This window comes from Paenarthrobacter sp. NPDC057355 (assembly GCF_042667405.1).
Lineage (GTDB): Bacteria > Actinomycetota > Actinomycetes > Actinomycetales > Micrococcaceae > Arthrobacter.
Genome location: NZ_JBHVAL010000001.1, coordinates 114,497 through 172,167, shown reverse-complemented (window position 1 = coordinate 172,167; position 57,671 = coordinate 114,497). Strand labels below are relative to the sequence as shown.

The window sequence follows — 57,671 nt, the reverse complement described above, 5'->3', positions numbered from 1 at the left end:
TTCAAGCGACGGCGAGCCGTACGGTTCCAGTGCGCGGCGCATCTGCGCGATGTTCTGCCGCAAGGACTGGGAGTCCTGGATATCCAGGCGCACTCCGCCCAGGTCGAGCCTGTGCCGGAGGGCTGGATCGGTGGTCTTCAACACCACCGGCCAACCCACGGCCTCAGCTGCTTCGACAGCTTCCTCATCAGTGCCGAACCCGATGCTCGGCAGTACCGTGATGCCGTAGCCTGCAAGCAATGCCGCAGCTGCACCGGCGTCGAGCTTTCTGATCTTTTCGCCGGTCACGCCGGCCAGCATGGCCGCCAAGGCGTCACGTGTGCCGTCGTAGTCGCAGCCTTCAGGCTCGACAAAAAGTCCTTGGTCGCGGTCCCGCCACTGCGCATAACGGACAATGGCAGCCAGTGCCGCTACTGCCGCGCCGGCGTTGGAATAGCAAGGCAGCGGCGGTTTCCCTGCGGCGCCTACCATGCCCTCCACATGGACAGAAGGATCCAGGATTCCCGTGAAGGCCGCGATGACGGGCTTCCCGGCCTCCGCGGCGCATTCGGCAAGGACGCCTGCCAGAGCCTCCACGGTCAGGCCGCGGGCCGGGAGAAGGGCGGCGACCACGGCGTGGACGGAGTCGTCGGCAAGGCTTTCCTGCAGGCTGGCCCGCAGCGCCGGCAGCGCCAGTGACATTCCGGCGTCGAGGTCCACCTCCGTGACCAGGCGGGTGACGTCCAGGCCAAGCGGAACCGCACTGTCCGCCACCACTTTGGCCAGTGCAACCGAGTTCGAGTACACCGCCAGTCCAGGGCCTTGGGGCAGAGCCTGGGAAGAGGCGATTTGGGCGATGTCCATGAGCTGTTCGATGGTGTCGACCCGGATAACACCGGCCTGGCGCATCATGGCGTCCAGGGCAGCGGAGGGCGCTTGGGTGGTCCGGACCTCGTGACCGGGCGGCAGCGTGAGGCCGGTGACGTCCGACTTGGCAACAATGACCGGCTTGTTCCGTGAGAGCCGACGCGCCAGCCGTGAGAACTTACGCGGGTTGCCGATGGACTCCAGATAGAGCCCGACGGCGGACGTGTCGGCGTCGTCCTCCCAGTACTGCATGACGTCGTTGCCGGAGACATCAGCTCGGTTGCCGGCGGACAGGAAGGATGACAACCCGAGGCGGCGGCGGCTTGCGGCGGCATAGACCGCCACACCTACGGCGGCGGACTGGCTGAACAGACCCAGACTCCCGCGCGGCGGCATGGTCGGTGCCATGGAAGCATTCAAGGAGACTGCCGGGTGCGTGTTCAGGATCCCGAGCGACTCGGGACCGATCACGCGCATGCCGTTGGCCCGTGCCCGCCGTACCAGCTCGTGCTGGCGCGCCAAACCCCGCTCACCGTCGTCGGCGAACCCCGCCGTGGCCACCACGATGCCCTTGACGCCGGCAGCAGCGCAGTCGTCCACCACTTTGGGCACTTCCTCATAGGGAACCGCGACGATGGCCAGCTGGACAGGACCCGGAATCTCGGACAATTTCGAGAACGAGATCATGCCCGCCAGCTCGAACGCTTCGGGGTTGACGGCGTAAACGGGTCCTTTGAAGCCACCTTCTATGATGTGCTCCAGAAGCTGGTAGCCGACAGTTCCCCACTTCCGGCTGGCGCCTATGACAGCCACCGACGACGGCGACAGGAGGTCCCGTACGCTGCGCGCCTCCGCGCGGTGCTCCCGTGACTCCATGACCGCCCGCGATTTCTCGGTGGGGTCGATGTTGAACTCGACACTGACAACGCCGTCGTCGAATTGCCGTTTGAGGTCGTACCCGGCGTCCGCGAAGACCATCAGCATCTTGCGGTTGTCAGGGAGAACCTCTGCGGTGAAGCGCCGGATGCCGTTCTCCCGTGCGGCGACCGCCAGGTGTTCCAGTAGGATCGAACCGATGCCGCGGCCCTGATGGGCGTCCGAAATGTTGAACGCAACCTCGGCTTCGCTGGGGTCATCGAGGCGGTCGTAGCGGCCAATGCCCATGATTTCACCGCCGATGGTGATCACGAAGGCCACGCGGTTGATGTGGTCCACTTCCGTGAAACGCCGCACTTCCTTCCCGGACAGCCTCGGCTTGAACGAGAAGAAGCGCATGTAGATGGACGCCTGGGACTGGCCAGCGTGGAAGGCCTGCAGGGCATCGGCGTCTTCGGGCCGTATGGGGCGCAGGTGGGCGGTTCCGCCGTCGCGCAAGACGACATCCGCCTCCCAATATTCCGGATAAATGCCGACGTCGGGCTGATCCACCATAGGCTTAGCCTAGCTAAAACATCCGTAGTACAACTTTCGAGGATTTTCCTGCCCCATGGCCCGCAGCCAAACTTCCGCACGCAAAGCCGAACCGCTTGGCGATTTCACTGAGAACATCGTCGACATTGACGTCACTTCCGAGATGGAAGGCTCCTTCCTGGAGTACGCCTATTCGGTGATCTATTCCCGCGCCCTCCCGGACGCACGCGACGGCCTCAAGCCTGTCCAACGCCGCATCCTGTACATGATGTCGGACATGGGCCTGCGGCCGGACCGCGGACACGTCAAGAGTGCCCGCGTGGTGGGCGAGGTCATGGGTAAACTCCACCCCCACGGCGATGCCGCGATCTACGACGCCATGGTGCGTATGGCGCAGGACTTCTCGCTGCGCCTGCCGCTCATTGATGGCCATGGCAACTTTGGCTCGCTCGACGACGGCCCTGCGGCTCCCCGTTATACCGAGGCACGCCTGGCCGCTGCTGCGTTGACGATGACCGACCACCTCGATGAAGACGTGGTGGACTTCGTCCCCAACTACGACAACCAACTGACCCAGCCGGACGTTCTCCCGGCAGCCTTCCCCAACCTGCTGGTCAACGGCACCACGGGCATCGCGGTCGGCATGGCAACGAACATGGCCCCGCACAACCTGGTTGAGGTCATCGCGGCGGCCAGGCATCTGATCGCCAATCCGGAGGCAACCCTGGATGAGATCATGCGCTTCATTCCCGGGCCGGACCTTCCCACGGGCGGCCGCATCGTGGGCCTTGACGGAATCCGCGACGCCTACGCCACCGGCCGCGGATCCTTCAAGACGCGGGCCAAGGTGGAGGTGGAGCAGTTGTCGGCCCGCCGGACCGGCCTGGTGGTCACCGAGCTTCCCTACATGGTGGGCCCTGAAAAGGTCATCGAGAAGATCAAGGACGCCGTCAACGCCAAGAAACTGACCGGCATCAGCGACGTCGTAGACCTGACCGACCGCAACCATGGCCTGCGGCTGGTCATTGAGCTGAAGAACGGTTTCAACCCGAACGCCGTACTGCAGCAGCTCTACCGCTACTCCCCCATGGAAGACTCCTTCGGGATCAACAACGTCACCCTGGTGGACGGCCAACCCCAAACCTTGGGGCTCCTGGATCTGTTGCGGGTCTACGTGGAGCACCGCCTCAACGTGGTGCGCAGGCGCACCTCATTCCGCCTGGGCAAGAAGAAGGACCGTCTCCACCTGGTGGAGGGCCTGTTGATCGCGATCGTGGACATCGACGAGGTCATCCAGATCATCCGCTCCTCCGACGAGGCGTCGGCGGCCCGCGAGCGGCTCATGTCCATTTACGACCTCACCGAGATCCAGGCCAACTACATCCTGGAGCTGCGGCTGCGTCAGCTGACCAAGTATTCAAGGCTCGAACTGGAAAAAGAGCAGGACGAGCTCCGCCGGGAGATCGAGGCACTCGAAGCCATCCTGGCTTCCGACGAATTGCTCCGGGACCTCGTCTCCGGTGAGCTGGGGGAAATCGCCGAAAAGTACGGCACGCCCCGACGGACCGTGCTGCTGGAATCCGAAGCCGTTTCACCGACTGTTGCCGCCGCCCTCGCGGCCGCTCCCGGGCCCAAGGGTAAGGCGGCCGCCCTGCCTCTGGAGATCCCGGACGACCCCTGCTGGGCGTTGCTGAGCACCTCCGGCCAGATTGCGAGGACCTCGAACCAGGAGCCGTTGGCCGAGGCCGGTCCGCGCGCCAAGCACGACGTCTTTCGGTCCGTGGTCAAGACCACGGCCCGGGGCGAAATCGGCGCAGTAACCTCGCAGGGCCGGATGCTGCGGCTGCAGGTCATGGACATGCCGGTCTTGCCACCGGTCTCGGGACTGCCCAACCTGGCAGGAGGCGTACCCGCCAGGGACTTCATCACCTTGCTCAAGGGCGAGACCCTGGTGGCCTTCGTACCCTTGGACACAATTCTGGCGCTGGGTACCGTCCAGGGCGTCGTGAAGCGCGTGCAGCCGGACTACCCGCTGAACCGTGAGGATTGGGAGATTATCGCCCTCAAGGACAAGGACTCGGTTTTGGCCGTGGAACCCGCGCAGGAGGACGACGTCGATCTCGTCTTCGTGACCAGGCAAGCCCAATTGCTGCGGTTCAGTGCCTCCAACGTCCGTCCGCAGGGACGCACGGCCGGCGGTATGGCCGGCATTAAACTGGCCGCCGGGGACGAAGTGATCCACTTCGGTACCGTGCGCGCCGACGACCCCGCCGCCGTCGTCGTGACCATCGCCGGAACCAACGGCGCCCTGCCGGGCACGGCACCTGGCACGGCCAAGGTGACCGCCTTCGAAGAGTATCCGGCCAAGGGCCGCGCCACCGGGGGCGTCCGGGTCCATCGGTTCCTCAAGGGCGAAGACACGCTGCTGCTTGCCTGGGCGGGGCATGGACCGGCCAAGGCCTCATCCGCGGCCGGCGTGGCCAGGGCCCTTCCCCATGAGCATGGGCGGCGGGACGGTTCCGGTGTGCCGTTGTCCCAACCGGTCGAGGCGATCGGGCCGAGCATGGCATGGGCAGATATCCCGGCAGAGTAGGCATGGCAAGGGCCGGCGGTTCAACCGCCGGCCCTTGCTGCTGCAGCGGGCGTGTCGCCCCCTACCGGGCTAGCCGGTTTGGTTGAGGCTCAGTATGTTTCCTTCGCTGTCGAGGAACCACGCTGCCTTCTCCCCATCCGGCATGGTGGCTATACCGTCCTCGGTTTTCAGTCCTGGGAAGTCGTAGTCCTCAAACTTGACTCCTTTGTCGCGCAGCTCAGCGACTGTGGCTGCGAGGTCATCCACCATCCAACCTATTTGGGTGTTCTTTGCCGTGCCCGCATTGGGCGTTTGGTAGATAAAGAACCCGGTTCCGTTGCCGCACCTGTACTGGAGGTTGTCATCGGCGTCAGGATTTTCCGGTTCGAGGCCCAGTTTCTCGCTGTAGTAAGCGCATGCCCGGGCTATGTCCTGTGCCGGTAGGACGGCACCAACCTGCTGATCCTTGAGCATGTTTTTCTCTTTCCGGCTCTCCTCCCGGAACGAACTTTACTCCTGGCCGTGATGGGAAGAAATCGCAAACAGCGGCGTAATTTACGGCCCTGCGAGGCAGGCAGACGCCGGGAGCTTAGACTGGCGACATGCCGATCATCCCTGATGAAAAAGACTGGACCTGGGTGCTCTCAAAGCCCTGCCCCGAATGTGGTTTCGACCCCGCTTCGGTGACCCCGTCAACCGTGCCCGGCACGGTCCTGAACATGCTCCCCAGGTGGCGTGCGGTCCTGCGCCGCGACGACGTCGCTGTTCGCCCGGACGACCACACCTGGTCTCCCCTGGAATATGCCTGCCACGTCCGCGATGTCTTCAGCCTCTTCGACCAGCGCTTGAACCTGATGCTCACCGAGGACGACGCCCGCTTTGCCAATTGGGACCAGGACCAGGCCGCGATCGACGGCGATTACGGTTCGGCGGACCCCGGAACCGTGGCGGACGAGCTGGATACCGAAGGCACGGTCATTGCGGAATCCTTTGCCCGTGTCGTGGAGGATGAATGGCAGCGCACCGGAACACGCAGCAATGGTTCCTCCTTTACTGTGCTGACGTTTTCGCGGTACTTCCTTCACGACGTCGTCCACCACCTTCACGACGTGGACGGCTAAAGCATCTTCTCCCACGTCATGCTGCGGTTCACGGGGGCGTATCCCATACCCAGGTAGAGCTGCAACGCCCCCGTGGGGTTGGCTGAGTCGACATCCAGCGATGCTACGTCCATTCCGGCCTGGGAGTAGCGGCGCATGGCATCAGCAAGGAGGGCCTGGGCGACGCCGCGGCCGCGGTAGGCGCGCCGGACACCGAGGAGCTCCGTATAGCCTTCCCTGAAACCACGCTCCGAGGCGGACTGCGGGTCGTGGCTGGTCAGCTGGTATCCGGCCACTGAGCCACTGGAAGCATCGATTACCACGGCGCTGAGGTCGTGCCTTCCTGTGGGTTCTTCAAGCGTGAAGCGCCACGATTCCTCGTCCCGTGGTTCGCTCCCCCAGTGGTCCCTGAAGGCATCGTTGTGGGCCAGCCGCACCGACTCAAACAGCGAGGCGTCAAGGGTCCGGAGCTCAAGCCCGTCAGGCAAGAGCACATCGGGAAGTTGCCCCGCCAGCGGCCTGTGCATCTCATTGAACCAACGAACAGCACCATAACCGTGCCCCTTCAGGAGTTCCGCCTGGTGTTCGTGCTGCTCTTCGGTCTGGATACGCAGCCTCGGCGGGGTTGGGCGGTGGCCCGACGCGGCGTCCGTTTCAAACCGTCGGCGGGCTTGCTCCTCTTGCCACTTAAGGACCGCCGAACCGATGCCGCGCTGCTGCCACTGCGGGTCCACACAGGCCATTCCGGTTGCTTTGTCCCCGTCGGGATTCTTGGTGATACGGCCGTAGGCGCGCGGCACCCCTGTGGCGTCAAGACCCAGCAGCGTGTTCGTTTGCGGTGGGTTTTTGGTGGACTCCAGGACGTGGACCAAGTCGCCGCGCTTCTCGTACCAGACAGGTCGTTCGACGGCGGCCGTCCGGGCGATCAATCCGGCCCACCCGTCCAGGTCCTCCGTGGTGGCGGGCCGCCACCGGAGTCCGGTGGTTCCTGCATCGGGGAGGCAGCGGCTTACGGCGTCGGAAGTCATGCCCTCAGGCTACTGAGCAGTAAGCCCGGCTGCCAGCTCCGCCGCGCCATCAGCGACCACTGGCGTCCCGCGGGCCGGCAGTTCCAGCCGCGCGTCCGAGGGGTCGATGTCGTCAGGATTGTGGGTCACGAGGACCACCGTGACGTCTTTCAGCCCGGCACGAAGGATGGTCATCATTTCCCGCGCCGAAGCCGCATCCAGGTGGGCGGTGGGCTCATCCAGCAACAAGACGGAGGCGCCCGTCAGCAACGTCCGGGCCATCGCCAACCGCTGCCGCTCGCCACCACTGAGGAAAGAACCGCCAGGACCGATGCGGGCGTCCAAGCCTTCGGGCAGGGCCCTCACCACGGCATCGAGTCCGACGGCGGACAGCGCCTTGTACATTTCGTCATCGTCAGGCTTCTGGCCTGCAGGGCGGCTAAGCAGGAGGTTTCCCCGGACCGTGGAGTCGAACAGATGGGCTTCCTGGGGGCACCAGGCGGCGCTGCCGGTCAGCTTGGCCGTTCCCTCAGTGAGGGGAAGGAAACCCAGGAGGACAGAGAGCAGCGTTGACTTCCCTGCCCCCGAAGGACCCGTGACAGCCAGCCAACGGCCCGGTTCCGCAACAGCGTCGATCCCGGCAAAGACGTGGTGGGCGCCCGGCCAGGCCGCGGCGGCACCGCTGAGCTCCAGTCCTTGCTTACCGGGCCGGTCAGGTAGTTCCAGTGTGCCGCCGTCGTGTTCTTGCTGGCCGGAAGCCTGGGCAGTGCCCAAAGCGCCCGATGCAGCCACCTTGCCGAGGACGTCGGCGAGCGCCGGCGCCTGGCGTACGGCGGAGACCATCCCCGCGAAGGGTTCCACCAGGGCCAGATGCATCAGGACAATGACGGCCACCAGTTCAGGAGCCACCCCGCCGTCGAGGACAGCCGGGGCGCTCAGCACTCCGGCCCAGAGCGCGGACACGGAACACCCAAGGACGATCACCGCTTGGCCGAGGCCTTCGGCCCATGCTGAACGCTTCGCTGAAAGGGTTGCCGCCTGGTCTTTGGACGCGAGGTTGCTGATCACTGGTTCACTGACATTGTTGGCATGCAGTTCCGCGCGGGCGTCCAGGGCTGCGGCAACTCCCCTCAGCACCTCCGCATGCAGGTGCTGCCCGGCCTTCGCGGCATTCCGGTCAGCCAGGACAGCCAGCAGTGGTGCCACTGCCAGGCCCAGGACGAACGCGAGCAGCACGGCAGGCAGCGCGGCCGGAAGGACCATGCCGGTGGCAAGGATGGCGGCTCCACCCACGGCCACGGCCGTAACGGGCGGCAGGGCCACCCGCGGCAGGAGGTCACGGAGTGTGTCGACGTCGTCCACGATCGACCCCAGGACGTTGCCGCCTTGCAGGAGGCGCCGCAAGGACAACGCCCGGCGGCTCAGAGTGGCCCAGAGCACCCCGCGAAGCCTTGTCATGGCGGCGAAGACGGCGTCGTGGGTCAGGAGGCGTTCGCAGTAGCGGAGGACGGCACGTCCGATCCCGAAGAACCTGACGCCCACAATGGCGCCCAGCAGGTAGAGGATGGGGGGTTGCTCGCTCGCCCTGATGATGAGCCAGCCTGACAGACCGGACAACGCCACGGCGAACAGAGCCGCGAGGACTGCTACGATCCCGGCCGCCGCGAACTTCCAACTGACCGGTCTCAGGACGCCCATCACCAACTTCAGGATCCCGGCGTTGGCGGCGGGCCCATCGTCCACTGCTTGTACGCCCGTACCCACCGGGAATGCATCCCCGGCCCCGACTGCCGCTGGCTCCGCCGCCCCGGTGCCGCGCCCGGCAAGGGCTGTATCCGTTCCCGTTGCTTGCCCCGGCCGCCCGAGCTGGACGACGTGGTCGGCGAGCGCGCGGGTTGCGGCGTCGTGGGCCACCAGGATGATTGTGGCTGTACCCCGAAGTGACTCGATGGCACGGCGGACGGCCTGGGCTGAAACGTCGTCCAGGTGCGCTGTGGGTTCGTCGAGCAACAGCAGCGTGGCGCCTGCCTCCACCCGTGCGAGGCCACGGGCCAGGGCCACGCGTCGCAGCTCGCCCGGGCTCAGTTCTGCCGGATGTTTAGCAGCGAGGTGGCTTGCCGAGGCGTTCCGGAGGACACGTGCCGCGGCCAGCTCCGCGTCTTCGCCGTAGCCTTCAAGGTAGAGCTCGATCTCCTGCTGGACGGTTTCACAGACCATGACCGGATGTTGCGGAACCCAGGCGACGGTCCCCGGTTCCGCCCCTGCGACGCGTCCTTCAACCGTGGCTGCCGGACTGTCCCCGATGAGCCCGGCAAGGACGCCCAGGACAGTGCTCTTGCCGGCGCCGCTGTGACCGTCGAGGGCGGTGATCCTCCCCTTGGGGGCAATGAAAGAGCAAGGCCCGACGGCGGGAGCCGGCCTTCCGCTGTAGGTCACGGTCAAGCCGGTCACCACGACCTCCCCTTGACCTGTGCCTCCGGCATCCGGCAACGGTCGCTGCGGCGGTGCTTCAAGGACTGCGTCGGTGGTTTCGAGGGCCGCACGGCCGTCGTCGCTGGCGTGGTGGGCGGTGCCCAGTTCCCGCAACGGGAGGTAGCAGTCAGGAGCGAGGATCAATGCCATCAGGCCAGCTTCGAGGGCCATGTCCCCTGCCACCAGCCGGACTCCGATGAAAACTGCCACTACAGCCACGGAAATGGTGGCAATGAGCTCCAGGGCGAGGGCGGACAGGAAGGCGGTGCGGAGCGTGCCCATGGTCCGGTTACGGTATTGCTCGGAGATGTCCTCCAAGGCGGCGCGCTGTTCGCTGGCGCGGCCGAGCCCCACCAGGACAGGCAGTCCCTTGGCCAGTTCCAGGATGTGGCCGGAGAGTTTGCGCAGCGTTGTCTGCGCCTCCCTGACACGGTCTTCTGTGTGCCGGCCGATCAGCACCATGAACAACGGCACCAAAGGCACCGTCAGGACGATGACCACTGCGCTGACCCAGTCGGCGAAGAGGATCCGCGCTCCGATCAGCAACGGCACCGTGGCGCAGTTGACCAGGGCCGGCAGGTACTGCGTGTAGTAGTCGTCCAGGGCATCCAGGCCGCGGGTGGCCAATATGGCCAGGCCGCCGTCGTTCATCCCCTCAACGGAAGACGGGCCGCCGTCGTCCAATGACCGCCTCAACAGCCGCGCGCGCAGTTCCTCCTTGACGCCCAAGGCGGCGTGCCGTGCCGCGATACCCTGGCCCCAGACCGTCAAGGACCTCAGCATCGCTCCCACCGCGCCCCACAGCAGGCCTCTGTTCCATTCGGACGAGCCCGTTGCGAGACCGGCAAGCATGACCGCCACGGCCTGCGCCATGAGGACCAGGGACAACGCCTTGAGCGCTGACATCAGTCCCAGGGCGTACAGCGCCGGGCGGGTGGCTTGTCCGGAAGGAAAAACGGGTTTCATGAGCGGCTAGTTTCCAGGTTGCGCGGGCCTGGTGGAGGCGGCGTCCTTGGAAATGAGTACCTTTGATGCGATGGCCGGCAGGAAACCGTGCGCTTCGGGAATATGTGCTGCGCTGACCCGCCTCCTGAAGACCCAGTAGGTCCATGACTGGTAAGCGATCACCAGCGGCAGTCCCACCGCGGCAACGATGCTCATCAGGCCCAGCGTGTAGTCCGACGAGGAAGCGTTGGAAATGGTCAGGTTGAAAGCCGGGTCAATGGTGGAGGGAATGACAACCGGGAACGCCGCTCCGAAGATCGAGGCCGTGGCGCACACGATGAACGCACCCAGGGCCCCGAACGCCCTGCCTTCGGACCCGGCGCGGGCCAGCGTCCAGGCGAGCACCACTGCTACTACCGCGGCGGCTACCAGGGCCCACGTCCAGGGCTTGCCGCTGAGGAACTGGACAGCCACCATCCAGCCCAGCATCGGCAGGACCGCTGCCGGGACCAGCCGCACGAACCAGCGGCGGGCGCGGTGCCGCACCTCGCCGTCGGTCTTCAAGGCCAGGAACGCCAGGGCGTGCACCAAAGCGAAGGCGACCACGCCGAAACCGCCCAGGAGCGCATAGCCACTGAACCAGGACATCGGGCCGCCGTCGCGGTCTCCGTTGGCGTTCAGGGGAAGGCCCGTGGTGGTGAGCGCAAGCGCTGCGCCAATGCCGAAAGCTGCAATGAAGGACCCGACGGCGATCGCCCAGTCCCAGCGGTTGCGCCAGCGTTCCGAGTCCACCTTGCCGCGGTACTCGAAAGCGACAGCGCGGAAGATCAAGGCAACCAAAACGGCCAGGAGCGGGAGGTAAAGGGCCGAGAACAGGGACGCGTACCAGAGCGGGAAGGCGGCGAAGGTGGCCCCGGCCGCGGTCAGAAGCCAGACCTCGTTGCCGTCCCAGACCGGGCCGATGGTGTTCAGCAGGACACGGCGGTCAGTGTTGTTGCGTGCGAACAGCTTCATGAGCATGCCGACGCCAAGGTCAAAGCCCTCAAGGAAGAGATAACCGGTCCACAACACAGCGATGGCCACGAACCAGATGGTTGGCAACAGTTCCATTGTCAGTTTCCCCTGCTCCTAGTAGGCGAATGCCAGGACGTCGTCCCCGGACTTGTCCGGAGTGTCGTTGTCTTTGTCGTGCCCGTTCCCTGCGGCGTCGCCGTCCTTGGCGTGCGCCAGTTCCGGCATGGCGGAGGCAACCCCGCCACGGACGTACTTGACCAGCAGCTTCACTTCCACCACCAGCAACACCGCGTAGATGGCGGTGAGCACCACCAGCGAGGCCATGATTTCTCCAGCGCTGACACCAGGTGAGACTGCTGCGGCAGTAAACATGAATACTTGGTCAATGCCGTTCATGTCGGGGTTGGGCGCCACCACGAAGGGCTGCCGGCCCATTTCGGTGAAGATCCAACCGGCTGCGTTGGCACCGAACGGCGCCAGGATTCCGAAGACCGCGAGCCGCATGAGCCACTTCGACCCGGGGACAACGCCCTTGCGCGTCACCCACAGTGCCAGCAGGGCTGCGAGGGCTGCTACGCCGCCGAAGCCGATCATCATCCGGAAGCCCCAATAGGTCACTTCCATGACGGGAACGTACTGGATTTCCTGGCCTGCGCGGTCTCCGTAGAGCGGGTTGTCCGGCAGGTGCGTTCCGTACTTTTCCTTGTACTCGCCCAGCAGGCTGTTCACGCCCTTGACTTCGGTGGTGAAGTCGCCCTTGGCCAGGAAGGAGAGGATGCCGGGCACTTCGATGACGGCCACGATGTCGTCACAGTTCTTTGCGCCGAGGTTGCCCACGCTGAGGACCGAGAACCCTGTGCCGTCGTGGCATGCGGCTTCGGCGGCAGCCATCTTCATGGGTTGCTGTTCGAACATGAGCTTGCCCTGCAGGTCACCGGTGATGGCAGTGCCGGCGAAGGAAATCATGGCAACAACGGCGCCGATCCTCAGGGACTTCATCCAGACCGTGTAATCGGCCTTGTCACGTCCGGGGATGTCCTTGGCCGCGCCGGGAATGATGCGGCCGTCCTTGCCCACGGTGTCGATGCCGTCGTGCCGGCGCCGCCACAAGTGGTACCAGGCGATGCCCAACAGGAAGGCGCCGGCTACCGCCAGTGCACCGAACAATGTGTGGGGAACAGCAACGAGTGCGGTGTTGTTGGTGAAGACGGCCCAGGCATCGGTCATGACGGGGCGACCGTCCACCATCTCGACGCCCACGGGGTGCTGCATCCAGGAGTTGGCCACGATGATGAAGTAGGCCGAGAAAACAGAACCGATCACCGCGATCCACAGGCAGGCGAGGTGGACGCCGCGTTTGAGTTGCTTCCAGCCGAAGATCCACAGACCAAGGAATGTGGACTCGACAAAGAAGGCCAGCAGCGCTTCAAGGGCCAGGGGCGCCCCGAAGACGTCTCCTACGAAGCGGCTGTATTCACTCCAGGCCATGCCGAACTGGAATTCCTGGACGATGCCGGTGGCCACGCCCATGATGAAGTTGATCAGGAACAGCTTTCCCCAGAACTTGGTCATGCGCAGGTACTCGGGCTTTCCCGTGCGGTACCACATGGTCTGGATGATGGCCACGACCAGACCAAGGCCGATGGTCAGGGGCACCATCATGAAGTGGTAGACGGTAGTGATACCGAATTGCCAGCGTGCGATTTCCAAAGCGTCCATGGCTGTCCTTTGTGCGGTGGACCGAAGTACGATGACGTTACTTCTACGTAGCGTAGAAAACTTCTCTTCTACACAGTGTAGAACAAATGCCCGGCAACGAAACCCATTCTTCAAGTGGCATCCACCACGCGCAAGAGGAGGAACTTCCGGCGCGCCACGCCGATTGTTCTACCTCACGTAGAATGAACGCTGGAAAAGCGGTAGATTTATGCTGGAATGTTGGATCATCGCTCCCAGGGGCAGACACGCTGCATTGGGATGCGGAAGGTAGGGAAGTATCGATGGCAAGTCTTGGGGAACTCGAGCGGGCAGTGATGGATCTGCTCTGGGCAGGCCAGGAAGCTGCAACCGCCAATACCCTGCGGGATCTCCTCGCGCAGGATTCCGAAGCCGGCGACGGCACTGCCGGCCATCAAGGCAAAGACCTGGCCGTGACCACAGTCCTGACCGTGCTCTCACGCCTGGAAAAGAAGGGTCTGGTCGAACGTGAGCGCGGAACGCGCCCGCACCGCTACCAGGCCGTTTCCAGCCGCGCAGACCACACAGCCGAACTGATGCACGAAGTCCTGGGCTCGGCTCCCGACCGTGAGGCTGTCCTTGCCCGCTTCATCGGCTCCGTCACCGAAAGTGAAGCCGCTACCCTGCGCAAACTGCTCGGCTACAATTAGCCACTATGTTCTGGACCTCATACCTGCTTGCGGTCCTGGCATTGATTCTGGCGTGGCCGGTTCCCGTCCTGCTGTCGCGGGCACAATGGCCGGCACGCTCCCCCTTCACGGCCATGATTCTGTGGCAGGCAATCGCCCTCGCAGGTGGACTGTCCATGATTGGCGCCATGCTCGTCTATGGCCTGGAACCCATTGGCGACAACCTCCTGGCAGGCCTCAGGAGCCTGGCCGGGATGGTCTTCAATGACGAACCAACCACGGCCCTGGGTTTCTGGCACCTCTTTGCGCTCTCCGCGGCCGCGCTACTCACCGCGCACCTGGTCTTTACCCTGCTGCTGACGTATTACAAGATTGAACGCCAGCGCCGAAGGCACCGTGAGCTCCTTGCCCTCCTCGCATCGCCATCCGACGACGGTCCAGGGACAGTGGTGATCAATCACGACTCGCCCGTCGCCTATTGCCTGCCTGGCGGCGCCCGCTCCGTCACGGTCCTCTCCGACGGGCTGATGGCCGCACTGGATCCAGCTGAGCTCCGGGCCGTCCTCATCCATGAGAATGCCCATCTTTCACAGCGCCACGATCTCCTGCTCTGGGCTTTCGCAGCCTGGCGACAGGCCTTGCCCTGGTTTCCCACCACCCGCCTGGCCCAGACAGCCGTAAACTCGCTGATCGAAATGCTCGCCGACGACGTCGCGCTCCGAACCGAAAGCAAGGGAACGCTCATCAAGGCCATTGCCATCGTCGCCAGCGGCAGCTCACAGCCGGCCGTCAGCGCCGCAGCCCTCAAAGGCGGGGGCGCCGTCGTCGAGGGCAGCGGGGTCAGCGCCACGGGCGGTGCAGATTCGCCGCGAACGACGGCGTCGCGCGTCAGCCGCCTGCTCTCACCGCAGCCGCCACTCACCACGGGACTGAGGGCTTTGGTCCTTGCCGCGTCGGTTCTGCTTTTGGCAGTACCGACGGCGCTGTTGATCGTGCCGGGACTGCTCGGTTAGGGCACTGCAGGATGTTTCAACTGCCCTGCTCGGGGAGCATGACCTCGTAGACCCTGGAAGAAAAGCCCTCCAGAGCCGCCCCGCAACGTGCCAGCCGGTCCGCGGCCTCCGCCGCCTGCGGAAGGTGCAGGACATCACGTGATTTCAGCTCCCGGAACCAACGCCTCAGCCGCTCAAGGCTCTGCTCCTCTTCCTCGAGTTCGGCAAAAGTGAACTTTTCCTGCGCAATCTCCTTGGCAATTTCCGCCTCGAACTTGCGGCAGTCGGCCATGAACTCAGCCCACTCCTCCTGTCGGGCAGCTTCGTAAGCGGCCCTGAAGGTCTGTTCGCCCTCTTGGCGCGGCAAGGCATCCACCAACGTCCAGCTCCCCCCACCCTTGGCCACGAGCTCTCCGGCCCGGACCAGCCCCTCGTCGAAGGCGGGGTGGGCAGGAAGAAGCCAGGTACCCGGGCTCAACGGTACGGCCCCGATCCGCCGCAACTCCCGCCAGACCGCAACGCGATGCCTCGACGGCTGGGACGGAACCTGGACCAGGATCAGCAGCCAACGTTCATCAATCACAATAACCAATGTAGCAGCTGTTACATTTAGTGCGTGAGGACCCCTGAGGCAGCCAGCGCTGCACGCACGACGCCCTACCATCGGTGGCCCTTGTATGCGGCCGGTTTCACTACCGCTTTTGGAGCCCATGCCGTGGCCGCGGGGCTCGGCGCCGAAAGCGAGGACATCGGGCTCAGCCTCCTCGGCCTGGGGATTCTGCTCGCGCTCTACGACATCGCTGAGGTCTTCCTCAAGCCTGTCTTCGGCGCCCTGAGCGACCGCATCGGACCCAAACCCGTCATCGTCGGTGGCCTGCTCGCCTTTGCTGCCGTCTCCTTGATCGGTCTGTGGGCAGACCAACCCGCCATGCTTGCCGCCGCCCGGCTGGGACAAGGCATGGCGGCATCGGCTTTTTCGCCTGCATCCTCCGCCAGCGTCGCGCGGCTCGCCGGCAGCAAGACCGGCCGCTATTTCGGGCGATACGGCTCCTGGAAAGGCCTCGGGTATGCGATAGGACCGCTTCTTGGCGCCCTGGCCATCCTCGCAGGGGGCTTCGCGCTCCTCTTTGCCATCCTGTCGGTTCTTGCCCTGGTGATAGCCGCATGGACAGTGATCGCCATGCCGCGCCTCGAGCCGCTGCCCAGGACCCGCTACACAATAGTTGACGTCTGGCGGCAAAGCACCGAAAAGTCCTTCCTGGGACCCACCGTGGTGCTCGCTGCCTCTACTGGAGCCCTCGGAGCTGCTGTCGGATTCCTTCCCGCCCTCGCTGCCAGGGAGGGACTCGGCACCACCGGGAGTATCGCCGTCGTTACTGCCCTGGCGGTTGCCTCCTCTGCCGTTCAACCACGCATCGGCGCCCTGCGGGACCGCGGGGTCCTCGCGGACAGGCCGGGGATGGTTGGGGGGCTCGCCTGCATTGCTGCCGGAACCATCCTCGCAGCCGTCCTGCCTGGAGCATGGTGGGTTTACGCCGCCGCTGTCCTGATTGGCCTGGGCATTGGAGTCGCTACGCCCCTGGCCTTTGCCCACCTGGCCGATTCCACGCCAAAGGAGAGACTCGGCCGGACCATGGGCTCGGCGGAACTTGGACGTGAGCTCGGGGACGCAGGAGGTCCGCTGCTGGTCGGCGGTGTTGCCGTTGCAGCGGGCCTGTCTTGGGGTCTCGGGGCCCTCGCAGTACTGGTCGGAGCGGCCGCGCTTGCCGCACCGTCAACTCCGGCCACCCGGGCCCCGTCCGCCAAGAATCCTGGCTGACGCCGGCATCGGCTAGGCGTCGATCCGTTCCCGGTCCAAAGTGGCGGCACCGGCGATGATGAATTCCTTGCGCGGTGCCACATCGGAGCCCATCAGGAGGTCAAACACTTCCTCCGCGCGCTGGGCACTGTCGATGCCAACCTTCCGCAAGGTCCGGTGTCGGGGATCCATGGTGGTCTCGGCCAACTGCTGGGCGTCCATTTCACCCAAACCCTTGTACCGCTGGATCGGCTCTTTGTACCGCTTGCCTTCCTTGACCAGCTTGGCAAGGAGCACGTGCAGTTCGGCTTCGGAGTAGGTGTAGATCATCTCGTTGGCCTTCTGGCCCGGATTGATCACTTCCACACGGTGAAGTGGCGGCACAGCTGCAAACACGCGGCCCGCCTCGACCATCGGCCGCATGTAGCGGAAGAAGAGCGTCAACAGCAGCGTGCGGATGTGTGCGCCGTCGACGTCGGCGTCCGTCATGAGGATGACTTTGCCGTATCGGGCTGCGTCCAGGTCGAAGCTGCGGCCGGAGCCGGCGCCCACTACCTGAATCAAAGCCGCGCACTCAGCGTTGGACAACATGTCGCCCACCGATGCCTTCTGGACGTTCAGGATCTTTCCGCGGATGGGCAGGAGCGCCTGGAAGTCCGAGGACCTCGCAAGCTTTGCCGTTCCGAGTGCGGAGTCGCCTTCGACGATGAACAGTTCCGAGCGTTCCACGTCATCTGTGCGGCAATCGGCCAATTTGGTTGGCATGGAGGAGGTCTCCAGCGCATTTTTGCGGCGCTGGGTTTCTTTGTGGACGCGGGCCGAGATGCGCGACTTCATTTCGCTGACCATCTTCTCCAGCAGCAGTGCAGACTGGGCCTTGTCATTGCGGTTGGCGGAGTTCAGCCGTGCGGTGATCTCTTTTTCGACCACCCGGGCCACAATGGCCCGTACCGCTGAGGTGCCAAGGATCTCCTTGGTCTGCCCCTCAAACTGCGGCTCGGCCAAACGCACCGTCAGGACGGCAGTCAGGCCCGCAAGGATGTCATCCTTCTCGATTTTGTCGTTGCCCGCCTTGAGCTTGCGCGCGTTTGTTTCCACGGCCTTGCGGAAGGTCTTCAAAAGGGCCGCTTCAAAACCCGACTGGTGGGTGCCTCCCTTGGGCGTGGCGATGATGTTGACGAAACTGCGCACGGTGGTTTCGTAGCCGGTACCCCAGCGCAGGGCGATGTCGACTTCACAGTCGCGTTCCACTTCGGCGATCTTGCTGTGCCCGTTTTCATCCAGCACGGGAACGGTTTCCTTGAATTTGCCCGATCCGTGGAGCCGCCATATGTCGGTAACGCCGGAGTCCGCAGCCAGGAATTCAACGAACTCGCTGATGCCTCCGTCGTGGTGGAACACTTCCTCATGGACGCCGTTCTCCCCCGGGGTGCCGGCGAGCTTGCGTTCATCGCGTACGGTGATCCGCAACCCCGGGACGAGGAACGATGTCTGGCGGGCACGGGCCACCAAGTCGTCGTAGGAGAACTTGGCGTCCGGGGTGAAAATCTGGCGGTCTGCCCAGTAACGCACCCGGGTTCCGGTGACACCGCGCTTCGCCTTGCCAACGACGTCCAGGACCGAATTCTCGACGAAGGGTTCAAAGGGGGAAGAGGGCCCGGGCTTTGATCCGGCATCAAGGAAACGCCCGGGTTCACCGCGACGGAAGGACATCTGGTAGGTCTTGCTGCCACGGTCCACCTGGACATCGAGGCGGCTGGACAAAGCGTTGACCACTGAGGCACCAACGCCGTGGAGCCCACCTGAAGCGGTGTAGGAGCCGCCTCCGAACTTTCCGCCCGCGTGCAGCTTGGTGAAGACAACCTCGACGCCGGACAGTCCGGTCTTCGGCTCGACATCAACGGGGATGCCACGGCCGTCGTCGTGGATTTCCACCGAATTGTCCGCATGCAAAATGACCTTGATGTCATGGCCAAAACCGGCCAGGGCCTCATCCACCGCGTTGTCGATGATTTCCCACAGGCAGTGCATGAGGCCACGGGAGTCTGTGGATCCGATGTACATGCCCGGGCGTTTGCGGACCGCTTCGAGGCCCTCGAGGACAGAGAGGTGCCGGGCGTTGTATTCAGAACTCGGTGCCACGTGGGGGTGTGCTCCTTCGGGGTATGTCTCAGGGTGCTTTTCCAGCCATGCTTCGCTGAAAATTCAAGGCAAACACTGCCCATACTAGGTTAGCCGCGATGGACTTGACGTACCGGTTGCCACTCCCGGCTGCGGACAGAACGCCTCCTTACGTTACGTACATGTGATACGCGGACAGCGAAAGTGACCCATCCTTGCCATGGATCGGCGTCGAATGCTGGTTATATGGATATACAGAACTACTAAGGAGGCCGACATGACAACAGCAGTTGCAGACCGCACACTGAACGCCGCTGACCGGTGCGATCGTTGCGGAGCCCAGGCGTATGTCCGCGTTGTACTCGAGTCCTCCGGCGGTGAGCTGCTTTTCTGCGGCCACCACGCACGTGCAGTTGAAGCCACGCTCCGGCCTATGACTTCCGACTGGCACGATGAGACCGAGCGCCTCAACGAGAAGGCACCAGTCCCCGTCGACTAAGAGGTGCAGCCGGCAAAAGACCGGAGCCACCTTGCGCAGAAGGGCCCTTCCCCATCGGAAGGGCCCTTTTTGCTGTGCGGCCCGGTTTCCGTGGGCCCTCCGGTTTCACTGCGCGGCCCGGACCGGTGGGATCCACGGCGGAGAACAATCCACGGCAAAGAACAAGAAGGCGGCCCAGCCGGAAATCCGACTGGGCCGCCTTCATGCGTCCTGGTTTGCGCGGACCGTTTAGTCCAGGTAGTCCCGCAGTACCTGCGAGCGGGACGGGTGCCGCAGCTTGGACATGGTCTTGGATTCGATCTGGCGGATACGCTCGCGCGTCACTCCGTAGACCTTGCCGATTTCGTCTAAAGTCTTCGGCTGTCCATCGGTGAGGCCGAAGCGCATGGCCACAACCCCTGCCTCGCGCTCGGACAGCGTGTCCAGCACGGAGTGCAGCTGCTCCTGCAGCAGCGTGAAGCTCACCGCGTCAGCCGGGACAACAGCTTCGGAGTCTTCGATCAGGTCGCCGAATTCCGAGTCGCCGTCCTCACCAAGGGGGGTGTGGAGCGAAATGGGCTCGCGACCGTACTTCTGGACCTCGACAACCTTTTCGGGCGTCATGTCCAGTTCCAGGGCCAGCTCTTCAGGCGTGGGCTCACGGCCCAGGTCCTGGAGCATCTGGCGCTGAACGCGGGCCAGCTTGTTGATGACTTCAACCATGTGGACCGGGATACGGATTGTGCGGGCCTGGTCTGCCATGGCACGGGTAATTGCCTGGCGGATCCACCAAGTGGCGTAAGTGGAGAACTTGAAGCCCTTGGTGTAATCGAACTTCTCCACGGCGCGGATAAGGCCCAGGTTGCCTTCCTGGATCAGGTCCAGGAACAGCATGCCTCGACCCGTGTAACGCTTGGCCAGCGAAACGACGAGGCGAAGGTTGGCCTCGAGCAGGTGGTTTTTGGCGCGCTTACCATCGTGGATGACGAATTCGAGCTCGCGCTTGAGCTTGGGATCCATGGATCCGTCATCTGCGTTGATCTTTTCCTCGGCGAAGAGGCCGGCCTCGATGCGGAGGGCCAGGTCGACTTCCTGCTCGGCATTCAGCAGGGCGACCTTGCCGATTTGCTTCAGGTAGTCCTTGACGGGGTCGGCTGTTGCACCGGCCGACATGACCTGCTGTACAGGTGCGTCGTCGTCATCGGCGTCCGAGTAGACGAAGCCGGAGCCGGACGGGGCAGCCTTGTCCTTGGCGGCAGTTGCGCCGTCCTCGGTGTCGTCGTCTCCGACTTCGACTTCCTCCGCTGCTGCGGGGTCAAAGTCTTCGTCCTCGACGCCGGGCTCTTCAGGATCGACGGCGGAGTCGCTCGCTGCTTCAGCAGCGGCCTTGGCGCCAGGCTTGGGTCCACGCTTCTTGGGGGCAGGCTTGTCAGAGTCGCCCTCTGAAGCCTTGTTGGCAGCACGTGTCGCGGCGCGCTTTGCCGATGTGGCCGCCTTCTTTTCCTCAGCGGACAATTCGGCCAGGGCGGCGGGTTCCTTCTCGACGGAAGACGGGGTCACAGAAAACCTTTCTAGCGGCGGTCTGTGGAATCACCATACGGGCAACACCACTATGACCCTGTCAAGTCCGCGATCAATTTCAAATGCGATCGCCGCCTGCAGAGTCTTTGATTACAACTACAGACGACCGTGGATTGTTCCCGACAGGCGGGGCAATCCAAGCATTTAAACGCGGACCCAACCGGGTCTCGGCATCCATTGTCTCACGGTTTTGCCAAACGCACGCCTGTTGGACGGCTTGGAACTAAACCGGGGCATTCCTTGGCCCCTTCCAGGCTGAGCCAGGGCGGCGCGCCCACCCGCAGATGGCCCCTTGACCAAGGATCCCCATCAGCAGTTCCGCCAACCGGTAGCCGGGATGGGCTTCTTCTGCCCGGGTCAGGCAGGCGTGGGCGAAAGTACCCATGCCCTTGCACCAAAATATCCATCCTTGAAGCGTCATGGCCGAGGCCGCCACTTCGCCTTGCTCATTATCGACGCTGAGCCCCGCGAGGACCTGCTGCAGAGCATCAAGGTCCTTCCAGCATGGCAGCTCGGGATGCATACCCAGTAAGACATCCCCATAGGTAAATACGTAGCGGGGGTCACCGGATCCGGCTGCCGCCCAGTCAATGGTTTCAAGAGGGTCGACGCCCACTTCCCTGGGGTCGAAGAGCTCGCCGTGGGCGTCCTCGTCCGTAAAGAAGTCGAACCCGGCGGCACCGGATTTAGCGGACGCGATACCTGCAGCTGCCATCACCACCACGGCATCCCGCCACGCCGGAATCTTCAGGGTGGTCCTCAGGAAGCCCATGAGCCCTGCATCATCTGCCGGATTCAAGGGATTCCCTTGACGGTGCCTGTCCACCACGTGGTGCCACACAGCAAGGACCGCATCAAAGCAGGCCTCGCTGCGCCACTGGAGAAGGACACGCTCGCCGAACATGTCTTCCGCCTCCAGGACAAGGGGGTCGTGCGCCCCGGGGCGGGCCAAACACAATCCTTCTGCTCCCTTGGCCGGGGACGGTCCAACAGCGCTCCCGCGGTACACGAGCTCGGTACTGAGCCGGCTCTCCTTGATCCGTTCCACCGGGAATCCCGGAACCGGGCAGCAGCCGGCGTCCTCGCAGTAGGCCCCGCGCCAGTACTCGGCGCCCACCAACCATGCGTCGCGGACGATGAGGCCCGCACGGTCAAGGCTGGCCCGCAGGGCATCGAGCAGCGGGGCGGTTCGGTGGACGACTGTGCCATCATTCCAACCGTCCGCAGTGTAGAGCGCGAGAACAACGCCGTTGGCAGCCTCGTCGGCGATGAGATAACTGAGGATTTGTTCAGCAAAACAGGCCAGTCCCTCTGGTGGGGACAACACTGGCAAGTCCACACGGAGCGTTGCGCCAATGAGTTTTCCCTGCATGGTGATGGCCACGAGGCTGTCCTCAGGCCAGTAGCCCAGCATGTGGGGAATGTAGCCAAGGATGTCTTCGGGCTGGTGAATGCTGAGCGTTCTGTTGGTAGTCATGCATCCAGCCTGCGCATCGGCGGAGGCAAGAAACAGGGAGCACCTTCCCTATGTGGAAAAGCCTCAAGAAAGGGACGCTACTGCTCCCCTGCCACCTTCGAACGTGCCTCACGCCGCCGCTCCAGGCGCTCACGCCGTTGCCTTGCGAGCGCTGTTGCCAGTGGCGGCACGTGGATCCCTTGCGCGGCCATTTGACGGCGGACCTTGCGCCGGGTCACGACAATGAGCAGGGTTCCGATCGCGAGCAGCAGGAACTGGACGCTAAGAGCTATCCGGAACGGCGCCAGTCCATACAGCTCTCCGCCGGAAAAGCCGCTGGCATTGAGGAGATCGAGCACCAGGCCAATGAGGTAGATCGCGATCAAGGCGGCGATGAAGCCGCCCACGTTGACGATCCCGGTAGCCGTCCCAATGCGATGCGAGGGATTGAAGGTTCGGGCGAAGTCAAAGCCGATCATGGAGCCTGGCCCCCCTACGGCCAGTACCACCACCAGGATGACCAGGAGCCAGAGCGGGGCTCGCTCGGGCAGAAGAAGAACGGCCGCCCAAGCTATGGCGGTTGCGGTGGTGATCAACAGGACCATGGCGGAACGGCGCATCGGATGCCTGGCCACAAACCTACCGAATCCTGGCCCGGCAACAATGGCCGTGCCCACGAACAGGGCCATCAAAGCAGAGACTGTTCCGGCGTCGAGTCCTTGGGCTGAGAGCAGGAACGGGTAACCCCAGGTCATCGCGAACAGGTTGCCGCTGAACTGGACGGTGAAATGGCTCCAGAGTCCGAGCCGGGTTCCGGGCTGCTTCCAGGCGCGGGACAGGGAAACACCCGTGGCCCTCAGGCCCTGGGCCGTAACCGTGGCCGGATGCCCGGGAGGCGCGTCCCTCAACAGGGTGAGGACCAGGACCACGGCAAGCACGGACATCGCCGCCAGGGTCAGGAAGGCAGGCGTCCACCCCGCTGAATGCAGCAGCAGCGCGAACGGAACCACGCTGAAGAGCTGACCCAGCTGCCCGCACATGCCGGTCAACTGGGTCACCAAAGGAACCCGGGATGGTGCGAACCACAGAGGAACCAGCCGGATGACGGAGATGAAGGTCATGGCGTCGCCGGCGCCCACCAGAACGCGGCCAAGGACTCCCCCGGGAATGGTGTCGGCGAAAGCCAGTTGCAGCTGTCCGGCGGCCATAAGGACGGCACCGCCGGCCACCATCACCCGGGATCCAAACCGGTCTACGAGGACGCCTACCGGGATCTGGAGCCCTGCATAGACCAACAGCTGCAGCACAGTAAAGAAAGAAATCGCCGAGGCACTGGCATGGAACCGTTCAGTTGCCTCCAGACCCGCAACCCCAAAGGATGTACGCTGCGCCACTGCCACGAGGTAGGCAAAGATGCCTATGGTCCAGATAAGCCAGGCGCGGGGAGCAGTCACAGGTCCAATTATGCCGGTCAACTGTTAAAGCTGATTTATTGAGGCGTGTCTTTACGCGCCAGGTAGGCTTCCACAGCGGCACCGATGTCCTCGGCGTCGGGCAGTTCGTCGTTCTCGTAGGCGAGCAGCGAGCGCCGAACCATTCCCTCCGACTTCTCGTCATAACGGGCCTCGAGGTTGGCCACGACGGCCTGGACTTCTTCGGACGCCTCGATCTGCTCGGCGATTTGCCGGACGACCTCCCGGCCGGATTCGCGGAGGCGGTCGGTAGGAAGCATCAGGGACGTCGCTGCCCCAAGGTATTCCAACCCGGCGACGGCCGCCGTCGGGTACTCCGCTTCCGCAAGGTAGTGCGGAACGTGGATCACGTAACCGGCGACGTTCCGTTCGGCCTCGGTGAGCCGAAGCTCAAGAATGTGGCCGATGGCGGCAGGCACCTCAACGGTAGGTTTCCAGCTGGAAATGCCTTCAATCAGTTCGGGCCGGTTGCCATGTACCGTCACCCCAACGGGCCGCGTGTGCGGCACGGGCATGGGAATGGAGTGGATCCACGTGACCAGGTTTACGTCCAGCTTTTCCACGATTCCTACGACTGCGCGGGCGAAACGCTCCCACTGAAGGTCCGGTTCAAAACCTGCCAGCAACAGGAACGGCTGCCCGAGCCCATCCGTCAGCTTGTACAGGCCAAGTTTGGGCGCCTTGTAGTCCTGGAGGTGGTCCTCCACGAAGCTGATCTGGGGCCGGCGTGAACGGTAGTCGATGAGCTGGTCGGCGTCGAACATGGCCACGACCTCGGCGTTGAGCTCCTCCAGCAGTTCGGCATTTATTTGCCGGACCACGTGACCGGCGTCGGCGAAACCCGTGAATCCCATAACCATGTTCAGGCCGCGGAGCTCGGGGCTGTGGAAGGTCTCGATGTTGCTCGCGTAGAGCGCTTCAGGGTCCAGGAGGGTGCCGGATATCCGTTCAAACACGGCGTATTCCTTTCACAGGGCAAGTTTGGATGGTCTATATGGCTACAACGCTGCAAAGCAGGCGGACATTCCTGCCGGCGGATGTGCGGCAGATCTCATTTAATTGCTGTCCGCGGGCATCGAGAGACTACGATCGAAACGGGCCGACGTCCGCTTGCGACGCTGGGCCTTCAGACCAAGGCCGCCGTCGAATGAGGACGTCGGGCGCGTACCGGGGCAGGCCGCCAAACATGCGGCCCCGCCATGCACTGCAGAGAGAAGTGAGGACACATCCTCGTGGTCAAGACTACTGACATCAACCTGGGCATCATCGCCAAGGACTTGAAAAAGTCCCCCAGCGACGCACTTGTAATCGGCGTTGCGCAAGGCGCTGAAGGGCCGATGCTGCTCGCCAATCCCCTCAGCGCAAAGGCTGCCGAGTCCGTTGCGGGCTCCCTGAAGTCCCTGGGAATCAGCGGCGCGCCGGACCAGGCACACCGGCTTCCCGGTCTGCCGGAAACAGGTGCCGGCATCCTGGTCCTGGCCGGCGTCGGCAAACTGCCCCAAAGCGGCAACCTCAGCGAAGAGGCGTTGCGGCGCGCAGCCGGCTCCGCTGTACGCCAGCTGGCCGGACTCTCCTCGGTAACGCTGGCTTTCCCGACGCCGGCAATCACCGATGTTGCGGCAGTCGCCGAAGGTGCCGCCCTGGGCGCCTACTCCTACACCGAGCACCGCTCGTCCACGGACGGACTGAAGGCCCCGGTGGCCAAGGCCCTGATCTTCTCTGACGTGGACGCCAAGGCCGCGCAGCCGGCGCTCGACCGCGCCATCGTGCTGGCAAGGGCCGTCAACGCCACCCGCACGCTGGTCAACCAGCCTCCCAGCCACCTCTACCCCGAGTCTTTTGCAGAGTCCGCCAAGGAACTCGCAAAAGGCCTTCCTGTGAAGGTCACCGTCTGGGACGAGAAGCGCCTCGAAAAGGAAGGCTTTGGAGGCATCCTCGGCGTCGGCAAGGGTTCCAGCCGCCAGCCGCGCCTGGTCAAGGTGGAATACGCGCCGGCCAAGGCCGACAAGAAGATTGCCCTCGTCGGCAAGGGCATCACCTTCGACACCGGCGGCATTTCCATCAAGCCGGCCCTCGGCATGGGCGACATGAAGAGCGATATGGCGGGCGCCGCCGTCGTACTTAATACGGTCCTGGCGCTAGCGTCGATGGGTCTGCCAATTAAGGCGACCGCCTGGCTCTGCATCGCAGAGAACATGCCCTCCGGCGCCGCAGCGCGGCCCGCGGATGTCTTCACCATCCACGGCGGCAAGACCGTTGAGGTCCTGAACACCGACGCCGAAGGCCGCCTGGTGATGGCCGACGGACTCGTCGCCGCCAGCCTCGAGAAGCCCGACGTCATCATCGACGTCGCCACGCTGACGGGAGCCCAATTGATTGCCCTGGGTCTTCGCACGGCCGGCGTCATGGGCTCGGATTCCGTCACGGCGGCGCTCAAGTCCGCCGCCGACCGGGCAGGCGAACTCGTGTGGCCCATGCCCCTGCCCGAGGAACTCCGCCCCAGCCTGGACTCGCAGGTGGCCGACATTGCCAACATCGGTGAGCGCAACGGCGGCATGATGACTGCCGCAGTCTTCCTGCGCGAATTCGTCGGCAAGGACGGCAACGGCGAACAGATCCCGTGGGCCCACGTCGACATCGCAGGGCCGTCGTTCAACAACGGCAGCCCCTACGGCTACACGCCCAAGCAGGGCACGGGCTGCACAGTCCGCACCCTGGTTGCCTACGCCGAGGACCTTCTGGCGGTTTCCGCCTAGCAGCACTCCCCCGCTCCCTTCCGGGTTGCGCGGTCCGTCCGGCATCCTGTCAGGGCCGCGCAACCCCGGAATTATGCGGCGTGTAGCGCTGTGTCACAAGTGAACGTGAGTCTCGACACAAGCGCTCCACAAACACCCGCAGAGGGTGGAGCATGGGTAGGTGGTTCGCTAAGGTGAACTCGATAGTCACAAATGCAAGAGAACTTAGGTGCTGGCATAATCACGGCAGAACAAGTTCCAAAGACCAGATGGCACGCAGTCCCGTGTCATCCTTCACGCGAGGGAGCGTTTTAGTGGCCGATCAGGCAACTGCGCAAGAATTCGACATCCTGGTACTCGGTGGCGGCAGCGGCGGCTACGCCACTGCCCTGCGGGCCGTGCAGCTTGGGTTCACCGTTGGCCTTGTGGAAAAGGCAAAGCTCGGCGGAACCTGCCTGCACAACGGCTGTATCCCCACCAAGGCCCTCCTCCACTCGGCCGAACTGGCCGACCACGCACGCGACTCCGCCAAGTACGGCGTGAACGTCACGCTCGACAGCATCGACATGCCGGCCGTGAACGCCTACAAGGACGGCATCATCGCCGGTAAGTACAAGGGCCTCCAGGGACTCATCAAGTCCAAGGGCATTACGGTTATCGAGGGTGAAGGCAAGCTCCAGGGCAACAACACCGTCGTTGTGAACGGTACGGCCTACACGGGCAAGAACATTGTCCTGGCCACCGGTTCCTACTCACGGTCGCTTCCGGGTCTTGAAATCGGCGGCAAGGTCATCACCTCCGACCAGGCCCTCACCATGGACTACATCCCCAAGAGCGCCATCGTCTTGGGCGGCGGCGTCATCGGCGTCGAATTCGCTTCCGTCTGGAAGTCCTTCGGCGTGGACGTCACCATCATCGAAGGCCTCCCCTCCTTGGTCCCCAACGAGGACGCCTCGATCGTCAAGAACCTCGAGCGTGCATTCAAGAAGCGCGGCATCAAGTTCACCACGGGTATCTTCTTCCAGGGCGTCGAACAGAACGACGACGGCGTGAAGGTCACCTTGGTTGACGGCCAGACCTTCGAAGCAGACCTGCTGCTCGTTGCCGTTGGACGCGGTCCTGTCACCGCCAACCTCGGCTACGAAGAAGCAGGCATCACCATCGACCGCGGCTTCGTCATCACCAACGAGCGCCTCCACACCGGCGTTGGCAACATCTACGCCGTGGGCGACATCGTCCCGGGTGTCCAGCTCGCACACCGCGGCTACCAGCAGGGCATCTTTGTTGCCGAGGAGATCGCCGGCCTGAACCCGGCCATTGTTGAAGACATCAACATCCCCAAGGTCACCTACTGCGAGCCTGAAATCGCCACGGTCGGTTACACCGAAAAGGCAGCCAAGGCGAAGTTCGGCGACGACCAGGTGCAGACCCAGGAATACAACCTTGCGGGCAACGGCAAGAGCTCAATCCTCGGCACTGGCGGTATCGTCAAGCTCGTCCGCCAGAAGGACGGCCCCGTAGTTGGCATCCACATGATTGGTTCACGCATCGGTGAGCAGATCGGTGAAGCCCAACTGATCGTGAACTGGGAAGCCTACCCGGAAGACGTGGCCCAGCTGGTCCACGCCCACCCGACCCAGAACGAAGCTTTGGGCGAAGCCCACCTCGCCCTCGCGGGCAAGCCGCTCCACGGCTAAGTCTTTACCCAAGACAAACGGGTCGGGTGCATGCAGCGGATCTGCCGGATGCACCCGGCCCGGACCAGCAGAATTCATCCGCACAAAGATCAATAAGGAGAACGGGGACGACATGTCTGAATCCGTTAACTTGCCCGCCCTCGGTGAGAGTGTCACCGAAGGAACCGTCACCCGCTGGCTCAAGCAGGTTGGTGACCGGGTGGAGATCGACGAGCCGTTGCTCGAGGTTTCAACCGACAAAGTAGACACTGAAATCCCTTCTCCGATCTCTGGCGTCATCGAAGAAATCCTCGTCGCTGAAGATGAGACAGCTGAAGTCGGTGCACCTTTGGTTCGCATCGGCGATGGCTCCGGCTCCGCCGCTGAGGCCGCACCGGCTGAGGAAGCACCCGCTGCTCCGGCAGAGCAGGCTGCACCGGCCGCCACAGAGGCACCTGCCGCCCCGGCAGAGGAAGCAGCAGCTCCTGCAGCTGAGGCCCCCGCTGCTTCAGGCGGCGAAGGCCAGGAAGTGACCCTCCCCGCCCTGGGCGAGAGCGTCACCGAAGGCACCGTTACCCGCTGGCTCAAGGCCGTCGGTGACACGGTGGAGGTTGACGAACCGCTCCTTGAGGTCTCCACCGACAAGGTCGACACCGAGATTCCTTCCCCCGTTGCCGGTACCCTCCAGGAAATCCGGGTCAACGAGGACGAAACCGCTGAAGTAGGTTCCGTTCTGGCTGTTATCGGTTCAGGCGCCGCGGCTCCTGCTGCTGCGCCGGCTCCGGCCGCACCGGCAGAAGCGCCTGCCGCACCGGCGCCGGCTGCTGCTCCTGCTCCGGCTGCAGAAGCACCGGCGGCCCCTGCCGCACCCGCTCCCGCCGCCCCGGCTCCTTCTGCTGCACCTGCCGCCCCCGCCGAAGAAGCCGGCTCCTCCGAGTCCGGCTATGTCACTCCCCTGGTGCGCAAGCTCGCCAACCAGCACGGCGTAGACATTGCATCGGTCTCCGGCACCGGCGTTGGTGGCCGCATCCGCAAGCAGGATGTCCTGGCTGCCGCCGAAGCCAAGCAGGCTGCCGCCGCTCCTGCAGCACCGGCTCCGGCTGCTGCTCCCGCAGCCAAGGCTGCCGCCCCTGTTGTTGCTTCGTCCCTGCGCGGCACCACGGAGAAGGCTCCCCGTATCCGCCAGGTCATTGCACGCCGCATGCGCGAGTCCCTCGAGGTCTCCACCCAGCTGACGCAGGTGCACGAGGTCGACATGACCAAGATCGCCAAGCTCCGTCTCAAGGCCAAGAACTCCTTCCAGGCCCAGAACGGCGTCAAGCTGACCTTCCTGCCCTTCATCGCCAAGGCTGTAGCCGAGGCACTGAAGCAGCACCCCAAGCTGAACGCCGCGTACGACGAATCCAAGCAGGAAATCACGTACCACAACGCCGAACACCTGGCGATCGCCGTCGACACCGACAAGGGCCTTCTGGTTCCGGTCATCTCCGACGCCGGCAACCTGAACCTCGCCGGCCTCGCCGGCAAGATCGCTGATGTCGCCGGCCGTACCCGCGACGGAAAGATCGGCCCGGACGAGCTCTCCGGCGGTACGTTCAGCATCACCAACATCGGTTCTGTCGGTGCTTTGTTCGACACCCCGATCATCAACCAGCCGCAGGTAGGTATCCTCGGCACCGGTGCCATCGTCAAGCGCGCTGTCGTGGTCGCTGACGAAAACGGTGACGACTCCATCGCCATCCGGTCCATGATGTACCTGTCCCTGACATACGACCACCGCCTGGTGGACGGCGCGGACGCCGGACGGTTCCTGCAGACTCTGAAGGCACGCCTTGAAGAGGGTGCGTTCGAAGCAGACCTTGGTCTCTAAGTCACTCCATCTGCGCGCATCGCTTGCAGAGTAAAACGGGCAGGTTGCCGGGGAAACCCGGGAGCCTGCCCGTTACGCTTTCAACGCCTTCGCGTGGCTTTGCTACAGGACGTAGAACCGACTGGATAAGCTAAGGCCATGAGTATTCTCTTCAACATTCTGGTGTTCTTGCACATCGTCGGCGCAGCCATGATCGTGGGCTACTGGATCGCCACCCTCAGGGAGCCGACCGTCCATCCCCGCCAGCGCGACGGTGCCTTCCTCCAGCTCCTCACAGGCATCGCCATGATGGGCGTACTGCCCATGATGCCGGATGCTGATCCCAACTACTTCAAGCTTGGGGTGAAGTTTGCCATCGGCGTGGCAGTCGCCGTGCTGGCCGTGATCGGCTCGCGCAAGGTCAAGAAGGGTGAGGCCGTCTCCACGGGCCTTGCCCACGGCGTCGGTGGACTTGCCCTGGTGAACATCGCCATCGCCACCCTCTGGAACTGACCCGACGCAGACCTACCTGACGGGCGGCATCGGGGGATCCATCCTGATGCGCAGAGGCCGCTCCCACAGTTGCAGCACAGTGGGAGCGGCCTCTTTTGCTGTGTCGGTTGACTACTCCTGGGCAATGCAGAACTCGTTGCCCTCCGGATCCTGCATCACATCCCAGTGGAAATCCGCGATGTCGTGGCCTTCGACGAAAGTTGCGCCCAAAGCCTCGGCCTTTCGCCTCAAAGCGGCAGCGTCGGCGTCATGCAGATCCAGGTGCAGCCGGCGTCGACCCTCGGTCGGTTCAAGGACCTGCTGGAAGGCCAGCTGCGGAACGCCAGGGTCAGCTGGCCGCAGCCAGATAAAGCCTTCATGCTCCGCACTGACGGGCATATCCAGGAGTTCAGACCAAAATGCCGACAGACGGGCAGCATCAACGGAATTGATCATGATCGACGCTATCCTCGGCCTGCCCCGGTGATCTTGCAACGCGTTTTCTTCGGTTTCCATGGCGTCAGTCTAGGGGTCACAATCCACTGACAGCAGAATGGCCGTGCAGTCCGGAAGTTCAATACCTAGGATTGAAACCGGTGGCACCTGCCAAAGGCCGGTTGCCGACACATAACGACCCTAAGGAGTGGACATGGCAGCAACACGCACCGCACACACGGTTTGGAACGGCAACCTTATTGAGGGCGCCGGCAACACCACGCTGGACAGCTCCGGCCTGGGAACGTTCGATGTCACCTGGAAGGCGCGCACCGAGCAGTCCGGTGGCAAGACCAGCCCCGAGGAACTTATCGCTGCGGCCCACTCCGCTTGCTTCTCCATGGCTTTCAGCCACGCCCTGGCCGGTGAAGGCTTCACCGCCGAGGAAGTCAACACCAAGGCCGACGTCACCTTCGTTCCGGGCACCGGCATCACCGGCAGCCACCTGACCATGACCGCGAAGGTTCCAGGCCTCTCCCAGGAGGACTTCCGTCGTATCTCCGAGGACGCGAAGACCGGTTGCCCCGTCTCCGGCGCCCTCGCCAGCATCGAGATCACCCTCGATGCCACGCTCGCTGAGTAGCCTCAAAGACTCTAAAAAGCGAGAGCCCCTGTCACTCCACCCGGAGTGACAGGGGCTCTTCCCGTTCCAGGGACCCAAGTCCTTTAAGTACCGCTACTTCTTGAGCTGCGGACGCGCGGGCAACGGCGCCGGGCGCACCTTCCTGTACCCTTCACGCAGCGGAGGACGATCGGTCGGGAGCTCCTGGATCATTTCCTTGAGCGCGCCGATGCCGTACTCCAGTTGCGGATCCGTGCCGGCCGCGTAGGCATGGGGCGGGAACAGGACCTCGATATCCGGGTCAACACCGTGGTTCTCAACGTCCCAGCCAATCCCGCCGCTGAACCATGTGGCATAGCGCGGTTGGGTGACACCTGTGCCGTCCGCCAAGGTAAAGCGGTTGTCAATGCCCACCACACCGCCCCAGGTCCGCGTTCCAATGACCGGACCGATGCCCCTTAGCTTGGAAACCTGGGTGATGATGTCGCCGTCGGACCCGGCAAATTCGTCGGCCAGGATGATCACGGGACCGCGCGGAGCGTGGTGCGGGTAGGTCCGGGGCTTCTCGCCACGCGGCATGCTCCACCCAGTCACTTTTCGACCGATCAATTCGGCGACCAGCTGGGAGGTGTGTCCACCGCGGTTGCGTCGAACATCGACGATCAGCCCGTCGAGGGCAGTCTCGGTGTCCAGATCCCGGTGGAGCTGGGCCCAGCCGTTGGCCATCATATCCGGAACGTGGAGATAGCCGAACTTGCCTCCGGAAGCTTCCCTGACGGTCCTGCGGTTGGCCCGTACCCAGTCCTGGTAGCGGAGCCTTTCCTCATCACGGATGGGAACCACAGCTACACGCCGCTGCGATCCCGCAGCTTCGCCGTGTCCCTTGCCGTTCAGCAGCGTCAACTCAACCGTCCGGCCGGCGGCCCCCACCAGCTGCATCGCCGGGGTCAGGGCCGGCGAAAGCTCGACGCCGTCAATCGCCAGGAGCACATCGCCCACCTTTGCGTCCACGCCTGGTCGCGTCAAAGGCGAGGTAGCAAGGGGATCCGATGACTCGCCAGCCAGAATCCGGGTGATTTCCCAACCATTGGCGCCGAGCTGCAGCTCGGCTCCCAGCCGCCCTTGTCCATTGCGGCCCGGTTCCGTGACAGCTGCCGGACGAACGTAGGCATGCGAGGTCCCCAACTCGCCGTGGAGTTCCCAGAGCAGATCCACCAGGTCATCGTGCGAACCGAGCCGGTCCACGATGGGGCGGTACCGCTTGTACACGGACTCCCAGTCCTGGCCCGCCATGTCGGCGGTCCAGAAGAAGTCGCGCTGCAATCGCCAGGCCTCATCGAACGCTTGGCCCCAGGCAGCAACAGGGTCGAGAATGACGCGGATCCGGTTGAGATCCAATTTCACGTGGTCAGCCGAGTCCTCTTCCACTTTGCTGTCCGCGGGTACGGAAATGACGTTCTTGTCCAGGACGTAGACGATCCGGCCGAGGTCACCGGACACGCGGTAGTTCTCTACTGCGGGGACGATCGTTGTCGGCTTGCGCTTGGCGATGTCGTAACGCACCAGGGACGGTGCGGTCTTCTTGTCCTGGAGGGTGCCTTTGCCCTCCCCTGTGACACCGGAGAGTTCGGTATCCAACCACAACAGTGCTCCATCGCCAACAGCGAGGTCCGAGTAGTTTCCCTGGGGCACCGGCACAGCGATGACGCGGTGGGCAAGTCCCTCCGCATCAACGCGCACAGCGGGGACTTCGCCGTCGTCGGACTTCTCCGCAGCCTGCGGCGCGTCCTCCAAGGTGTCCACCGAAGGCCCGAAGGGCGAGGGCGTGTCTGCTGCGAGCGCCACCATGTACGGCTTGATGGGGCTGGGGAACGAAAGATCGAAGGAGTGGCCGTCATAGACGGGGTCGAAGCTCCGGTTTGAAAGGAAAGCGAGGAACTTGCCATCGGGTGTGAACCGTGGCCACTCGTCGCAGAACCGGCCATCAGTGATGTCAATGATCGCGGCATCGCCCTCTTCGGGACGGGCGATCCTCAGTTTGCTGCGCGAGCCGAAGGACGTCACGGGTTCGGACCAGGCGAGCCACTGCGAGTCACCCGACCACGAGAGTTGCTCGATGCTTCCTTCGCCCACACTAACGAGCTTGCTCAGCGTCCCGGTGGAAGTGTCGGCGACGAAGACGTCCCCGAAGGACGTGCCGACGGCCACCCAGCGGCCATCCGGGCTGGCTTCCAAGGTGCTGGTGCGCGTCGGCTTGGGGAAATCGATGCGGAGCTGGGCCGCATCCTCCGGAGCAGGCTGTACTTCAGGAGCGGAAATGCCACCGGCAGTGTCGGCCGAAGGCTCCACTGGGACCTCAACGCCGGTGCCCGAGGCAGGCACTGTCGCCGGCGACGCGGTCTGTACCGGCGCGCCCGTCTGTCCCACCACGTTGGAGACGGATACCGGCTTCGGCAAGGAATCGTCTTCCTTCGCCGGAGCGGGTGCTTCCACGGCCTTCAACACTTCCGCCGCCGCCAGCCTGGAGGCGATGCGCTTGATGTACAGCGCTTCGACTCCCCCGTGGTCCGCCACGTAGGCGATCCTGCCGTCTGTAAGCGGGCGGGGCAGTCGGGCACGGACTCCCGGCGTGGCTTCCACGACGCGCGACGGTCCGTCCTTGTGCCGAAGCCAATGGATGGTGCCGTGCGATTCCACGGCGCTGGCCGTCCCGGCAACGTTCGGGAACACGTCACCGAGGTGTGCTGAGGCTTTCAGCGGCGCAGGCCGGCGTGCAGGCGAAGCCGAGCCGAGGGAGATTTCCAGCTTGGCCGGTTGGGCGTCAGCGTCCAGGGAGGGAAGAATCCACAGCTCGCCGGCAGATTCGAAGACAATCCTCTTTCCGTCCGTGCTGGCGTGCCGCACATAAAAGTCCTCGTGGTCAGTGTGCCGGAGCAACCCGGAACCATCGGGGAGGACCGAGTACAGATTGCCAAAGCCTTCGTGGTCCGAGAGGAAAGCAATCCTGCCCTCCACCCACAGGGGGTCAGTGAGGTTGCCATCGATCTCCGGAACCAGCCGTTCAAACTCGCCGTTGCCGTCAGCGTCGATCCACAGCTTGCCGGCCGTACCTCCGCGGTAACGCTTCCACCAAGCGGGCTCGCGTGAGAGGACGCTTGCCAGTACCACAGGCTTCTCATCGCCGACCTCCGGCCCGAAAGCAACTGCCTCTACCGGGCCAAAGGGAAGTTCGACGGCGGCACCTCCGTCGAGCGGGAGGCTATAGGCATGCGTGTGGCGGCTTTCGGCCTGCTGGAAGGCACTGGTGACAACTACTTGGCCGGCTGGGGTGAAACCCTTCACCTTGGTGGTGCTGTGGCCAAAATAGCTCAACTGCCGGTAGCCGCCACCGTCGACGTTCGCCGTCACCACTTCCGGGGACGTTCCCACCACCACTGTCCACACCAATTGCTTTCCGTCCGGCGTGAACCGGGGGTTCCTGGCCGGAAGCTGCTGGGAGGAGACGCGCCAGGCACGGCCTCCTTGAAGCGGTGCGACCCAAACGTCGTCTTCGGCCACGAAGGTGACCAGATCGCCGTGAACATGCGGGAAACGGAGGTAGCTGGAGGAGGTCATTGTTCGATCATAGTCAAGAGGCCCCCGCCGCCGACGGCACCAACAGGCGTTTCCGCCAGACGTTGGCCTTATGGTGAGATGGGTCATGCGCATCGTGATGTCCGGAGCTTCAGGAATGATTGGGACCGCACTGGCCAGGCACTTGGCCGGCCGGGGTGACGAGGTGGTGCGGCTCGTGCGGCGACCCGCTGCCGCGCCCGGTGAATTCACCTGGGATCCGGCTAAAGGTGAGCTGGACGAAAGAGTCCTGGATGGCGCGGATGCCGTGGTCAACCTTTCCGGTGCCGGGATCGGGGACCGCCCATGGACCAAGAAACGGTTGCAGGTACTTCGCGATTCCCGCCTTCAAGCCACGCTGACCCTCGCCGACGCCATGGGGCGACTTGGAAATCCACCTGCTTCCTTCATCAGCCAGTCCGCTTCCGGTTATTACGGGGCGGACAGCCCCGGCATTCTGCGCGAGGATTCGGCTCCGGGCGGCGGAGTCCTGGGTCCGTTGTGCGTCGATTGGGAAAAGGCGGCCAGGAAGGCACCGGCAGATGTCCGGGTTGTCACTCCCCGCACCGGTGTGGTGCTGAGTACAACAGGAGGAGCCTTGGGTCCATTGCTTCCCTTGTTGAAACTTGGACTGGGGGGACCCTTCGGTAACGGCCGCCAGTACTGGCCCTGGATCACACTCGCCGACGAGGCCTCCGCACTCGCTTTCCTGCTCACGTCCGGGCTGGAAGGCCCGGTCAACGTCTGCGCTCCGCAGAGCGCGGACGTGAACACGATTGTCGCGGCCCTGGCAAAGGCCTACCACCGGCCGGCTTTCTGCCGGGTGCCCCGCCCTGCCCTGAGACTCGTTCTGGGGAAGCTGGCGGATGAACTGGTCCTGGCGAACCAACGCATGGAGCCGGGCAGACTCTCCGAAGCGGGCTTTCGGTGGCAGCATCCGTCCCTTGCCGAGGCCATGGCCTGGTTGCGCGGGGAGGAACACCGGGACCGGTAGTTCAATGACCCGGCGCTGTGATTTCCGAAAGCCACCAGCGTCCATCCGCGCGGACCAAGGACAAACGAAGCTCCCTGGCAGCTCCCGCCGGCGCCGTCCTGACGACTGTGCCATCGGCATCGCGTTCCGCATAGGCGGAGGTGGTTGCGGTAACGTCCACGTCAACGTGATCCAAGGTTGTGGACGGCCCCACCTCCAGCCCTGACAACCGCGTGGTGAGCCCGTCAAGCCTGGTGCCGGATTCGCGCAATTGGGCGCTCAACTTCCGGTCCGACTCCGCAGCCGGCGATCCTTGGGCATTAACGGCCTCAAGAAGTTCCAGGCGGCCTTCCCGCAAAGCGGAGTCCCGCAAAGCCGAGAGTGCCTCCACAGCGAGTGCGGGATCCTCGGTTTGCAGGGCGCCGTCCATGGGAACGGGAAGGACAGCTGTTTGGGTGGCTTGCGCGGTGGTGTCCGAGGCCGCCAAGCGGCTGACCGGAGGGTCCGCCGGAGTGCTGCGCTCCTGGATCCATCCTGACGAGCGGTTCAAGGCCAGGCCGCCGATCACCGCGCCGACCGCCACCACCGAAAGCAACAGGGCCAGTCGGGTGAAGGTGGTCTTTCTGAGCATCTTCGAGGCTGGACGGGCCCGCTTTTGGCGGACGCCTTGGAGCGCACGCCGCACCCTGTCCCTCCCCCTCCACCGGATCCCGAAGCCTGCCCGGCGGGGTGGACGCCCGTGCGCCTCGCGACGCGTCAGCAGCTCAGGAATGACGGAACGGTGCACGGCTCCCGACAAGTCCACGGTTTGGGGTGCGGCACTCCTGAATACCGCGCTGCCGAACTCCTTGGCCGTCGGCCGCACAAGGGGATCCGGATCCAAGGCAGCCTCGAGGGCCGCCGCCAGGCTCTTGGGTACCTCGGGCACCAGCAAGGACAGCGGTGGCCTCAGTTGGGTTGTTTCAGGCACGACGCCGGTCAGGCAGTACCAGCCGATCGCGCCCAACGAAAAGACATCACGTTGCGGACGGAGCTCCTGGTCGCCGTCGTCCGTTATTGCCGGGACGTATGGATCCCTGAACCCAGCGGTTCCCACATCATGGCGCTGCTCCGGGTCCCCCACCCGGGCGGCGAGGCCCAAATCTGCCAACAGCGGCATGCCGACGGCGGTCAACAGGACATTTCCCGGCGAAACGTCACCGTGCACAACGCCGTGGGAATGCAAATAGGCCAAAGCCTGCGCGATGGGTGTCAGCACTGTCACTGTTTCCCCGATGCTTAGTCTTTGCCTTCCGGAGACCAGGTTCGCCAGGGATCCACCTGCCGCATAATCCATCACGATCCCGAGCGTCCCCGGGGGGCCATCAGCTGGCTGGAGGACTTCGTGGACACGGACAATGTGCTGATGCTTGAGATGGGACAGGAGCATGACTTCGCGGGCAGCGTTTCCCAGGAGCTCCGCTTGTGCTTCGCGGCGGGGACATTTGAGCGCAAACCGGGTCCCGTCGCCCAGCCGGGTGCCAAGCCATACTGTCGAGCTGCTCCCGCGGCCAAGCTGCCGGGTAATTTCGTAGCCCGGAAAAAGGGGTGCCACGGCTTCGGTGGTTGCCAAAGTTTCCATGAATAAGGTCTACCGGACCCGGCGAATATCTGCAGAAGTTATCCACAGATCCCTGCTGGACCTCCCCTCCACAAGCGCCACACCGCATGATGCGACTGAGAGCTTCACCACAAAACCATGGCCAATCTCCTGCTGGGTCTAAGCTTGAACCCATGACTCTTGAGTTTTCACAACTGGGTCTTGCCCCGGACTTCGTTGATTACATGCAGGGCTGGGACCTGCAGCGCGAGATCCACAACAAGGTTGTTGCGGGCGAGCAGAACAGCACCGTCTTGCTTCTGGAGCACGCCGCCGTCTATACGGCTGGCAAGCTCACCGAAGATCACGAGCGGCCCTTCGACGGAACCCCCGTTGTTCCCGTGGACCGAGGCGGAAAACTGACCTGGCACGGTCCCGGTCAGCTGATTGCCTACCCCATCCTAAAACTGAAAAACCGGGCTGGAATCCGCGACTACGTGGAGCGCCTTGAAGCCACGATGATCGCCGTCATGGTGGACTACGGCATCAAGGCCGTCACGGTAAAAGGCCGCGCCGGCGTCTGGGTACTGGCCGACGATAAAGGCCCGGACCGGAAGATTGCCGCCATCGGCATCCGCGTTCTGGACGGCGTCACCATGCACGGTGTCGCCATCAACTGCAGCAACGACCTCGCACCCTATGCCCAGATCATTGCCTGCGGCATCACTGACGCCAGCGTCACCACAATGTCGCTGGAAACCGGCCGGACCATCAACCCCGCCGACATCGTTGACCGCTTCGTGGAAGAATTCCGCAAGCATGAAGAAGCACTCGTTTCCACCCCCGAAGGAGCACTCCAGTGACCCTGGCACCTGAAGGCCGTAAGTTGCTGCGTGTTGAGCAGCGTAACTCGGCGGTTCCTGTTGAGCGTAAGCCTGAGTGGATCAAGGCCAAGGTCCAGATGGGTCCGGAGTTCGTCGCGTTGAAGAACCTGGTGAAGAAGGAAGGCCTGCACACCGTGTGCGAGGAGGCCGGGTGCCCGAACATTTTCGAGTGCTGGGAAGACAAGGAAGCGACGTTCCTGATCGGCGGGTCCGAATGTACCCGGCGCTGTGATTTCTGCCAGATCGATACCGGCAAACCCTCCCCGCTGGACCGTTTCGAACCCACCAAGGTCGCCCGCTCGGTGCAGGCCATGCAGCTGCGCTACGCGACCGTGACCGGGGTGGCCCGTGACGACCTCGAAGACGAGGGCGTGTGGCTGTACGCCGAAACGGTCCGCAAAATCCATGAACTGAACCCCGGTACCGGGGTGGAGCTGCTGATCCCGGACTTCTCCGGCAAACCTGAACACATCGCCGCGATTTGCGAGTCCAAACCCGAAGTGTTCGCCCACAACGTCGAGACCGTGCCGCGGATCTTCAAGCGGATCCGGCCCGCGTTCCGCTACGAGAGGTCCCTGGATGTCATCACCCAGGGCCGGGACCTGGGCATGGTGACCAAGTCCAACCTGATCCTGGGCATGGGCGAGACCCGCGAAGAAATCTCCGAAGCCCTGCGCGACCTGCACGCCGCGGGGTGTGACCTGATTACGATCACCCAGTACCTGCGCCCGTCCGAACGGCACCTGCCCGTGGACCGGTGGGTCAAGCCCCAGGAATTCGTGGACCTCCAGCACGAAGCCGAAGAGATCGGCTTCCTCGGCGTCATGTCCGGGCCTCTGGTCCGCTCCTCCTACCGCGCCGGCCGCCTCTGGGCCACCGCGATGCGCAAAAAGGGCTGGGACATCCCCGAAGCCCTCGCCCACATCGAGTCCTCCGGCACCACCCGCCAGGAAGCCTCCACCATCCTCGCCGCCCACGGCTGAACCAGCCCACAAGCTGAAGCGAAGCGGCGGCAGCAGTACGGCCAACCCGGCAGTACCAGTCAGCAGTTCCGAAGGACCGGATGCCTCACGTAATGGCGTCCGGTCCTTCGGCGTACATCACGTAGAATTAAGGCACTATGGCGAAATCCCCTGATTCCAGCAATTCGACACCCTCGGCCGACGCACCCAAGCGTGGGCTGTTCCAGCGCAAGCCCAAGGAAGCCAAGGCCAAGAAGCCGAGCCAGCTGAAGCAGATCGCTGAAGTCTTCAAGATGACCCGGCGAAACGATCCGCAGGTTGTGTGGATCATGCTGCTGGCGTTCCTCGCCGTGGTAGCCGTAGCCTTCCTGATCGGTTTTCTTCTGGAGAACTGGGTCACCGGACTCATCATCGGCATTCCGCTGGGCCTCCTGGCCGCCGTTTTCATTCTTTCCCGCCGGGCAGAGAAAGCCGCCTTCGCCCAGATCGAAAACCAACCCGGCGCCTCCGGCGCCGCGCTGGGAACGCTTCGACGCGGTTGGGTGACGCAGGACCAGCCCGTTGCTGTTAACCCTCGCACGCAGGACGCCGTGTTCATGGCGATCGGACGTCCCGGCGTCGTACTGGTCAGCGAAGGCCCCACCCACCGGGTCAAGCCGCTGGTGGAAGCCGAGCGCAAGCGCCTTGCCCGCATCCTGCCCAACGTCACTATCCACGTCCTGGAGTCGGGCCGCGGCGAGGGACAGGTCCCGCTCAACAAGCTGGCCAAGACCATGGGCAAGCTGAAGAACGAGCTCACCAAGGTGGAGGTCAATGCGGTGTCCAAGCGCATCAACTCACTGGGCAATCGCCTGCCGATCCCCAAGGGCATCGACCCCTACAAGGCACGTCCTGATCGCAAAGCCGCCCGTGGCCGCTGATTTCTGAACCAAAAAGGAACCGCCCCCGCCTCTTGAAAAGAGGCAGGGGCGGTTTTTTGTTTGGATGGGTTATGGACGCCGAAGCTGTCACATACGGATGAGGATGGTGTTCATTGCTTTATCGTGAAGACCGCGCTGGTCCGGGTCGAAAACGACGGCGGGGATGACCAGGCACAGCAGAAGAGTGCGGACTACGGCCGCCAGTGGACCCGCCGGGCCCCCGCCGAGGCGAACCACGTGAATGCCGGCGATTCTGTGCCCGACGCTGTACCCGAGCGTGCCGATCAGCAGGATCTGCTCCGCCGCGAAAATGGCGAGAGTCGCCCACTGATTTCCGCCGAAGGCGAAGTTGCTGATAACCAACGCGATGGTCCAGTCGATCACGATGCCCAGAATGCGGCGGCCCGCGCGCGCCATGGAGCCCGGACCGGACTCGGGCAGACCGAGCCTCTCACCGGGATATTTGGAGATGCCGGAGGTGTCCGGACCGCTCAACCAGGAGCCAATGTCTTTTCGATCTACCACCCTCCAAGCGTAGCCGCTGGACAGGGAACGGGCATGACGGGCGGCCCGCGGCCTTGAGCGCGAGGGGCGGGATGTTCGACCAGCGGACCGTCGTGGACCCGACACCGGAAAGCAGACTACCGTTTACATGACAGATGATTCTGTAACCTGCCGGAAACAATACTGACACCCCCGGGAAATCCCATCTCCCTATGGTGGTATGAGTTGCCAGCCACCATGGCAGGGGGACCTTTTTGTGTTTCCCGCGCCTCGGTCTGGGCTGCACCACGCGGCCTTCCGGGCCTGTTACTTGATATGCATAAGGAGCATAGATGTTCAAGACTGCGGACGAAGTCCTCAAGTTCATCAAAGACGAAGACGTCAAATTCGTCGATATCCGCTTCACCGACCTTCCTGGTGTCCAGCAGCACTTCAACGTGCCGGCCAAGAGCGTTGACCTGGACTTCTTCGTCCACGGCCAGCTCTTCGACGGATCTTCCATCCGCGGCTTCCAGGGCATCGCCGAGTCGGACATGCAGCTCATCCCGGATGTAACCTCGGCCTTCATCGACACGTTCCGCATCGAGAAGACGCTTGCCCTGAACTTCTCCATCGTGAACCCGCGCACCGGTGACCCCTACCACCGCGACCCCCGTGGTGTGGCAGAGAAGGCAGAAGCTTACTTGGCCTCCACCGGCATCGCCGACACCGCGTTCTTCGCTCCCGAGGCCGAGTTCTTCGTCTTCGACAACATCCAGTACGAGTCCTCCCCGCAGGGCAGCTTCTACAAGATCGACTCCGAAGAAGCCCACTGGAACACCGGCCGCAAGGAAGAGGGCGGCAACCTCGGCTACAAGACCCCCGTCAAGGGCGGCTACTTCCCGGTATCCCCCACTGACAAGCAGGCTGACCTCCGTGACGCCATGTGCGTCGAGCTGGACAAGGCAGGCCTTGAGGTCGAGCGCTCCCACCACGAAGTTGGTTCTGCCGGCCAGGCCGAGATCAACTACAAGTTCACCACGCTGACCGCAGCTGCTGATGACCTGCAGAAGTTCAAGTACGTCATCAAGAACACCGCTGATGCCTGGGGCAAGTCCGTAACGTTCATGCCGAAGCCGGTCTTCGGTGACAACGGCTCGGGCATGCACTGCCACCAGTCACTGTGGAGCAACGGCGATCCCCTGTTCTACGACGAGAAGGGCTACGCCGGCCTTTCCGACACCGCCCGCTGGTACATCGGCGGTCTGCTGAAGCACGCTTCCGCAGTCCTGGCGTTCACCAACCCGACGGTCAACTCCTACCGTCGCCTGGTCAAGGGCTTCGAGGCTCCCGTGAACATGGTGTACTCGCAGGGCAACCGCTCCGCCGGTATCCGCATTCCGATCACGGGCACCAACCCGAAGGCCAAGCGCATCGAGTTCCGCGCGCCGGACCCCTCGTCCAACCCGTACCTTGCCTTCGCTGCACAGCTGATGGCCGGCATCGACGGCATCCGCAACCGCATTGAACCACCGGCACCGATCGACAAGGACCTCTACGAGCTCCCGGCCGAGGAAGCCAAGGACATCCCCAAGGCTCCGGGTTCCCTGGAAGAGGCCCTGGAGGCCCTGCGCGAGGACAACGAGTTCCTGCAGGCCGGCGGCGTCTTCACCCAGGACCTGATCGACACCTGGATCGAGTACAAGTACGAGAACGAGATCCGCCCGCTGTCGCTGCGCCCGAACCCCTACGAGTTCGAGCTCTACTACGGCGTGTAGCTAGATCATGCGGCACAAGCGGGCATAGTCCGCACACAGTCCGCAAGATTCAAGACACAGAAAAGGCCGGCCCCAGGTTTCACCACCTGAGGCCGGCCTTCTTCGTATTCGGATGCTCTCAGGCCTCTCTTGCAGTCCGCCGAGATAGGCGCTCCGCAAGTACACCGGCAACCGCCGCTCGCGCCGTGTCTTCCTTATCCGGCCACATGTGCCCGTATGTGTCGAGAGTTGTTTTAGCTGATGAATGCCTAAGGCTCTTCTGAACAACCTTCACATCCAAGCCTTGGGCGATGAGCAGTGATGCAAAGTAGTGCCTCAGGTCGTGGAACCGGAACCCCTCAGGGAGTCCGGGAACCGACTTCCTGGCCTCCCGAAAGTAGTGCTCCAACCGATGAGGTGAGATGCCGCGGCCATATTCGTTCGTCACGAGTGTCTCACTCCCCCACCGTGAGTGATTCACGGATAGCTCAAGGCATAGATTCTGAGGGATCGGTATCGGATTCTTGGATTCCTCAGTCTTGAGGTCAACGCATGGATATTGAATGGCGGGGGTGATGATGCCTCGCATGAAATCCACGTCGGAGACTCGCAGTGCGACGGCTTCGGCAATCCGCAGACCGGCAAACGCGGCAAGCAGAATCGCTGGCTGTAATCCTGACGGCATCGCATCATGGAGTGCCCACACTTGCTCAGTCGTGGCAACATACGCCCGTTGCTTGCCAGCCTTGGGAGCAGTTCGCCGACTCACTGGGGACTTTGGAAGCAATCCATCATGCACTGCGTCCGCGAACAGCTGGCCCAATCGTGAATGCAGCGCGTAGACAGTGGAGTCCGCCAGCCCTTCATCGCTGAGGCGGGCTGTCCAGGCTTTGACCTCAGATGGTCGAACGCTCTTGAGCGCACGGGCGCCAAAGTCGGCATTGATCCGTTTTATGTGCGTCTTCGCTTGCCGGACAGTTGAGGGCCTGTTGTTTTCGTACCCCCGAAGCCAAGTTGCCGACCACTCTTGGACTGTTGTTAGCGCAGTCTTCGGGTCAACATAGGTGCCAGCGACAACGGAAGCGGTTACCTCGTCCAACCATCGTTGCGCGTCAGTCTTGCGTGGGAAGTGCCGAGCATGCTCTTTGCCGGCTTCATCGCGATAGCGTGCACGCCAAGAACCATTGTCACGCTTCTGAATGCTCGCCATGTTCTCCCGCCCCTTCATCGGCAAGAAGCCATTGCGGCGTCCACTTCTGCATATGGCTTGCTTGGACAACGAGTTGTGTCACGAACTCCCACAGACCCAGACGCTCCCATTGTTCTTGCGGGATCTTCTCCACGTCGTGAACTAGAGCCTGCAAACCAATTTTGCGATCCTCGATCTTCTCTAGCTCGGCCCATATGCGCCTGCTATGAAGCCGCATATATCCGATGTTCATAGCCAAACCTTCAAGGATTTCCGACTCGGCAGGTGGGGCAATCATCATGCCCACCTGGTTCCCCAGCACGCGGGCCAGCCCACGGGCTTCTGCGAGCCGCACAGGTCGCTGTCCCTTTTCGATGCGGCTGATCGTCGTCTGGTGGAAACCCTCCCACCCCTCTTCGGTCATACGCCTAGCCAGCTCGCCCTGCGACCATCCCTTGAGTTCTCGAAGTCTTTGAACGTTTTCCGCGAACTGGTTCTCCTCAGCCTGGTCGGCAACGGCCCGCTCGCCTTGCAGGTTGTATTCATCGCTCATGCCTCAATGATAACCACAAGGTGTTGCGGTTCTTCAATCACTGGTGCATACTTTCTCTAGGCACTCATGTTGCCAATACTCCAACACACCAGATTAGAGAGAGGTGCGGAAGATGACGGAAGTACCAAAACTGAGGACGATTGCAGAGGTCTCAGAGATGACGCGCATACCGGTGAACACCCTGCGCTATTACAGGCATCTGGGCAAGGGTCCGAAAGCCGCGAAATGCGGTGGAAGAGTTATGTACCGCGAAAGCGATGTAATCGACTGGATCAACGCAGCGTTCGAATCAGCAGCTTGAGATGCCCATCTCTGACTTGCAAATGAAGTTCGCCGGCAGACGCGTGCAGTACGTCGGAATGTCCGGCAAGGCGGACGGCCCTAATGGGAAAGTTTGGCGCGTAACCAGCCGGGGTGTCTGGGTGACCTGGGAGAACGGCGAACGCCAGCAGTGCGACCAGACGGCCTGACTGTCATCCCGTAGAGGCAGGGGGGCTCGGAGCCACTCCCTCAAGAGTGTTTGGCAGCCGGGGGGCGATCAAACACGGAACGTACAAAAAAGCGGGCTGATCTCTGCAATTTGCCCTTGCAAGTCCAACCCGCCTGATCAAAACCAGCAAAATATAGATAGGTCTTAATCGTTATGTCTTCTGCAATGACTCTAACCGATCCCTCGAACGATGTCTACGCAACGTGGCTGGATCACTTCGACCAAGCGTCAAGCGTCACACCTTCCGCCTTGGCCGAATTCCAGGAAGAAGTTAGCCACACTCGATACGCGGAAACGGTGCTGCGCCTTGCCAGGGCCGGGAAACTGTCACCGGAGCTGCTGGCAGACGCCACCTACTCGGCATGGCTGAGCGCGGAGAACCCCAAGAAGGTCATGGCGGGCGGCGACTGGGCTGAACTATTCCGCCTTGCCAACAAACCTGACCACGAGTTCTTTGAACGGCTGAGCTAGCTCGGGCCTGCCGGCCCCGTCCTCTTCGGGGCCGGCAGGTAACCACCTTCATCCAAACCCTCAGCGCATAACAAGGACACATCAATGCGTAAACCACCGACCCCTGACATGCAATTCCACGCCATGGACTTCCTAAATCTCGCGCGAGACCTCGGCGCCCGACCTCACGCGGTAGCTTTCTACGTCCGCCAGGCCAGGCACTACGGGCTCACAACACCCCAAATCGCTGCGGGCCTGGGGCGGCCAGTCAGCTTTGTTGAGAGCATACTCGCGGACGGTGGTGTGTGAATGGCACGGGACAGAGCCAACATCAACACCGCAATCCATACGGACCAAGACTGGCGTGACCTAACCATCGCCGAGCAACACCTTTACTGGCTGCTATCTACCCACCCCGACCTGAACTACGTGGGAGTCGTTGACTGGAGGACGGCGCGGCTCGCCGCAATGGCATCCGACGCCACACGCGCCGGCGTGCAGACGACGGCTGAGAGTCTCCAGGAGAAACGCTTCGTCTTCATCGACGAGGAAACAGAGGAAATCCTGGTTCGCTCCTTCATGCGTCACGACGGGCTGTTGAAGCAGCCGAAGCTATCAGTCTCAATGGTCAACGCCTACGGGTCTGTGGCTTCAAAAAAGATCCGCGAAGTTGTGACCTTTGAACTTCAGCGGCTGCACTCTGAGTTCCCAGAATGGGCAGCGTTTAGGCAAGAGAAAGTCATGGCTTTGATCAAAGGGAAGGGTACTGATATGGCTGACTTTACCCAAGCACTTAGGCCTGCCCTTAGCCCTCCATTTACCCCAGCGCTTACCCTAAACGCTGGTCAAGCTGACCCCCTGCCTACAACTACAGCTACTACTACAGCTACATCTTCTAACGAAGATAAAAAGATAAACCCGACAAAACGAAAATCAGCATGCCCCGAAACACTACCCATCACCGACGCAATGCGGGCTTGGGCGAAAGACAACAACATCACAGTTGACCTCGCCGATCAGACCGCACGGTTTCTTGACCATCACGCAGCGAAAGGAAGCATGTTTACGGACTGGAGCAGGGCTTGGTACACGTGGATGCGTAATGCGAAGGACTGGGCCAAGCCGGCACCAGAGACGGGGCAGTCAGTGCCAGCCGGGTATGCGTGGGTGAACCGATGACGCCCGAAGAACTGGTTATAGGTGCGTGCATGCTCACCCCTGACAGCATCAGGTTCGCGTCGGGTGTACTCGAACCCGGCGACTTCAAATCTAAAACCCACGCGGATGTTTTCAGGGCTATCGTTCAGCTCCGCAAGGCCGACGAACCTGTTGAGCCTTTCAGTGTGTGGACGAGGGCTCAGGAGCTTGGCGCCAGGGGCATTGAGGTTGTTGACCTTCACAGGATGGTGGAGGGAGTCGGTTCCGCAGAGTCCATCAGCTTCTACGCGGATCAGGTGAAGGAGGCCTCTTCCCGCCGCAAGCTGTCAATCATCGCAACTTCATTGCTGCGTGAAGCCACTGACGAAACCCGTCACCCTTCACAGGCGGCCCAGGCGGCAGCAGAGGCGATAAAGAACTTGGCGGCGAGCGGCACCCAGCGGATGACCACAAAGACACTGGAAGCCATCCTCGCAGTGCAGGAGGACCACGACTGGCTAATCCCAGACCTGCTGGAGCGTGGTGATCGGCTCATCCTCACAGGCTTCGAAGGAGGTGGCAAAACGACCTGGATCCGGCAAATGCTGATCTGCATGGCAGCCGGCATCCACCCGACCACATGGGACATGTTGGACAACCCGTTGAAGGTCCTTGTCGTTGACGCCGAAAACACCGAGGCGCAGTGGCGAGCGCAGGTCCGCGGCATGACAGCCAAAGCCGCAGCTTACGGAATCGCTGACCCGGCACCGAACGTCGAAATCTACGCGAAGGGCAGGATCGACATCACCAAGGACGCAACCCTCGGCGAAGTCCACCGACTCCTAGACGAGCACTCCCCCGACGTCCTCGCCATCGGCCCGCTCTACAAGATGGTTTCCACCGGCATCAACAACGACCAGGAAGCTGCTCCGCTGATCATGGCCTTGGACTCCCTCCGTGACCGTGGCGTCGCCCTCATCATGGAAGGTCACGCCAGCAAGGGAAACTCTCAAAATCTTGTACGCGACCTAGCGCCGCGAGGATCCGCGGCACTGATGGGTTGGCCCGAGTTTGGCTTCGGACTCCACCCCGACGCCAACAACCCGGACATGACGCTGGTGACCCGATGGCGCGGCGACCGCGAGGCCGGTCGTCTGTGGCCCCGTGAACTGTGGCGCGGTGGAGCTTTCCCGTGGACCGGGGAAACCGTCACCGCACGCACAAGACAGAACTACCTCGGATTCAACGACCACCAAACCGCAGCCTAGCCACATGACCACCCTTCGCCAGGAGACACAACATATGTTGCACGCAGACCTTCGCTCCACCGTCCACCGCCTCACACGCGACCACAAAACCACTCACGTGGACGCCGTAACAGGTCAAGTGACTTACCCGACCGAACTGGCGCTGTTCACCCAGCTTCGTCAAGAGCAAGCCTCGGGAAGTCGCGCAGCGACCGGGGCCAAGTCCTCCGGGTCACGCTCCCCTATCGCCCTGGGAGCAGTCACCCTGTGGTCTGAAATCCGCGAAATCCTCAACACCATGCACATTGCCCTCACCGGCAAAGACAACCCGGCACTGTCCCCGGAGCAGAAGCTCCTGAGCTGGGCAGAGGCAGCCAATCTGGACGAGAGCGGTCAGAGCGCCGAGCGGTGCCTCCGGTCTGCCACGAAATGGGCGTCCGCGATAGAGGCACTCCTGAACCCCGTCCCACGCCTGGAAGTGAAAGGCGCCTGCCCCGCATGCCACGCCACCCACGCATGGACATGGGTCGAAGACGAATACGTGCGGAACACCGCCATCACCGCGACAAGACACGAAGCACGCTGCGGCGCCTGCAACACAAGCTGGGAAGGGCCAGCAATCAACGACCTCGCAACCACACTTGGGAAGGCAGCATGAACGTCACCAAACCCCTCGCCGGCCTCACCAGCTACGGCATGACCCGAGACGAGGCAGCCGGAAAATGGGTCCCTTGCAACTACGACGAACCCGGTGTCATCCACGCAGTACGCCCCGCAGCCGCCGAACCCAAGATGAAAAACCCCTACTTCATCGAAGAGACGCAGGACTACCGTGCCGCGCTATGCGGGGCCTTGGTGAAGGTCATCATGCCGAACACGTTCAAGCCCTGTGAGGATGGCGCCTGCCCCGAGTGCATCGAAGAACTAGAAGTTGCCGAAGTCCGCGAAGTACTGGTGACCGGACCGCAGTTCACGTCCCCCTTGGGCGATTCCTGGTACTCACACGGCAACCTCAAAAACCCCGCATACAAGCGCCGACGCGAGGCTGAACGCGAGCAAAAGTGACCGCAGTAAAGCGAGAATTCCATCCGCGTAATTACGTGCTTGTCATCCGCCAATCCACCTGTTAAACTGGAGCTACAGACCACAGGTCTGCCCAAAACAAAGTGAAGCCCCGTCGAGCAAACCGCTCCGGGGCTTCACGCGTCTCTCGTCACCGATTCGTGATTTTACTCTGCAATAATCTAGCCATGCACCATCATGACGAAGACGAAAGGCGCGAGCAGACGCGCGCTCTTGTCTTTCGTGGCGGCAGGTTTGAGCTAGATGGCGTGCACATTAATGGCCTCGCCGAGTTGCTGCGCTATCAAAAGTTGTTTCTTGAGATCGGCAAGGACATCTGGAGAGAGGTTTCCGGAGATAACGTTCCCACTCCGAAGTTTTTAGAAGATCTTCTTCAGCTTCGTTTGATGAAACTCAAAGACGGGTCGGTAGATACCGAGGTCCGGCCAGACTACGCTCCGGCTTTGGAGTATGAAGATGACGATGACGTGGTTAAGTCGACTGTGGATCGAATCGACGAAGTCTTCCGTCAGATAACTTCCGGAATCGACATTAGACACGACTTCACTGAAGGTTCCAGGAACGCCTTCAAAGACCTTGGCCGAGGATTCCGAGGAGACGAACGAGTCTCTATGGGGAGACCGGGACAAGATCTAATCACGTATACGCGGGAGCTACGACGCAAAGCCATCAAGTCTCTTGACGCGCAGATCTCCACCAGGTCTGGACGCCTCTTAGGGCGCTTGACGCGGCTAAATACTGACGCGGGAACGTTCACCTTTCGGCTCAGCGCCGGGCGGGCGATCAACGGCAAGATACCCAACGGATCGATAATCCCAGACCTCAAAGCGGCCTTGGATGTCCCAGGCAGTGCTGTGCTGAACATCATTACCTGCACATTCAAAGTTCGAGGCTCAAGCGGCCCCTTGTCCATTTCGGCAGTCTCGGGGGTTGAGGTGTTCGAATGCAGCGAGCAGCACGCCGTCCAACTCCACCGCCTAGCCGAGACACCCAACGGCTGGCTGGACGGACAGGGTTGCGAGGTGCCTCTACCCGCTCTTGAGCGCACGCGCGACCTGCTGGTACTTCTCGAAAGTATTGGTATGCCGTCGCCCGGGGTCTTCGCGCGCCCGGAAGGTGGCGTTAACGTCGAATGGTTATCCGCCCTATCACACGTGGTCATAGAAATTGATGGGATCGGATCTATGGACGCGTTTGCCTACGATCAGTCGACTGATTCGACTGCCGAATTGGAAACAAATGATGTCGAAGCTGTCGTTTCCTTCGCGAAGGACAACGTGAATGGATGAGCAGGCTAGCTTCGCTGAACTAGAGCCGGCTGAACGAGTGCTCGAAGACGAAGCCGAGTTCTACTTCCGTCAGTGCCATCCGAGCTTTTACGACGCACAGGTCGGGCAACCCACCTCCCAGATGCTCGGTGACTTTCCAGTGGACCAGGGAAAGCTTTCTGGCAGTCGCTCGTCGAAGCGAACGGCTCTGGAGGCCCACCTAGACTTCTCGGGTAAGTCGGTTGGCACGTGGGGGGTATCAATAGGGGAAGTGATCTCAGCCGGGTGCCGAGTCGTGGATGACAGTGCGCTGCCGGAAGTTCCGTATGGACACGCATACTTAGACACTAGGCACTTCACGGGCAAGAAAGCTGAGCGCAAACGGGCGACAAGCCGAATACTTATTGCCATGCACAAGGAAGGGCGTTTGGCACCTTAGTGCCTTTTCGTTGCTCACTCACGCATCTCGATGTTGGACGAACTACATCACAATAGGGCTCTGGTAACCCGGGCCTTTCCCTTTGCCCAAACGGGGGTCAGCATGTGCCAGACAGTCGTGACGAACATGCTCGATGCCTCATTCAGGTGCGATAGGTGCTCAGCGCAAGCGTTCCGCATGTACGCGCTACTCTCCACCGAACGCTGCCCAGACGGGGAACTGTTCTTCTGCGTACACCACGCGAACCAGTACCACGCAGCCCTCGAACCCCTCACCGAGTACATGGCAGACGAGTCCTACCGCCTGTATGAGGGCATCAAAGACGACCACTGGGTTGAAGGCCAAGAAGCGTCCCACCCATCCACAAGGAAATGAGCACACCATGGCCCGCAAATTCACCTACGCTGACGTTCGCAACTGGCGAGTAGTCAACAACGCCGGGAAGACCCTGCGCGACGGTGACAATAAGCCACTCAACCACTTCGACGGATACCGCAACGCCCAGGCCGCAGCGACCAAGCTCGGCGGATACGCAGTGCGCGTCTAGATTTTCTGCACCCGGTTAAGCGTGGCGACGCACCCCCTGGTTTCCGCCACGTCAAGCCCACTCGTGCTGCTCATCACAATGGGCTGCCGGGTGCAGAAACAAATTTCCGCGTGCTGGCCCACCAAGCAACACCGCCGGCCACTTGCAAGGCGCGGAAAACACAACTGAATAGTGCCTGACGAACATGAGCGTCAGTCACACGGGAGTAGAAGAGTCAAGGTGACAGGGCTGACTGTAAATCAGTCCACGGCAGGTTCGATTCCTGCTGCTCCCACGAGGACAGAGAACACCCCCGGCCGACAACTGACACAGCGGGGACGAGCTAGTACCTGTCCATCACCCTTATGAGCAAAAGGAGCAAGCCGTGAACCGCAAATGCAAATACGGGCTAGTCAAAGACCCAGCCCACGCGACCATCCCATCACGGCAACTCTCCAAACTGCTCGGCATCTCCAAATCAGCCATCAACGACTGCCGCTCAGGGAACTGCATCTGCGAACCCGACACCAACACGCACCCAGCAACCGCCCCAGTCCTCACCGGCAAAGCCGACGTACGCCCAGACGGTGGCGAGTTCATCGACGTGCAAACCGAACAACCAGTCACCGACTGGACCCACATCTTCCAACGGTTCAACCTGAACCCCGAAGAGTTCTCCATCGTCAACGACACAGTACGATGCGGAACCTGGCAGCAATCCAAAGCACTCGAAGACGGCACACGCGATGTCGTGAACCTGTACTCATACCGGGCGCAGTTCACCCGCAAACAAGCCGCTCAGAACATTGACCTGCCGGCGCTCTACGCAGCCTCCAAGCAAGCCACACCGAAGCCGTTACAGAATGGTAGCGACCGCGCCACCATTATTGTTTGGGCAGACCCGCAGATCGGCAAGACCGGATCCCGCGGCGGCACCAAAGAACTCATCGCACGATCCGTCGTGATCCGAGAAAAGCTCGACGCACTGTTAGCCGAACGTGAACCCGATCAGATCATGATCGCGGACGCAGGCGACGGTATCGAAGGGTTCGAATCCGGGGGCAACCCCATGTTCACGAACGACCTGTCACTGTCGGCGCAGCTCGACACCTACGGCACAGAGCTGTTCGAATACATCAACCTCGCCCACTACCACGCACCCGTGACCGTCGCAGGCATACCAAGCAATCATGCTGCGTGGAGGAACGGTAAGCAGCAGCTAGGCAAGCCCGGCGATGACCTCGGCCTGTTCATGCACAAGCAAGTCGCCAAAGTCACCGACGCTAAGAACATGGCAGTCAAATGGACCAAGCCAGCAGAGTACGACGAGTCAGTAGCAGTGGACTTCTACGGCACCAAGATCGGACTAGTCCACGGCAACCAGTTCGGGCCAGGGCAAGCCGTCACATGGTGGCAGAAACAAGCGTTCGGAGCCCAAGCAGCAGCAACAGCCGACATCCTCGTACACGGCCACTACCACTCATTCAGCGCATCAGTAGCGGGACGCAACCCAGCAACCGGGCGGCAACGGTACTGCCTTGGAGCGCCAACACTCGACAACGGATCAGACTGGTTCCGGCAAACACAAGGCAGAGACAGTGACCCCGGCCTGCTCGTGTTCGACATAACACCCGAAGGCTTTGACCTGTCCTCACTCACCATCCTCACCGCATAGAGCCAATAAAGATTCCGGGATTAATTACCCCGGACAGAAGGCCCCACGCCTGGAACGTGGGGCCTTCGCCTTTTCCAGGGAGAACCACACATGCCACGCAAGATGACCCTCACATGCTGCCTCTGCAACGAACCCATGTGGGCCGGAACAACATCAAAGCCTCATGGTGAAGCCGCGCATAACAAATGCCGGCGAGAAGCCAACGTGATCAACAACCACGGGACAACCGGATACCGTCAAGGTTGTCGATGCGATGAATGCAAGCACGGACAATACATCTACCTGACCCAGTACGCGGCAAAGGTTAAAGCCGAGCAGGGCCTACACCCGAACACCCTGCGGCGTAAGAAGTTCAAAGAGGAACACGGATACTGGCCCGAAGTATCCAGGTCCACATGGATAGCACCGAAGCTTAGGCACAAGCTCTACGAACGCGACAACTGGACATGCCAGCTCTGCGGCGAACCAATAGACCGCGGCGCTGACCGCAACGCGAACTACGCGCCATCGCTCGATCACATAGTCCCGCAGTCGCACACGCTGTTCCCAGACCACGACCCCAGCAATCTGCGCACTGTCCATCGTCTATGCAACTCCAAGCGAGGAAACACCTTAGATGCCAGCGGTGAAGCGGAACAGCGCACGACGCGACCTGCATCGAAAGCGGATAGCAAAGGATGAACCGGCCTGTCACATCTGCGGCAAGCCAATCGACTACAGCCTCCCACACCTAGACCCATGGTCGTTCGTAGTGGACCACGTGAAGCCCCTAGCCAAGGGCGGAACAGACACGCTAGACAACAAGAAAGCCGCTCACCGCGAGTGCAACTCCAAGAAGCGAGCAAGACTCGTCGCACCCATCGTCAAGCGGTCAGGGTCACTCGACTAGACCCAGGGGTAGGCCACCCCACCCCGCCAAGCTAAGCCCCGCAGGGTGTAGTCGTCCTCTCTCCCCGGCATTTTTTCCCAAATCGGAGGCTCAATCGTGACGGATCGGATGTCGATTGTTGAGGCTGCTGAGGATGGTTCTACGAGGGATTTGTTGGTGGCTATGCGGGCTCGTATTGCTCAGGCGGTGGGTGATTCGGAGACGCCGGCCCGTGATCTTGCTGCTTTGACTAAGAGGCTGGTGGAGGTCGTGCGGGATATCGAGGCGATTGACGCCCGTGAGGAAGAAGCGGAGTCTCATGCCGAAGTCAGCGACGGGGAGTTCAACCCGGAAGACATCTAAGGCTGATGCGCCGCCTAAGTTGAGTGATGTTGCTCGTGAGGTTGTTTATCCGCGGGGCATTGTTACTACGGCGTGGCCTCGGGTTGTTGCTCAGTGCGCGAAGATGGGCGTTGCTTTTGATTCTTGGCAGCATGGGGTTGGGAACATTGCGCTGGGGAAGCGTAAGGATGGGAAGTACGCGGCGACTGTTGGCGGCGTGGTTCTGTCTATCCCTCGCCAGGTTGGTAAGACGTTCCTTGTTGGCATGATCATCATTGCCCTGTGTGTGATCTTTCCTGGTTTTACGGCTTTGTGGACTGCTCACCGTACCCGCACGGCGTCGATGACGTTCGCTTCTATGCAGGCGATGGTGCGGAAGAAGAAGGTTTGGCCTCATATCCGGGCTATTCGCACGTCGAATGGTGAGCAGGAGATTCGTTTCAAGAACGGGTCGATCATCATGTTCGGTGCGCGTGAGCAGGGTTTCGGGCGTGGCTTTGACAAGGTTGATGCCGAGATTTTCGATGAGGCGCAGATCCTTACTGAGAAGGCGCTTGAGGATATGGTGCCGGCTGCTAACCAGTCTCAGCAGGAGTCTGGTGCGTTGTTGTTCTTTATGGGCACTCCCCCGCGGCCTAGTGATCCTGGTGAGGAATTCAGCAACCGGCGTTTTAAGGCGATTTCTGGCAAGTCCAAGGACATGGTTTATGTGGAGTTCTCCGCGGACCATGACGCGGATCCTGATGACCGTGAGCAGTGGGCTAAGGCTAACCCGTCTTTCCCGCATCGGACTTCGGTTGAGTCGATTGAGCGTATGCGGGAGAACCTCACGGATGATGATTCGTTCAAGCGTGAGGCGTTGGGGATTTGGGACGCTGAGGACTCGGCGCGGGTCATTGATGAGGTGTCGTGGAACGCGGTTGCGGATCCGGCGTCTATGGCTATTGATCGGTTGACTTTGGCTGTTGATGTTCCTCCTGATCGTTCGATTGCGTCTGTGGCGCTCGCGGGTTTGCGTGCTGATGGTCGTTGGCATGTGGAGCTTGATGATTCCCGTAAGGGTGTTGATTGGGTGATTCCGTGGGTGAAGTCGCGGGCTGCGAAGAATCGCCTGCATGCGGTTGTGGTTGATGAAATGTCTGGCCTCGTAGAGGAACGTCGCGGTAAGCATTACCTGACTGGGACCGATGTGTTGGTTACTTTGGCTGCTGCTGAGGGTCGGCACATGTCGATTGCGTGTGCGAAGTTCTTTGATGGCGTGATTGACAGGTCGGTGTTGCACACGGACCAGCCACAGGTGAATGTGGCTTTGTCTTTGGCTAGGAAGCGGCCTTTGGCTGGTGGTTGGGCGTGGAACCGTAAGGATGCCGCGTCGGATATCACACCGGTTGTTGCTGAAACTCTTGCCCTTTGGGGGGCTCAAAACGAAAACGTTAACCGTCCTACGCGGCGGGCTGAATCTAGGACGGCGGTGGTTCTGTGACTTTCGAGAAGCTGTCTGTTCCTGGGCTTAGTGAGGATGAGCTTGGTGTTCTGAATCGGAATGCTGAGGCTTTGGCAGCGAAGTCGAACCGGAATCTTTTGCGGTCTTCTTACTATGACGGTAAGCGTGCGGCGCAGATGATCGGCAATGTCATTCCTCCGCAGTACGCGAATATTGGGTTGGCGTTGGGTTGGGCTGCTAAGGGCGTTGACGGCCTGGCGCGGCGTTGCAATCTGGATAAGTTCATTTGGCCTGATGGCGATCTTGGTGACATCGGGCTTAAGGAGCTTGAGGAAAGCAATTTCCTTTTGTCGGAGATTTCTCAGGCTGAGACCGATTCGCTGATCCATGGCGTTTCGTACCTGATCACAACTAAGGGTGACGAGGCCGCTGGTGAGCCGGCTGCGCTCGTGCACGCCAAGGATGCTCTGAACGCCTACGGCGAGTGGAACGTTCGCAAGCGCGGGCTGGATAACCTTTTGTCAGTCACGGCCCGTGAGGACAACCAAATCACTGGGTTTGTGCTGTACCTGTTCAACGAGACGATCAGTGCTGAGAAACATGAGGGTGTTTGGTCGGTTAAGCGGTCGCCCCACACGTTTGGCGTGCCGGTTGATCCGTTGGTTTATCGTCCTCGTGGGTCGCGTCGTATGGGCCGTTCCCGCATCACTCGCCCTGTCATGGCTCATCAGGACGCCGCGTTGCGTGCGCTTGTGCGCCTTGAGGGCCACATGGATATCTACACGATTCCTAAGCTGATCTTGTTGGGCGCGGATGAGGGTATCTTCCGTAACCCTGACGGGTCCATGAAGGCGTCTTGGCAGATTGCTTTGGGGCGGACTTTCGGCATCCCGGATAGCACTGATAACTCGCAGGATAATCAGCGTGCGGATGTGAAGCAGTTTGATGGGCAGTCTCCTAAGCCGCACCTTGAGCAGTTGAATGCTTTGGCTAAGTTGATGGCTCGTGAGACTGATCTGCCGGATTCTGATTTTGCTTTGACTGACATGGCGAACCCTACTAGTGAGGGTTCGTACATTGCGGGCAGGGAGAACCTGATTGCTGAGGCTGAGGGCGCGATGGATGACTGGTCGGTTCCGATCAGGCGCACCGTGAACCGGGCTCTTGCTATTCAGGGCGGTTTGGATGCTGTGCCTGATGAGTGGGGTTCGATTGAGCCTAAGTGGCGCTCGCCTATCTATTTGTCTCGTTCTGCTGCGGCTGATGCTGGGGCTAAGCAGATCAGTGTTGTTCCTTGGTTGGCTGAGACTGAGGTTGGTCTTGAGTTGCTGGGGTTGGATGAGCAGCAGATCAGGCGGGCGATGTCTGATAGGCGGCGTGCTGCTGGTCGTGCGGTTGTTGCGGCTTTGAACCCGCAGCAGCCGGCGCAGGTTGCTAATGCTGACGGCCAGTGAGTCTAAGGCGGCGCTGCAATTAGTTGTTGGGGCTGCGGTAACCGCAGCCGTGTCGCTTGTTGGCAAAGTGTCAGGCACGCCTGAGCAGCAACGCGCTGTGCTGTTAGAAGCGACGCCAGAAGTCATTGCGTACTACTCAGTAGGCGCCGCCGCTTTAGCCGCGGATTTCTACGATGACGCACGTGAGGTCGCTGGCCCGCCGAAGCTCTACGTGGCCGAACCGATTGTTGTTGACCGCACGGAGAAGGTTCGTCGCGCGATTGCGTGGGCTTCTGAACCTCTATTCGGTGGCGAACCCAGCAGAGCTGGGGATCGGTTGGCCGAGATAATCCAGCTAGAAACAGCGCGTCCTTACCGCGACACGATCATCACAAACCGCAGACGCGATCCTTCTGCGGTTGGGTGGCGTCGCATATCTCGGGGTGGGAAGAGTTGTAAGTTCTGCCGGATGTTGGCTGATCGTGGCGCGGTTTACAGTGATAAGACAGCTCGATTCGCAGCCCATGGTCATTGCGGTTGCACTGCTCAGCCAGTCTTCTCAACCGATGACTTCGGGGAAGAGGCAAGCGCCTTGCAATATCTGGCGAGCAAGAAGCGCAGGACACCTGCTCAGCAAGCGCAGCTTCGCGAGTACCTGAACACGCACTATTCAGCTAACCCCAAGGGAGTGGTAGTGCCTGCTGGAAAGCCTAAGGCATCTTCATTGACTCCTGATGAGAAGTCTTCACGGCTCCAAGCTCAGCTCAAATCTCTAGAGGGTTCGCTTGCGAAGCTCAAGTCACGTGCTGCCGCTGGCGAAGATGTCTCAACGCCCCTTAAGTGGCAAGAAAATCGCATTGCAGAACTAAGGCGCCAACTTTCTAAGTAATGAAACTTCCACGGATAACCGTGGGTATG

50 protein-coding genes and 1 tRNA gene (1 of these 51 cut by a window edge) are annotated in these 57,671 nt (G+C 62.1%); 33 read left to right on the top strand and 18 right to left on the bottom strand.

Annotated features, from left to right (window positions below; translation table 11 throughout):
• Positions 1–2,277, bottom strand: partial view of a GNAT family N-acetyltransferase gene (locus tag ACFUOZ_RS00805; RefSeq protein WP_377543680.1) — the 5' portion only. Its footprint begins 411 nt before the window's first position; only the first 2,277 of its 2,688 coding nucleotides appear in the window; its start codon is at positions 2,275–2,277; the stop codon falls past the left edge of the window.
• A gap of 55 nt (positions 2,278–2,332) precedes the next feature.
• Between ACFUOZ_RS00805 and ACFUOZ_RS00800 the strand changes: the two genes are divergently transcribed.
• Positions 2,333–4,849, top strand: a complete 2,517-nt coding sequence (locus tag ACFUOZ_RS00800; protein WP_377543678.1) for a DNA topoisomerase (ATP-hydrolyzing) subunit A — start codon at positions 2,333–2,335, stop codon at positions 4,847–4,849.
• A 69-nt stretch (positions 4,850–4,918) separates the two neighbouring features.
• Here the strand turns inward: ACFUOZ_RS00800 and ACFUOZ_RS00795 are convergent, their stop codons facing one another.
• The gene (locus ACFUOZ_RS00795; RefSeq protein WP_377543676.1) at positions 4,919–5,302 is read right to left on the bottom strand and encodes a VOC family protein; all 384 of its coding nucleotides are present in this window, start codon (positions 5,300–5,302) and stop codon (positions 4,919–4,921) included.
• Between the two features lie 128 nt (positions 5,303–5,430).
• Here ACFUOZ_RS00795 and ACFUOZ_RS00790 point away from each other — a divergent pair, with 128 nt between their 5' ends.
• Positions 5,431–5,949, top strand: a complete 519-nt coding sequence (locus ACFUOZ_RS00790; protein ID WP_377543674.1) for a DinB family protein — start codon at positions 5,431–5,433, stop codon at positions 5,947–5,949.
• Here the strand turns inward: ACFUOZ_RS00790 and ACFUOZ_RS00785 are convergent.
• Genes ACFUOZ_RS00785 through ACFUOZ_RS00770 form a run of 4 tightly spaced genes read right to left on the bottom strand, consistent with a single transcriptional unit; the run spans position 5,946 to position 13,085 of the window.
• Positions 5,946–6,956, bottom strand: a complete 1,011-nt coding sequence (locus tag ACFUOZ_RS00785) for a GNAT family N-acetyltransferase (protein WP_377543672.1) — start codon at positions 6,954–6,956, stop codon at positions 5,946–5,948. The genes ACFUOZ_RS00790 and ACFUOZ_RS00785 overlap by 4 nt on opposite strands.
• Before the next feature lie 9 nt (positions 6,957–6,965).
• Positions 6,966–10,373 carry a thiol reductant ABC exporter subunit CydD gene (gene cydD, locus ACFUOZ_RS00780; protein ID WP_377543670.1) on the bottom strand — a complete coding sequence of 1,136 codons (3,408 nt, stop codon included), beginning with the start codon at positions 10,371–10,373 and terminating at the stop codon, positions 6,966–6,968.
• A 6-nt stretch (positions 10,374–10,379) separates the two neighbouring features.
• A complete protein-coding gene (cydB, locus tag ACFUOZ_RS00775; protein ID WP_377543668.1) occupies positions 10,380–11,462 on the bottom strand; it encodes a cytochrome d ubiquinol oxidase subunit II in 1,083 nt (360 codons plus the stop codon).
• 18 nt (positions 11,463–11,480) lie between these two features.
• Positions 11,481–13,085, bottom strand: coding sequence for a cytochrome ubiquinol oxidase subunit I (locus tag ACFUOZ_RS00770; RefSeq protein WP_377543666.1), 1,605 nt, complete (start codon positions 13,083–13,085; stop codon positions 11,481–11,483).
• Positions 13,086–13,366: 281 nt separating this feature from the next.
• Here ACFUOZ_RS00770 and ACFUOZ_RS00765 point away from each other — a divergent pair, with 281 nt between their 5' ends.
• Positions 13,367–13,753 carry a BlaI/MecI/CopY family transcriptional regulator gene (locus tag ACFUOZ_RS00765; protein WP_011774471.1) on the top strand — a complete coding sequence of 129 codons (387 nt, stop codon included), beginning with the start codon at positions 13,367–13,369 and terminating at the stop codon, positions 13,751–13,753.
• 5 nt (positions 13,754–13,758) lie between these two features.
• A complete protein-coding gene (locus tag ACFUOZ_RS00760) occupies positions 13,759–14,745 on the top strand; it encodes a M56 family metallopeptidase (protein WP_377543664.1) in 987 nt (328 codons plus the stop codon).
• A gap of 16 nt (positions 14,746–14,761) precedes the next feature.
• Here ACFUOZ_RS00760 and ACFUOZ_RS00755 read toward each other — a convergent pair whose 3' ends face one another.
• Positions 14,762–15,307 carry a Chromate resistance protein ChrB gene (locus tag ACFUOZ_RS00755; RefSeq protein WP_377543662.1) on the bottom strand — a complete coding sequence of 182 codons (546 nt, stop codon included), beginning with the start codon at positions 15,305–15,307 and terminating at the stop codon, positions 14,762–14,764.
• Between the two features lie 33 nt (positions 15,308–15,340).
• Here ACFUOZ_RS00755 and ACFUOZ_RS00750 point away from each other — a divergent pair, with 33 nt between their 5' ends.
• Positions 15,341–16,543 carry an MFS transporter gene (locus ACFUOZ_RS00750; RefSeq protein WP_377543660.1) on the top strand — a complete coding sequence of 401 codons (1,203 nt, stop codon included), beginning with the start codon at positions 15,341–15,343 and terminating at the stop codon, positions 16,541–16,543.
• 12 nt (positions 16,544–16,555) lie between these two features.
• On the opposite strand, the gene ACFUOZ_RS00745 is transcribed toward ACFUOZ_RS00750, so the two are convergent.
• Entirely contained in the window at positions 16,556–18,664 is a 2,109-nt protein-coding gene (locus tag ACFUOZ_RS00745; protein WP_377543657.1) for a type IIA DNA topoisomerase subunit B, read from the bottom strand.
• A gap of 256 nt (positions 18,665–18,920) precedes the next feature.
• On the opposite strand from ACFUOZ_RS00745, the gene ACFUOZ_RS00740 reads away from it, so the two are divergent.
• Positions 18,921–19,142, top strand: coding sequence for a hypothetical protein (locus ACFUOZ_RS00740; RefSeq protein ID WP_018778705.1), 222 nt, complete (start codon positions 18,921–18,923; stop codon positions 19,140–19,142).
• 228 nt (positions 19,143–19,370) lie between these two features.
• Here ACFUOZ_RS00740 and ACFUOZ_RS00735 read toward each other — a convergent pair whose 3' ends face one another.
• The 4 genes from ACFUOZ_RS00735 to ACFUOZ_RS00720 form a co-directional block, all read right to left on the bottom strand.
• A complete protein-coding gene (locus tag ACFUOZ_RS00735; RefSeq protein ID WP_144662537.1) occupies positions 19,371–20,681 on the bottom strand; it encodes an RNA polymerase sigma factor in 1,311 nt (436 codons plus the stop codon).
• Between the two features lie 244 nt (positions 20,682–20,925).
• Entirely contained in the window at positions 20,926–22,179 is a 1,254-nt protein-coding gene (locus tag ACFUOZ_RS00730; RefSeq protein WP_377543654.1) for a DUF4192 domain-containing protein, read from the bottom strand.
• A 77-nt stretch (positions 22,180–22,256) separates the two neighbouring features.
• Positions 22,257–23,612: a nitrate/nitrite transporter gene (locus ACFUOZ_RS00725; protein ID WP_377543652.1), complete on the bottom strand. Its 1,356-nt coding sequence runs from the start codon at positions 23,610–23,612 to the stop codon at positions 22,257–22,259.
• Positions 23,613–23,647: 35 nt separating this feature from the next.
• Positions 23,648–24,586, bottom strand: a complete 939-nt coding sequence (locus ACFUOZ_RS00720; protein WP_377543650.1) for a proteasome assembly chaperone family protein — start codon at positions 24,584–24,586, stop codon at positions 23,648–23,650.
• 276 nt (positions 24,587–24,862) lie between these two features.
• Between ACFUOZ_RS00720 and ACFUOZ_RS00715 the strand changes: the two genes are divergently transcribed.
• From ACFUOZ_RS00715 to ACFUOZ_RS00700, 4 genes are all read left to right on the top strand, one after another.
• Entirely contained in the window at positions 24,863–26,386 is a 1,524-nt protein-coding gene (locus ACFUOZ_RS00715; protein ID WP_377543647.1) for a leucyl aminopeptidase, read from the top strand.
• A 293-nt stretch (positions 26,387–26,679) separates the two neighbouring features.
• Positions 26,680–28,062, top strand: coding sequence for a dihydrolipoyl dehydrogenase (gene lpdA / locus ACFUOZ_RS00710; protein WP_377543645.1), 1,383 nt, complete (start codon positions 26,680–26,682; stop codon positions 28,060–28,062).
• A gap of 112 nt (positions 28,063–28,174) precedes the next feature.
• A complete protein-coding gene (gene sucB, locus ACFUOZ_RS00705) occupies positions 28,175–29,911 on the top strand; it encodes a 2-oxoglutarate dehydrogenase, E2 component, dihydrolipoamide succinyltransferase (protein WP_377543643.1) in 1,737 nt (578 codons plus the stop codon).
• Positions 29,912–30,049: 138 nt separating this feature from the next.
• A complete protein-coding gene (locus tag ACFUOZ_RS00700; protein WP_377543641.1) occupies positions 30,050–30,403 on the top strand; it encodes a hypothetical protein in 354 nt (117 codons plus the stop codon).
• A gap of 111 nt (positions 30,404–30,514) precedes the next feature.
• On the opposite strand, the gene ACFUOZ_RS00695 is transcribed toward ACFUOZ_RS00700, so the two are convergent.
• Complete coding sequence (locus ACFUOZ_RS00695) at positions 30,515–30,898, bottom strand: VOC family protein (protein ID WP_377543639.1); 384 nt, start codon at positions 30,896–30,898, stop codon at positions 30,515–30,517.
• Positions 30,899–31,031: 133 nt separating this feature from the next.
• On the opposite strand from ACFUOZ_RS00695, the gene ACFUOZ_RS00690 reads away from it, so the two are divergent.
• Entirely contained in the window at positions 31,032–31,460 is a 429-nt protein-coding gene (locus ACFUOZ_RS00690; protein ID WP_018778715.1) for an OsmC family protein, read from the top strand.
• A gap of 93 nt (positions 31,461–31,553) precedes the next feature.
• Here the strand turns inward: ACFUOZ_RS00690 and ACFUOZ_RS00685 are convergent, their stop codons facing one another.
• On the bottom strand, positions 31,554–35,054 hold the full coding sequence (locus ACFUOZ_RS00685; protein ID WP_377543637.1) for a S41 family peptidase: 3,501 nt from the start codon (positions 35,052–35,054) through the stop codon (positions 31,554–31,556).
• Between the two features lie 85 nt (positions 35,055–35,139).
• On the opposite strand from ACFUOZ_RS00685, the gene ACFUOZ_RS00680 reads away from it, so the two are divergent.
• Positions 35,140–36,045 carry a TIGR01777 family oxidoreductase gene (locus tag ACFUOZ_RS00680; protein ID WP_377543635.1) on the top strand — a complete coding sequence of 302 codons (906 nt, stop codon included), beginning with the start codon at positions 35,140–35,142 and terminating at the stop codon, positions 36,043–36,045.
• A 1-nt stretch (position 36,046) separates the two neighbouring features.
• On the opposite strand, the gene ACFUOZ_RS00675 is transcribed toward ACFUOZ_RS00680, so the two are convergent.
• Positions 36,047–37,645: a serine/threonine protein kinase gene (locus tag ACFUOZ_RS00675; protein ID WP_377543633.1), complete on the bottom strand. Its 1,599-nt coding sequence runs from the start codon at positions 37,643–37,645 to the stop codon at positions 36,047–36,049.
• 152 nt (positions 37,646–37,797) lie between these two features.
• On the opposite strand from ACFUOZ_RS00675, the gene lipB reads away from it, so the two are divergent.
• The 3 genes from lipB to ACFUOZ_RS00660 all read left to right on the top strand — a co-directional run bounded on the left by lipB (position 37,798) and on the right by ACFUOZ_RS00660 (position 40,369).
• Positions 37,798–38,466 (top strand): lipoyl(octanoyl) transferase LipB, encoded by a 669-nt coding sequence (lipB, locus tag ACFUOZ_RS00670; protein WP_144662548.1) that lies wholly within the window; start codon positions 37,798–37,800, stop codon positions 38,464–38,466.
• Complete coding sequence (lipA, locus tag ACFUOZ_RS00665; RefSeq protein ID WP_377543630.1) at positions 38,463–39,470, top strand: lipoyl synthase; 1,008 nt, start codon at positions 38,463–38,465, stop codon at positions 39,468–39,470. The genes lipB and lipA overlap by 4 nt, the downstream gene beginning before the upstream one ends.
• Before the next feature lie 137 nt (positions 39,471–39,607).
• Positions 39,608–40,369: a DUF4191 domain-containing protein gene (locus ACFUOZ_RS00660; RefSeq protein ID WP_377543627.1), complete on the top strand. Its 762-nt coding sequence runs from the start codon at positions 39,608–39,610 to the stop codon at positions 40,367–40,369.
• A gap of 87 nt (positions 40,370–40,456) precedes the next feature.
• On the opposite strand, the gene ACFUOZ_RS00655 is transcribed toward ACFUOZ_RS00660, so the two are convergent.
• Entirely contained in the window at positions 40,457–40,894 is a 438-nt protein-coding gene (locus ACFUOZ_RS00655) for an RDD family protein (protein ID WP_262278191.1), read from the bottom strand.
• Positions 40,895–41,205: 311 nt separating this feature from the next.
• Here ACFUOZ_RS00655 and glnA point away from each other — a divergent pair, with 311 nt between their 5' ends.
• Positions 41,206–42,630, top strand: a complete 1,425-nt coding sequence (glnA, locus tag ACFUOZ_RS00650) for a type I glutamate--ammonia ligase (RefSeq protein WP_262278190.1) — start codon at positions 41,206–41,208, stop codon at positions 42,628–42,630.
• 118 nt (positions 42,631–42,748) lie between these two features.
• On the opposite strand, the gene ACFUOZ_RS00645 is transcribed toward glnA, so the two are convergent.
• Together ACFUOZ_RS00645 and ACFUOZ_RS00640 are read right to left on the bottom strand one after the other, a co-directional pair.
• The gene (locus tag ACFUOZ_RS00645; protein WP_377544940.1) at positions 42,749–43,294 is read right to left on the bottom strand and encodes a tyrosine-type recombinase/integrase; all 546 of its coding nucleotides are present in this window, start codon (positions 43,292–43,294) and stop codon (positions 42,749–42,751) included.
• 502 nt (positions 43,295–43,796) lie between these two features.
• On the bottom strand, positions 43,797–44,351 hold the full coding sequence (locus tag ACFUOZ_RS00640; RefSeq protein ID WP_377543624.1) for a helix-turn-helix domain-containing protein: 555 nt from the start codon (positions 44,349–44,351) through the stop codon (positions 43,797–43,799).
• Between the two features lie 112 nt (positions 44,352–44,463).
• Between ACFUOZ_RS00640 and ACFUOZ_RS00635 the strand changes: the two genes are divergently transcribed.
• The 17 genes from ACFUOZ_RS00635 to ACFUOZ_RS00555 all read left to right on the top strand — a co-directional run bounded on the left by ACFUOZ_RS00635 (position 44,464) and on the right by ACFUOZ_RS00555 (position 57,642).
• Positions 44,464–44,652, top strand: coding sequence for a helix-turn-helix transcriptional regulator (locus ACFUOZ_RS00635; protein WP_377543622.1), 189 nt, complete (start codon positions 44,464–44,466; stop codon positions 44,650–44,652).
• A 354-nt stretch (positions 44,653–45,006) separates the two neighbouring features.
• Entirely contained in the window at positions 45,007–45,312 is a 306-nt protein-coding gene (locus ACFUOZ_RS00630; protein ID WP_377543619.1) for a hypothetical protein, read from the top strand.
• 288 nt (positions 45,313–45,600) lie between these two features.
• A complete protein-coding gene (locus tag ACFUOZ_RS00625; protein ID WP_377543617.1) occupies positions 45,601–46,470 on the top strand; it encodes a hypothetical protein in 870 nt (289 codons plus the stop codon).
• Positions 46,467–47,696 (top strand): AAA family ATPase, encoded by a 1,230-nt coding sequence (locus tag ACFUOZ_RS00620; protein WP_377543616.1) that lies wholly within the window; start codon positions 46,467–46,469, stop codon positions 47,694–47,696. Before ACFUOZ_RS00625 ends, ACFUOZ_RS00620 begins: the two co-directional genes overlap by 4 nt.
• 4 nt (positions 47,697–47,700) lie before the next feature.
• A complete protein-coding gene (locus tag ACFUOZ_RS00615; RefSeq protein ID WP_377543614.1) occupies positions 47,701–48,333 on the top strand; it encodes a hypothetical protein in 633 nt (210 codons plus the stop codon).
• Positions 48,330–48,740 (top strand): hypothetical protein, encoded by a 411-nt coding sequence (locus tag ACFUOZ_RS00610; RefSeq protein ID WP_377543612.1) that lies wholly within the window; start codon positions 48,330–48,332, stop codon positions 48,738–48,740. The genes ACFUOZ_RS00615 and ACFUOZ_RS00610 overlap by 4 nt, the downstream gene beginning before the upstream one ends.
• A 185-nt stretch (positions 48,741–48,925) precedes the next feature.
• Positions 48,926–50,047: a hypothetical protein gene (locus tag ACFUOZ_RS00605; RefSeq protein ID WP_377543610.1), complete on the top strand. Its 1,122-nt coding sequence runs from the start codon at positions 48,926–48,928 to the stop codon at positions 50,045–50,047.
• 595 nt (positions 50,048–50,642) lie between these two features.
• Complete coding sequence (locus ACFUOZ_RS00600; protein WP_377543607.1) at positions 50,643–50,840, top strand: hypothetical protein; 198 nt, start codon at positions 50,643–50,645, stop codon at positions 50,838–50,840.
• 7 nt (positions 50,841–50,847) lie between these two features.
• Positions 50,848–51,012 (top strand): hypothetical protein, encoded by a 165-nt coding sequence (locus ACFUOZ_RS00595; RefSeq protein WP_377543605.1) that lies wholly within the window; start codon positions 50,848–50,850, stop codon positions 51,010–51,012.
• Positions 51,013–51,213: 201 nt separating this feature from the next.
• A tRNA-OTHER gene (locus tag ACFUOZ_RS00590) sits at positions 51,214–51,286 on the top strand.
• A 90-nt stretch (positions 51,287–51,376) separates the two neighbouring features.
• Positions 51,377–52,666 (top strand): hypothetical protein, encoded by a 1,290-nt coding sequence (locus tag ACFUOZ_RS00585; RefSeq protein ID WP_377543603.1) that lies wholly within the window; start codon positions 51,377–51,379, stop codon positions 52,664–52,666.
• Between the two features lie 90 nt (positions 52,667–52,756).
• Positions 52,757–53,347: an HNH endonuclease gene (locus tag ACFUOZ_RS00580; RefSeq protein WP_377543601.1), complete on the top strand. Its 591-nt coding sequence runs from the start codon at positions 52,757–52,759 to the stop codon at positions 53,345–53,347.
• Entirely contained in the window at positions 53,283–53,555 is a 273-nt protein-coding gene (locus tag ACFUOZ_RS00575) for an HNH endonuclease (RefSeq protein WP_377543600.1), read from the top strand. The genes ACFUOZ_RS00580 and ACFUOZ_RS00575 overlap by 65 nt, the downstream gene beginning before the upstream one ends.
• Before the next feature lie 96 nt (positions 53,556–53,651).
• Positions 53,652–53,897 carry a hypothetical protein gene (locus tag ACFUOZ_RS00570; protein WP_377543599.1) on the top strand — a complete coding sequence of 82 codons (246 nt, stop codon included), beginning with the start codon at positions 53,652–53,654 and terminating at the stop codon, positions 53,895–53,897.
• A gap of 196 nt (positions 53,898–54,093) precedes the next feature.
• Complete coding sequence (locus tag ACFUOZ_RS00565; protein WP_377543597.1) at positions 54,094–55,359, top strand: hypothetical protein; 1,266 nt, start codon at positions 54,094–54,096, stop codon at positions 55,357–55,359.
• Positions 55,356–56,774 (top strand): phage portal protein, encoded by a 1,419-nt coding sequence (locus ACFUOZ_RS00560; RefSeq protein WP_377543595.1) that lies wholly within the window; start codon positions 55,356–55,358, stop codon positions 56,772–56,774. The genes ACFUOZ_RS00565 and ACFUOZ_RS00560 overlap by 4 nt, the downstream gene beginning before the upstream one ends.
• Positions 56,758–57,642 (top strand): hypothetical protein, encoded by an 885-nt coding sequence (locus tag ACFUOZ_RS00555; protein WP_377543594.1) that lies wholly within the window; start codon positions 56,758–56,760, stop codon positions 57,640–57,642. The genes ACFUOZ_RS00560 and ACFUOZ_RS00555 overlap by 17 nt, the downstream gene beginning before the upstream one ends.
• Positions 57,643–57,671 lie beyond the last annotated feature (29 nt).

What these genes read in the sequence shown, in the direction of transcription:
- ACFUOZ_RS00625 (WP_377543617.1), top strand. Translation starts at nt 45,601, where the DNA reads ATGGCACGGGACAGAGCCAACATCAACACCGCAATCCATACGGACCAA.
- sucB (WP_377543643.1), top strand. Translation starts at nt 28,175, where the DNA reads ATGTCTGAATCCGTTAACTTGCCCGCCCTCGGTGAGAGTGTCACCGAA.
- ACFUOZ_RS00765 (WP_011774471.1), top strand. Translation starts at nt 13,367, where the DNA reads ATGGCAAGTCTTGGGGAACTCGAGCGGGCAGTGATGGATCTGCTCTGG.
- ACFUOZ_RS00610 (WP_377543612.1), top strand. Translation starts at nt 48,330, where the DNA reads ATGAACGTCACCAAACCCCTCGCCGGCCTCACCAGCTACGGCATGACC.
- ACFUOZ_RS00660 (WP_377543627.1), top strand. Translation starts at nt 39,608, where the DNA reads ATGGCGAAATCCCCTGATTCCAGCAATTCGACACCCTCGGCCGACGCA.
- ACFUOZ_RS00800 (WP_377543678.1), top strand. Translation starts at nt 2,333, where the DNA reads ATGGCCCGCAGCCAAACTTCCGCACGCAAAGCCGAACCGCTTGGCGAT.
- ACFUOZ_RS00630 (WP_377543619.1), top strand. Translation starts at nt 45,007, where the DNA reads ATGACTCTAACCGATCCCTCGAACGATGTCTACGCAACGTGGCTGGAT.
- ACFUOZ_RS00695 (WP_377543639.1), bottom strand. Translation starts at nt 30,898, where the DNA reads ATGGAAACCGAAGAAAACGCGTTGCAAGATCACCGGGGCAGGCCGAGG.
- cydB (WP_377543668.1), bottom strand. Translation starts at nt 11,462, where the DNA reads ATGGAACTGTTGCCAACCATCTGGTTCGTGGCCATCGCTGTGTTGTGG.
- ACFUOZ_RS00675 (WP_377543633.1), bottom strand. Translation starts at nt 37,645, where the DNA reads ATGGAAACTTTGGCAACCACCGAAGCCGTGGCACCCCTTTTTCCGGGC.
- ACFUOZ_RS00740 (WP_018778705.1), top strand. Translation starts at nt 18,921, where the DNA reads ATGACAACAGCAGTTGCAGACCGCACACTGAACGCCGCTGACCGGTGC.
- ACFUOZ_RS00595 (WP_377543605.1), top strand. Translation starts at nt 50,848, where the DNA reads ATGGCCCGCAAATTCACCTACGCTGACGTTCGCAACTGGCGAGTAGTC.
- ACFUOZ_RS00730 (WP_377543654.1), bottom strand. Translation starts at nt 22,179, where the DNA reads ATGACTACCAACAGAACGCTCAGCATTCACCAGCCCGAAGACATCCTT.
- ACFUOZ_RS00760 (WP_377543664.1), top strand. Translation starts at nt 13,759, where the DNA reads ATGTTCTGGACCTCATACCTGCTTGCGGTCCTGGCATTGATTCTGGCG.
- ACFUOZ_RS00770 (WP_377543666.1), bottom strand. Translation starts at nt 13,085, where the DNA reads ATGGACGCTTTGGAAATCGCACGCTGGCAATTCGGTATCACTACCGTC.
- ACFUOZ_RS00635 (WP_377543622.1), top strand. Translation starts at nt 44,464, where the DNA reads ATGACGGAAGTACCAAAACTGAGGACGATTGCAGAGGTCTCAGAGATG.
- ACFUOZ_RS00785 (WP_377543672.1), bottom strand. Translation starts at nt 6,956, where the DNA reads ATGACTTCCGACGCCGTAAGCCGCTGCCTCCCCGATGCAGGAACCACC.
- ACFUOZ_RS00700 (WP_377543641.1), top strand. Translation starts at nt 30,050, where the DNA reads ATGAGTATTCTCTTCAACATTCTGGTGTTCTTGCACATCGTCGGCGCA.
- glnA (WP_262278190.1), top strand. Translation starts at nt 41,206, where the DNA reads ATGTTCAAGACTGCGGACGAAGTCCTCAAGTTCATCAAAGACGAAGAC.
- ACFUOZ_RS00575 (WP_377543600.1), top strand. Translation starts at nt 53,283, where the DNA reads ATGCCAGCGGTGAAGCGGAACAGCGCACGACGCGACCTGCATCGAAAG.
- ACFUOZ_RS00645 (WP_377544940.1), bottom strand. Translation starts at nt 43,294, where the DNA reads ATGCCGTCAGGATTACAGCCAGCGATTCTGCTTGCCGCGTTTGCCGGT.
- ACFUOZ_RS00615 (WP_377543614.1), top strand. Translation starts at nt 47,701, where the DNA reads ATGACCACCCTTCGCCAGGAGACACAACATATGTTGCACGCAGACCTT.
- ACFUOZ_RS00680 (WP_377543635.1), top strand. Translation starts at nt 35,140, where the DNA reads ATGCGCATCGTGATGTCCGGAGCTTCAGGAATGATTGGGACCGCACTG.
- ACFUOZ_RS00795 (WP_377543676.1), bottom strand. Translation starts at nt 5,302, where the DNA reads ATGCTCAAGGATCAGCAGGTTGGTGCCGTCCTACCGGCACAGGACATA.
- ACFUOZ_RS00640 (WP_377543624.1), bottom strand. Translation starts at nt 44,351, where the DNA reads ATGAGCGATGAATACAACCTGCAAGGCGAGCGGGCCGTTGCCGACCAG.
- cydD (WP_377543670.1), bottom strand. Translation starts at nt 10,373, where the DNA reads ATGAAACCCGTTTTTCCTTCCGGACAAGCCACCCGCCCGGCGCTGTAC.
- ACFUOZ_RS00580 (WP_377543601.1), top strand. Translation starts at nt 52,757, where the DNA reads ATGCCACGCAAGATGACCCTCACATGCTGCCTCTGCAACGAACCCATG.
- ACFUOZ_RS00790 (WP_377543674.1), top strand. Translation starts at nt 5,431, where the DNA reads ATGCCGATCATCCCTGATGAAAAAGACTGGACCTGGGTGCTCTCAAAG.
- ACFUOZ_RS00605 (WP_377543610.1), top strand. Translation starts at nt 48,926, where the DNA reads ATGCACCATCATGACGAAGACGAAAGGCGCGAGCAGACGCGCGCTCTT.
- ACFUOZ_RS00690 (WP_018778715.1), top strand. Translation starts at nt 31,032, where the DNA reads ATGGCAGCAACACGCACCGCACACACGGTTTGGAACGGCAACCTTATT.
- ACFUOZ_RS00620 (WP_377543616.1), top strand. Translation starts at nt 46,467, where the DNA reads ATGACGCCCGAAGAACTGGTTATAGGTGCGTGCATGCTCACCCCTGAC.
- ACFUOZ_RS00685 (WP_377543637.1), bottom strand. Translation starts at nt 35,054, where the DNA reads ATGACCTCCTCCAGCTACCTCCGTTTCCCGCATGTTCACGGCGATCTG.
- lipB (WP_144662548.1), top strand. Translation starts at nt 37,798, where the DNA reads ATGACTCTTGAGTTTTCACAACTGGGTCTTGCCCCGGACTTCGTTGAT.
- ACFUOZ_RS00600 (WP_377543607.1), top strand. Translation starts at nt 50,643, where the DNA reads ATGTACGCGCTACTCTCCACCGAACGCTGCCCAGACGGGGAACTGTTC.
- ACFUOZ_RS00555 (WP_377543594.1), top strand. Translation starts at nt 56,758, where the DNA reads ATGCTGACGGCCAGTGAGTCTAAGGCGGCGCTGCAATTAGTTGTTGGG.